This is a genomic window from Xinfangfangia pollutisoli, from assembly GCF_020179405.1.
Taxonomy (GTDB): Bacteria; Pseudomonadota; Alphaproteobacteria; order Rhodobacterales; family Rhodobacteraceae; genus Pseudogemmobacter; species Pseudogemmobacter pollutisoli.
The window spans coordinates 1-44,297 of sequence record NZ_JAICBZ010000028.1; the positions used below are offsets into that span (position 1 = coordinate 1).

Below are 44,297 nucleotides of genomic sequence, written 5' to 3' on the forward strand. Positions count from 1 at the left end.
TTCTCATTCGAATCTCCTCAGCTCACGCTACGAGAAAATTCTACTTATGCAGCCCCTTAACCATGGGGAGGATTACCACGGGCGCGGCGGGTCTCGCGGTTCTTCCGCTTCGCCTCGATTGGCGCGCGCAGGGTCGCGTGGCGCAAAGACATTCCTTGGCTCGCAGAAAGCCCGACGCTGCCGGCCGACCGAACGTGACCGACGCAGCCGCTTACCGCTCCGGCATCGGATAATCATCGGCGTTCACGACCCAGCCGGGCTTCATCGAGAAGTCCAGCCTCGGCGGGGCGAAGATGTCGACAAGCTGGTTCAGCCCCTCGCCCTCGGCCGTCGTTGTGTGGATCGCGGGCGGCGGGATCACGCAGATCGAGGGGGCACCGACCGTCAGATGCTCGTCCTCGCGCCAGAGGTTCATGTTGGTTGTCCAGGGCCAGCGCAGGTGATGGGTGAACTGGCCGTCCAAGGCCAGCGAGCATTGCTCGAAATCTTCATGATGGTGGGGCGAGACCTGGTCGCGGGCGCGGGGGCCGTTTCGCGGGATGAGGAAGTTGATCATCAACGTGGTGCAACGGTAGATCCGCCCAAAGCGCGAGGGATCCTCGGGCACGTCCAGCGTATACCATTTCAGCCGCAATCCGCCCGGCGGCTCGGGCCAGGGCTGAAAGGGCGGTACGGTGGGATGCGTCCCATGGAAGGCCGCGGCATTCGACGACAGCGCCACCAGATCCTCGGCCCGCGGCGAGAAAATCCGGGTGATGCGGCCCTTCGCGACCATGCGGATCTCGCTGTCCCCGGGGGGTACGAAGACGATGGAGAAACCCGGGATTTCGACCGTGCCCTCGGCGGTGGTGACGGTGATCCCGACCTCTCTGTCCGGCAGGATGATCGCATATTCGTCGGGCTGGCCGGTCCGCGAGAAGATCGCCCCCGCTTCGGCCTCGCTCTGCGCGACGATGAAGTTCTGCCCGCGCGCGATCCAGGTCTTGTGGTCGGGGCCAGCCTCCTGCGGTGGGGTGCCGTAAAACAGCGCCACTTGCGAGCCGAAATAGCCGCCGGGTGGCGGGGCGGCGGTGGATTTGGCCGCGGTGGCAAGCGTCGATCGCGGATCGTTGGCGGTATACATCGGATCACTCCTTGGCGATGGTCGTGGATGGGCGCCGGTCAGCGCGGCGCGGATTTCTTCAGGCCCAGGATCTCGCGCGCCTCGCCCGCGGTGGCGGGCCGTCCGCCCAAGTCGCGCAGGATCCGCACGGCCTTCTGCACAAGGACGGTGTTGCTTTCGGCCAGCACGCCCTTTTCCAGATAGATGCTGTCCTCCAGCCCCACGCGGACATGCCCGCCCAGAAGCCAGGACTGCGCCAGCATCGGAAACGCCCAGCGGCCCACGCCGAACGCCGCCCAATGCGCGTTTGGCGGCAGGAGCGAGCGGAGATAGATCAGCGTCTCGGGCGTCGCGATGGCACCGTAACGCACGCCCAGGACGATCTGGAACAGCGCAGGCGTGTCGATCAGCCCTTCGCGGATGAGGTGATTGGCCAATTGCAGGTCGCCGCTGTCGAAGACCTCGATCTCGGGCCGGGTGCCCGCGCTGCGGATCGCCTCGGCCATGATGGCGATGTTTTCGGGCGTATTGATCACCACGGAATCGCCGGAATACATGGTGTTGAAATCCAGGCTGCAGATCTCGGGGCGCAGGGCGACGACATGCTCCACCCGCCGTTCGGGCCGCATCAGCGTGGTGCCGGGGGCGGCCACGGCGGGATCGGCCTTGCTGGGGATGAAGCGTTGCCCGGGGCCGGTGGTCAGGTTGATGATCACGTCGGTATCGGCTGCGCGGATCCGCTCCACCACCTCGCGGTAAAGCGCAAGGGACATGCTGGGGCGGCCATCGGGTTCGCGCACATGGATATGCACGATGGATGCGCCCGCAACGGCGGCGTCCAGACACGCCCGCGCGATCTGTTCCGGCGTCACCGGCAGATGGGGCGTTTGCGCGCGCGTGGTGATGTTGCCTGTGACGGCGCAGCTGAGGATCGTGGGTTGGGACATGTCATGGCTTTCCGGCATCAGCCTTCGGCAAGAGAAGGCCATCGCGGAGCGACGCTTCGCAAACGGCGCATGGGTGCATTTCGCAGACTGAAACCGCGGGTTCAGGCCTCTTCGGTAAAGGCCTCGGCCCGTCCCCGGCGCAGCTGCGGCACGACCACCAGCAGGCACAGCAGGAACGCAAGCCCCAGCATCGCCAGCGACATCGGCCTTTGCCAGAAGATCGCCGGATCGCCTTGCGACAGCAGCAGCGCCCGGCGGAAATGTTCCTCCATCATCGGGCCAAGGATGAAGCCCAGCAGCAACGGGGCCGCCTCGGCCCGCATGCGCCAGAACAGGCAGCCCAGCAGCGTGAATCCTGCGGCGAACCAGATGGGCAGGGTGCTGTTGCCGATCGAGTAAAGGCCAACGCAGCAGACGGTCAGGATCACGGGATAGAGGATCCAGTAGGACACCCGGATCAGCCGGATCCACAGCGGGATCAGCGGCAGGTTCAGGATGACCAGCATCGCGTTGCCGACCCACATGCTGGCGATCAGGCCCCAGAACACTTCGGGATTCGAGACCATGACGAAGGGGCCGGGGGCGATATTGTGAACCATCAGCGCGCCGATCATCAGCGCCATGACGCCGTTGGACGGGATGCCCAGCGTCAGCATCGGGATGAACGAGGTCTGCGCACCGGCATTGTTCGCAGCCTCCGGCCCCGCCAGCCCGGCGATGGCGCCGTGGCCGAAGGTCTCGGGCCGTTTCGACAGCCGCTTTTCCAGCGCATAGGAGGCGAAGGAGGACATCATCGCCCCGCCGCCCGGCAGCAGCCCCATGAATGCGCCAAGCGCGGTGCCGCGGATCACCGGCAGCGCCGCTTCCGCCGCCTCGGCCTTTGTGATCCAGAGGTTGGTCAGGCTGGGCGCCATGACGTCGCGCGTCTGGTCGCGGCGGATGTTCATCACCACATCCGTAAAGGCGAAAAGCCCCATGGCGATTGCGACGAACTCGATCCCCTCGGTCAGCGAGAAGTAACCGAACGTGAAGCGATAGGCGCCGCTGTTCACATCCGCGCCCACAAGGCCCAGGATCAGCCCGGTCAGCACCATGGCCACGCCCTTCAGGAAGGACCCGTGCGCAAGAAGCGTCGCGGCGGTCAGGCCCAGCACCATCAGCGCGAAATACTCGACGGGACCGAACAGGAACCCCACCCCGGCCAGAAGGGGCGAGAAACCCGCGATCAGGACGGTGGCAACGGTGCCTGCGAAGAACGACCCCAGGGCCGCGATGGCCAGGGCGGCACCTGCCCGGCCCTTGCGGGCCATCTGGTGCCCGTCAAGGCAGGTGACGATCGACGAGGACTCTCCGGGCAGGTTCACCAGGATTGCGGTGGTCGAGCCGCCATATTGCGCGCCGTAATAGATCCCGGCGATCATGATCAATCCGGTCACCGGCGCCAGCGTATAGGTCAGCGGCAGAAGCATCGCGATGGTGGCAAGCGGGCCCAGGCCCGGCAGGATGCCGATGGCCGTGCCGACCATGACGCCGATCAGGCAGAAGGCCAGGTTGGTCAGCGACAGGGCCGAGTGGAAACCGATCAGAAGGTTGTCAAACAGCTCCATGATCTACCACCCGATCCAACGGCTCAGGGGGGGCGACAGCATCGGCAGGCTGACCCCCAGCCCCAGAACGAACACGAGGTAGCAGAAGACCACCAGCAGCACCGCCAACAGCGCCGCGCGGCGCAAGGCGAAGTCCGGCGAGGGGATCAAGACGGTGACGACCAGCGCAGGGACAGCGATCGCGAGACCGGCACATCGGACCAGCACGGCAAAGACAATCAGCGACAGGGTCAGGCCAAGGGCCGGGACCAGCGGCACCGCGCGCGCCGCATCGCCGGCCCGCAGCAGGCCGCGGGTCAGGATCGCCAGCCCAAGCGCAGACAGGCACAGGCCAAGGAGGAGCGGGAACATGCCCGGCCCCATCATGGCGAAAGATCCCAGATCATATTTCAGCGACAGCGCCGCCGTCAGTGCGCCGAAACCGGCGAAGAACAGGCCCGATTCCACATCGGCCCGGCGGGGGTTGAGCTTGGCATCCATGCGCCGCGCCTCCTTTGAATTTCTCGTCCCCGCGGCGATCTGAACCGCCCCGGGGGGTCGCGGCAGACTATTCCGGCCGAAGCCCGATGCTTTCGACGATGGATTTGTTGAAGGCCATCTGCGCGGTGATATAGGCCAAGGCCTCGTCGGGCGCGTTCACCACCGGGTTCACGTTCAGCGCCTTCAGCTTCTGCTGCACCTCCGGTTCGGCGAAGATCTCCTTCAGGGTCAGGTTCAGCTTCTCCACCACCTCGGGCGGGGTGCCTGCCGGCGCGATCAGGGCCAGCCAGGTGGTGAACTGATAGCCTTCGACCACGCCGCCGATGGGCGGCAGACCCTCGGCCCCGAACGGTTCGGTCCCGGTGGACCCGATCATGCTCAGCCGGCCGCTTTCAGCAAAGGGACGGACGGTTTCATAGCCGCTGAACACCATGTCCACGAAGCCGCCCGCCACGGCATTCAGGCTTTCGCCCGACCCCTTGAAGGGAATGTCCCGGATCTCGATCCCGGCGGCGGTGTTCAGAAGGCCAAGCGCAAGCTGAACGCTGGCGCCGCGCCCGGGCGTTCCCGCCGTCAGGACACCGGGATTGGCCTTGGCATAGTCCACCAGCCCCTTGATGTCGGTGAAGGGCAGCCCCTGCCGGATGCCCAGGACGAAGGGATAGTCGGTCAAGATCGTCACCGGGGCGAAGGCGGCGGGCGTCTCATAGGGCATCTGGGCGTAGATGTAGGGGTTGATCGACAGGGCCGAGGTCACCACCAGCAGCGTGTGCCCATCCGGCTCTGCCTCGGCCAGAAGCGCCGTGCCGATGATCGAGTTGCTGCCGGGGTGGTTCTCCTTGATCACCGGCTGGCCCAGCGCCTGCGCCAGCCGGTCGGCGAAGACATTGGCCACCGCATCCGTGCCCCCGCCCGGCGCATAGGGCAGGATCAGCGTGATCGGCTTGGAAGGATAATCCTCGGCCTGGGCATGGGCCGCCGATAAACCGAAGGCGGTGGCCAGAACGGCCAGTAGTCCGGTCGCGGTCTTGTTCATCATTTCCTCCTCTTGGTGTCTGTTCCGGGACAGGCCGACCCTCCTCCGGTCAGCCGCGGAATGTGGTGGTGGGCACGCCGCCCTTGAACCAGGTCTCGAATTTGCGATGGCGGTAGCGCCAAATCCCGTCCGGACCGCGCAGGCTGGTGTCGGTCGCCAGCGCGATCTGGATCGGCGGGGCCGAAGGCAGGACGGGCTCGCCGTCCTGGGCGTGCAGCAAGAGATACCAGGTCGAGACCGCCTGATCCGCCGTGACGAATTCCGCACGGAAGTTCGTCACCGAATGCACGGCAACCCTGGCCCCGCGCGACAGGCGGTACGCATAGAATTTGCGGATGTGTTCGCGCCCGGAATACGTCGTCTCGCTGGCCTCGAACACACCGTCCTCGGTGTAGAAATCAGCCGCGTTGCGCCCCCAGTTGGTATCGACATCATGCCAGAAGTCGACCAGCCGCAGATGCAGCTCTTGCGTCAGTCTCAGCCTGTCTTCAGACCGCATCAATCGTTCCTTTCGTCTTTCTCCCGCCGACAGAAGCACGGCGCCCACGCCCGCGCCCGGGGGGGCCGGGCGAGTTTCTGCCTGCGAAATTGGTGGGATCGGCTCAGACCGAAAATTCGGTCGCCGCGATGTGGCGGACACCGCCATTCGCCTGGATCGGGTCACGGGCGCAGTTCATGTAATAGACCGCCAGCACCCGCCCCGGGGCGATCTCGATCGCGCGCGGATAGCCCAGATCCCAGCTGCCGCCATCGTCGCGCAGGATCATCTCGCTGCCCCAGCTGGCGCCACCGTCGGGGCTCAGCCGGTAGCGGATCCCCTGCGGGGCCAGACGATAACCGTAAACGCAGAGGATGCGGCCGTCGGACAGTTCGACCAGATGCCCCGGCGCGCCCCAGTCGTTGACGCGGTTCAGGAAGGCGAAGGTCCGCCCCCCGTCGCGGCTTTCGAAAAGTTCCGTCCAGAACGCCCCGGTCGGGCTGCGCTGGCAGCGCAGCGCCATCAGGATGCGGCCGTCGCGCAACACGAGGGGGCGGGGATACATGTGGCGATGCGACCAGAAGCGCGGCGTTCCGCTGACCGGCGCGTCAACTTCATCATCCCATTGCGGCGGGGTGATGAAGGACAGGAAATTCCAGTCCTCGCCGTCCCAGCTGCCATAAAGCACCGGCCGGCGGCGCCAGGCATCCGCCGAAGCGGCGGTCATGGCGCAAAGCCACAGCCCATCGGCCCGCCGCGCCACCGACCCGTGTCCCGAGACCGAGGCCAGATTGAACATCGGCAGCCGCAACGGCTTGCGCCAGCTGCGCCCCCCATTGACCGAGATGCGCATCCAGGGGCGCGCGTCCGGGATCAGCAGCGCCGGGGCAGCGCCCGAGACCATCAGGATATCGGCATCCGGTTCGGGGTTCAGCGGTCTGTCATCGGGATCGACCGGCAAAGCGAAGTCGGCAGGCTCGGGCGTCTCGAAGATCGGGGTCAGACTTGCGGGATTCCAGGTCTTGCCCCCGTCGGTGGAGCGGATCGAGACCATGCGCCGCTTCCCCATGGTGATGATGTCATGGCTGATCCCTTCGCCACTGGCATAGCTGCAGCCGGCCTGCATGAAAGCCGCGACGATATCGCCGTTGGCAACCTGCCAGAGACCGCCCAGAAAGGGGTGGCTGGTGAAGGCATTCTCATCACGCAACACGATGCGATGCACGGCATCGGGCGCCAGGCGCGGCCTGTCCTCGATCATCTGGATCCGTCTCCCTCGGGGCCGCAGTCTCGGGCCCGGCGGCCGATGCGGCAATGTCCCATCGGCTTAGAAACCCCATCTCCTTCGCACAATTGATGGCTCGGAACGATTTCAGTCCGCGAAACCCGTGGCAGAAGCGCCGGCCGCCGGCCTTCTTGCGGAACGGTTTCATCTGGTGAAAATGCTTCAGGCCTGCACCCTGCGGCGCCCCGCCAAGCCTATTGTCGGTCGCCACATGTCTGGAGGAGATCATGTTGGACCCCAAGATTTTCCCGACCCGCCGCCGGTTCCTTGCCTCGCTCGGCGCGGCATCCGCCCTGTCGATGGCCCCGGCCCACCGCGCCCTTGCCGCCGGCTGGCCGGACCGTCCCGTCACCATCGTGGTGCCCTATGGCCCCGGCGCCAGCAATGACATCTTCGCGCGCAGCCTGGCGGACCTTCTGTCCAAGGATCTGGGGCAGCCCTTCGTGGTCGAGAACAGGCCCGGCGCCGGAGGCTTCACCGGCGCGCTGTCCGTGGTGAATGCGCCGGCGGATGGCTACCGCTTCCTTCTGATGCCGAACAGCATCGCCAGCTTCGACTCTGTCATGGCGCTGGATCTTGATGCGACCGCCGATGTCACACCCGTCGCGCAACTGGCCACCGCGCCGGGCAGCATGGTTGTTTCTTCGGCCCTGCCGGCGAACACGGTGCAGGAGTTCATCGCCTTCGCCAATGGCCGGGAAGAGGATACGTTCTACGGCTATGTCGGTGTCGGCGCGACGCAGCACCAGCTGGCCGAGAAGTTCCGCAAGCTGACGGGTGTGAAGATGAAGGGCGTCAACTACCAGGGCTCGGCCGAGGTGACGACGGATCTTCTGGCCGGCCGGCTGCACGTTCAGTTCTCGACCGTCTCGGCAGTGCGGGGCCAGGTCGAGGCGGGCGAATTGAAGATCCTGGCCTACACCAACGCCAGCTCCGCCCCCGGATCGCCGCCCGCGCCGACGATGGCCGAGGCGGGTGTGGCCGGGATGGCGGAGACGCAGGTCTGGTGGGGCATCTTCGGCCCGGCCGGGTTGCCCCCGGAGGTCGTCACCCCGATGAACGCGGCGGTCAATCGCGCGCTGGGGGATGCGGCCGTCATCGACACCTTCGCCAAGAACGGCGCCGTTCCCACCCCGCGCTCGCCTGAAGAATTCGCGGCGGCGATCGGGTCTGCCGTCGCCTCGGCCAAGGAATTCGTCGAATTCACCGGGATCGTCCCCGGCGGCGGCTGAGCGCGGCCCGAAAAAGACAAAGGCCGCGGCTGGTTCGCAGGGGCGGCGGCCCTTCACGACGCGCAGAAAGACAGGTCATGCAGACAAACTCCAGGGATCTCTGCGCGGGGCTTTTGTTCCTGTGCATCGGTGGCTTCTTCGTGCTGGGCGCCTGGCTCGGGTTGCGGATCGGCACCACGCAGGCGACGGGGCCCGGCTTCTTTCCCGCCTATCTCGGCCTCGGCCTGTGCCTGTTGGGCGGGGTGATCATCTGGGGCGCCCTGCGCGGCACCGCGCTGACCCTGCGCGAGGGGATCGGACGTGTTCCCTGGCGCGGGGGCGGGCTTGTCCTTGCCGCGATCCTGTTCTTCGCGCTGGCGATCCAGCCGCTGGGGGCGCTGCCGGCCATCCTTGGCAGCACGATCCTGGCCGCCGTCGCGCCCGCGGATGCAACCTGGAGGTCGGCGCTGCTGACCGCCGCCATCCTGACCGCCTTCTGCGTCGCGGTTTTCTTCTATGCGCTCGGGCTGCCCTATCCGCTGCTCGGCCCCTGGCTTTCGGGACGGTAGGCGCCACCATGGACTTTCTGGATCACCTGGCCCTGGGACTTGCCACCGCCCTTCAGGCGGAAAGCCTGTTCTACTGCTTCATCGGTGTCCTTCTGGGCACGTTCATCGGCGTCCTGCCGGGCATCGGCCCCACCGCCACTATCGCCATGCTGCTGCCGGTGACGTATTTCCTGTCCCCCACCGCCGCCCTGATCATGCTGGCAGGCATTTACTACGGCTCGCAATACGGCGGATCGACCACCGCGATCCTGATGAACCTGCCGGGCGAGGTCTCGTCGTCGGTCACCGCCATCGACGGCTACCAGATGGCGCGGAAGGGCGAGGCCGGCAAGGCGCTGGCCATCGCGGCGATCGGGTCTTTCGTGGCGGGCACTTTCGCGACCTTCCTCATCGCGCTGGCCGCCGTGCCGCTGTCATCGCTGGCGCTGAGGTTCGGCTCGACCGAATACTTCGCCCTGATCGTGCTGGGGCTGGTGACCTCGGTCGTCCTGGCGCATGGCTCGGTCATCAAGGGCGTGGCGATGATCCTGACCGGGATGCTGTTCGGCCTGGTCGGCACTGATACCGACAGCGGCATGTTCCGCTACACGCTGGGCTTCTACCAGCTGTCCGACGGGCTGGAGACGGTGGCGGTCGCGCTGGGGATCTTCGGCATTTCCGAGATCCTGCGCAATCTTGAAGGCGGCGCGGACAGCGCGGGCCTGGGCACGGCCCGGATCACCAGCCTGATGCCCTCGCGCGCCGATCTGCGCGCCGCTGCCCCGCCGATCCTGCGCGGCTCGCTTCTGGGGGCGGTGATGGGGGTGCTGCCGGGGGGCGGGTCGATCCTTTCGGCCTTTTCCGCCTATGCGCTGGAAAAGAAACTGTCGCGCCATCCCGAACGCTTCGGCCATGGCGCGATCGAGGGGGTCGCGGCGCCGGAATCCGCGAACAACGCAGGCGCGCAGACCAGCTTCATCCCGATGCTGACGCTGGGCATTCCGTCCAACGCGCTGATGGCACTGATGGCGGGGGCGCTGATGATCCACGGGATCACGCCCGGGCCGAACGTGATCCGCGAACAGCCCGATCTGTTCTGGGGCGTCATCGCCAGCATGTGGATCGGCAATGCGATGCTGGTGGTGCTGAACCTGCCGCTGGTAGGCCTTTGGGTCGCGCTGCTGAAGATCCCCTACCGGGTGCTGCTGCCCGCCATCGTGATCTTCTCGACCATCGGGGTCTATACCGTCAACAACAGCGGCTTCGACCTTTACGTCCTGATCTTCTTCGGCACGCTCGGCTATGTCTTCCGCAAGCTGGGCTGCGAGGTGGCGCCCTTCCTGATCGGCTTCGTCCTGAGCAAGCTGCTGGAGACGCATTTCCACCGGGCGCTGGTGTTCTCGGGCGGCGATCTGACGGTCTTCCTGCGCGAGCCGATCAGCGCCGCCATCCTGGCGCTGACCGGCTTCGTCGTGCTGCTGGTGGCCCTGCCCGCCTTCCGCCGGACCCGCAAGCAGGCCTTTGCAGACAGCGACGACTGACCGCTACAGCCCGAAATCCTGATCGCCGGCGCGGGCATCGGCCACCGGGGATTGCGGCGTGCCGTTGCGCATGAACGAGATCACTGTCTCGATGCTGCGGACCATGTCCTTCAACGGCTCGATCACCCGCTCTGACATCTGGTTGCGCGGGATGGCCGAGGTGAAGAAACTGACCGTCACCGAGGCCATGACCTTGCCGCCGGGGCGGATCGGCACGGCGACGGTGGTGTTGCGGCGCGGTTCGGTCTGCGGAGAGCGCAGCGCATGGCCCTGCTTGCGCACCCCGGCGAGAAGAAGCTGAAACTCTTCCTCCTGCTCGGCCGTGAACCCGGCCGTGCTGTTGGCCCGGTAGGCGGCGATGGCAGCGGCGCGCTCTTCCTCGCCGCAAAAGGCAAGATAGGCCCGCCCCATGGCCGAGCTGACAAGATTGGGCCGGTTGCCGATCAGCGTGCTGGCGTGAACCCAAGGGCTGATTGCGCCGGTCCAGAATTGCAGGGCGATGGCGTCGCCATCCAGCGTGCCGATGCCGATGGGCCATTTGATCCGATGTGTCAGATCGATGGCGAACGGACGCGCGACCTCGATGATCTGGGCGATGCCTTCATAGCCTGCGTCCAGCTCTCGCACCCTGCGCGTCACCCGGTAGCCGCCGCACAGGTTGTCGCGCGCGACATATCCCTCTTCGACCAGCGTATCCAGCATGCGCACGATGGTGGGTTTCGGCAGGCCCGTCTCCAGATGCAACGCGCCTACGGTGGTGATCCGGCGACGGTTGACGATCCGCAGGATCTCCAGCGCGCGCCGCACCGCCTCGACCGGGGGATAGGAGGCGCGCATCCGGTCGACACTGCCCCGACGTGAATTCGCGCGGCAGTTTCCGGCAGAGGACACCTTCGCCCGCACCAAGGTGCCGGTTGCATCGCTGCCGTCCCGGCCCGGCAAATCCGCCCCAGAACTGTCCATTTGATCCCTCCCCTGGATCCCCGCAGACCTGCAAGCGGGTTTGGACAGGGCGCCACGATGAAGGGTCAAGGTGGTCGGCGCGTCAAAGGGCGGCGCCTGTCCGCGTTCGAGGTTACAAACTAGCCCGAAGCGCGGAGATCACGCCATAATAAGTTTCGCACAGTGAAATTCTGGGGATACGGCGCCGCGCCAGTCCCGGCCCCAGGGATTTCGCACAGAGGAATGGCGACACCCCGTCGATGCGCTGCCCGACAGGCGCGGTAGGCCTGCCCGGTCCAACAAGATCAGGAGCCGCCGCACCATGTCCGCCAACCCCCGCAGCTTCCGCGCCCGGCTTCTGGCCGGGGATCCGATGATCGGAACCTTCCTGAAGTTTCCCACCACTCAGACGGTCGAGATCCTAGGGGCGCTCGGCTTCGATTTCGTGGTGATCGACCAGGAACATGCCCCGCTGGACCGCGCGCAGATCGACCTGATGTGCCTGGCCGCCCGCGCCTCGGGCATTGCACCGGTTGTTCGCGTCGGGGATCCCGGCGCCGCAAATGTGCTGTCTGCGCTGGATTGCGGGGCCTTGGGGATCATGTTCCCGCATGTGACCTCGGCCCGCACCGCCGCCGATTTCGTGGCGCGCTGCCGCTACCGGGGCGGGGTGCGCGGTTTCGTCGGCATGTCGCGGGCGGCGGGCTGGGGCGCGCAGTCGGGACTGGACTTCATGGCCGCGCAGGACAGCGAGGTGGCGATGATCGCGATGATCGAGGATCAGCCGGCGGTCGATGAGGTGGCGCAGATCGTGGCGACGCCCGGGCTGGACGCGATCTTCGTCGGGCGCGGCGATCTGGGCGCCTCCTTCGCGGGCGACCCTGACGCCAAGAACAAGGTCGCGGCGCTGGCGCAGCGGATCGCCGCCGCGACGAAAGCGGCCGGCAAGCCGCTCTTGATGCTGGCGACAAGCCCTGAGGACGCGGCGGCGATGCGGGCGCTTGGCGCCGTCTCGCTTCTGGTCGGCAGCGATCACGGCTTCTTCCGGGCCGCCGCCGCACAGGCACTGAAGGATTACCGGGCCTAGCTTCCCTCGGGCCCCATCACCACGACCTTGCCGATCTGACGGTTGGCATCCAGCATGCGGTGCGCGTCCTGCATCGCGTCGAAGGAAAAGGTGGCGCAGATCGGCATATGCATCTTGCCCTGCGCAAGCAGGGGCCAGACCTTGGCCACCTGCACCTCGGCCAGCCGCCCCTTATAGGCGGCGTCGCGCGGGCGCAGGGTGGACCCGGCCAGCGTGAGCCGACGGCGCACAAGGCTGCGGGTGTCCACCTCGCTTTGCGGGGATTGGTGGCTGGCGATCAGGATCAGGCGGCCATCGTAATCCAGAAGCTCAAGATGGCGGGCCACGGTGGGGCCGGCCTGCGCGTCCAGAATGACGTCGCAGCCCCGCCCGCCCGTGGCTGCGCGGACCTGTTCGGGCCAATCGCCGGCGGTGTAATCCACCGCCGCCTCTGCCCCCAGATCCAGACAGACCCGGCGTTTTTCGGCTGTGCTGGCGGTGGCGATGACCCGCGCATCGAACAGCTGCCGCGCGATCTGGATCGCCGCCATGCCGACGCCAGAGGTTCCGCCCTGCACCAGAAGCGTCTCTCCCGGCTGAAGACGGCCCAGCCAGACCACATTGTTCCAGGCGGTGAAAAGCGCTTCGGGCAGGGCGGCGGCCTGCGCGGCGGTGAAGCCCTCGGGCAGCGGCATGGTCTGCAACACCGGCACGGCGCAGAACTCCGCATAGGCCCCGCCATTCGTCAGCGCGCATCGCTGCTGGCCGATCATCCCCGGATCCACATTCGGGCCGACGGCGGCAACCACCCCGGCCGCATCCAGCCCGGGCAGGTCCGACGCACCGGGCGGCGGCGGATAGAGGCCGCGCCGCTGCTGCACGTCGGGCCGGTTCAGGCCGATGGCCTGTACCCTTAACAGGACCTCGCCGGGGCCGGGCACCGGGCACGGTCGGATCGCTTCGCGCAGCACCTCGGGCCCGCCCGGGGCGGAGATCTCGATCACGCGCATCGTCTGGGTCATCGCGCCCCGCTTCTCAGCCCGCATCGGGCAGCTTCTGTCCCACCAGCCGGGCCGGATTGTCCCGCACCATCATCCGCACGTCGCCCGGCGCATAGCCAAGACCAAGCAGCAACCGGATCGCCTGACGCATCCCCTCGACCGGCGTGGGGTTGTCCACCTGGCCAAGATCCGACCCGATGGAACTGTTCGCAACCCCCGCCGCGTCGATCTCATCCTTCAGCTGCTGCGGAGGATAGACGTTGAACCGCGAGTCGATGAAGAGGCAGGCGGATTGTTCGACCACCACCCCCATCGCCCCCAGATCGGCGATGTCCTTGAAGCTGCTGTGCAATCCGTAGGTCGGGTGGTTGGTCAGCAGCTTCGTCACGCCCCGGCTTCTGGCCTCTTCGAACAACGCGAAGATCTCGGCCACATGCAGGTGGCCCGAGGACAGGATCACGTCATGTTCGGCGATGATATCCAGGATCTCCTTCACCGGGTCGATGATCCTGCCCATCTCGTCAACCGGCGACAGGGCCCGGGGCGGGCGCAGTTTCACATTGCTGGCCAGGCGCGTCTTGCCATGGCTGGACCGGATGTGGTTCGCGGCATGGGCGGTCGGCATGAAGACCAGCTTGGCCCCGGACTTGATGTTGAAATCCACCGCATAGGGATTGAAGCCGCCCACGGCATTGTTCAACACGACCGAGCCGTACATCTGCACGCCCAGATGGCCAACCAGCCGTTCCATCATCGGGATCACCGGGGCGACCGAATAATGGTGGTCCTTGAACAGCACGCCCGACATGCCCGCCGCCGCCGCTTCCTCGACCTGCTGCAAATGGTCCAGCTTGCGCGCCATGGTCGAAGGGCCGCTGTGGACATGCAGGTCGATTGCGCCCTTCATCAGATCGGCCACGATGCTCTCGTCGGCCGTTTCCATGATCGCAACCGCTTCCTTGCGCCATTCCGTCGATGACATTCCCGCTTCTCCCTCTGCAACCGGCGAGGGTGTTCTGGCTTGCTTCCGCGGGGTCCACCCGATCGGGATGCGGCGTTTCCGGCTGACGGAAAAGCCGGGCCGTCAGACCGCCTGATCGGCCGCCTCGTCCCGCAGCCGCTCGGTCGCGGCGGTGATGCGCAGGCTGGCAGCCTTCAGCCGCTCCGCAAGCTCGTCCAGCGCGGTATCGCCGCGCAGAGCCGTGCGGAAGAACGTGATGCCGATGGTCGCGCGCACCGTGCCGTCCAGAAAGATCGGCACTGCCAGCGTGTCCGAGGACCGCGGCTCGATCTCGCGGTCGCGCAGCGCATAGCCCTTCCAGCGGATCGAGGTGATCATCCCGAAAAGCGCTTGGGCATCGCGGACCAGCTCATGCCCCTCTGACTGCTCGGCGATGGTCTGGCGCGCGTAGGTTTCGACCTGGGTGGGGTCGCAGAACGAGATATAGGCGCGCCCCAGGCCCCGCAGGAAGAAGCTGAGATGCATGTTCAGCGTGGAATGGAAGGGCGACATCGGGCTTTCATGCGCCGTGGACAGCCGGACCACCACGCCATTCCCGCTGGGCAAGGCGACCGAGACCGGCCATTTGATCTCGCGCGTGATCTCATGTGCGATGGGGGTCGCGGCCTGCACGATCAGCGGATCGCCGTGGTAGCCGCTGGACAGCGTGCGGACCAGCGAGGTCAGCTGGTAGCCGCCATTCCGCCGCAGGCTGGTGACGAAGCCCGCATGGTTCAGCGTCGACAGGAAGCGCACCAATGTGGGCTTCGGAAGCCCGGTTTCCTTGTGCAGGTAATCGACCGAGGACACCGGCCTGCGGTTCATCGCCTGCAGGATGGCCAGCGTGCGCTCGGCCGAACGGATGGGGGCTTCGCCCTGGATCAGATCTTTCACAGGCCCTCCTCCGGCGGACAAGCCGCCGACCCGGAACGGCCGCGCCATGGCCGCGCGCCTTTCGATGGCAAGCCTAGCCGCAGCATGGGCAAGATGCGATCTGTATCGCATGCGGATTTCGCCTGGCGGAATTCCGCCAGGACCTGGGTTCCGCCTGGCGGAAAGATCAGCCGCCGCGGTCTTTCGCCAGCTGGTCCAGTATGGCCGGCAGGCGGGCGCGGGCCCTGGCGGTCAGATCGTGATAAACGCTATGGCCATGGGCATCGATCGCGACGGTAAGCGGACCGAACCCGTCCAGCCGCAGCCGCGACAGGCGGAACTGCTCGATCAGATCGTCCCAGCCCGTCGCCTCGACCGCGGTGACGCCTTCCGTCAGCAGCGCGGCGGCGCCGCCCACCATCGACAGGTAGACGCATCCCGTCTGCTGCAGGGCAGCGACGCCATCCTCGTCCATCCCGCCCTTGCCCGCCACCACGGTCAGACCGAAGTGCCGGACGATGCCGGGCAGGAAGGCGTTGAAGCGTGTGCTGGTCGTCGGATTAACGTACAGGGGCCGCATGACGCCCGCGTCATCCCGCCGACTGAGGCTGCCCATGTGGAACAGCGCCGCGCCGGCCATGTCGATTGGCGGGGGAATGCCGTCTCGAACGCCTTGGGCCATCCGCAGATGCGCAGGATATCCGGCGGTTGCCACCGCCACGCCGCTGACCCGCAGAATGTCGCCCGCCCTCAGGCTGCGCGCCGTGTCGGGGTGAAGCGGCAGGGTCAGGTGGATCTCACTCAATCCAGTCAACCCGGCCAGAGTTGTGGATCAGCGCGCGGCTGCGACGGTTTATCCAGCAGTTGAAGCAGACCGCCACCGGCGTGAAACCATGTCCGGCGGCATAGTCGATATGCACCCCCAGCGCCGTCGTATCGCCCCCCGTGCCCATGGGGCCGAAGCCGGTGGCATTGACAGCGCGGGTCAGGCGCTCTTCCATCGCGGCCAGGATCGGTTCGGAATTCGTACTGCCGAAGGGCCGCAGGGTTTGCAGTTTCGCCAGCTTCGCAGCATGGTCGAAGGACCCGCCGATGCCCACGCCGATCACGACGGGCGGGCAATGCTGCGACCCGGCGCGGATCGACACTTCCAGAACGTAGCGTTCGATCTCTTCCAGCGTCGGGTAGCTGAAGATCTCCAGCGCCGCCCAACGGCCCGACCCCAGCGCCTTGGGCGAGCAGGTGATGTCGATGTGATCGGCGCCGGAAAGCAGATCCCAGGTGACATGCGGCATATCCTTGCCACGATAGCTGCGCTCGCCCGTCAGCGGGTTGGTGACAAATTTCAGGATGGGCGGCTGGATCGTGTCTACCAGGTCGGCGAAGGCATCGGTGATGGCCTGCTTGATGTCGCCATCGAAGCGGACCCGCGTGCCGATCTTGACGAAATAGACCGGGAAGCCCGCGTCCGAGCAGACGAAGGTTCCGCGCGTCTCGGCCTGGCGGGCGCTGGCGATCATGAAATTCAGCGTGTTCCGCCCGGTCTCCGAGCGTTCAGTCGCGGCCGCCCTTGCCAGTGCGTGGTGCGAATTCTCGGGAATGCGCTTCAGCGCCCGTTCATACAGGGTGCGGGCAGTGTCCTTCATTGCCTGATAGGTGACAGCCATGCCGCCATGCTACGGCGTCCCTTGTGCGGGTATCGCGCCCCCCGGCGGCGATTTCGGCCTGCGAAACCGCCTGTTCTCCGGCTTCGGTCCTGCAGGCCGCCCCCTAGGCTTGTCCCGAACCGAGAGGGGGACTGGCTGATGAGTGTGGATGTTCCGGTCGACGCGCTGCGCGCCTTCGTGGCGGATCTGTTCGCGGCGGCGGGCCTGTCGGCGCCCCTTGCCGCGCGCGTGGCCTCGGCTTTGGTCGAGGCGGACATGTCGGGCCGCAGCTCGCATGGCGTGCTGCAGGCCGAGAACTATCTGGCCCGGCTGGAAACCGGCGCCATGACCACCGCCGAGACGCCGGTTGTGGTTCGCGACAGCGGTGGGGTGATCGTGCTGGATGCCGCGCATATGCAGGGCCATATCGCGGCCGAAGAGGCGATGGCGCTGGCCATCCGGCGCGCTCGTCTCACGGGCATCGCGGCCGTGGCCGTCCGCCGCGGGTTCCACACCGGTGTGGTGGGCCGCTATGTCCGCATGGCTGCCGAGGCCGGCTGCGTCGGCATCGCCATCAGCAACGCCAAGCCCGTGATGCCGGCGCCCGGCGGGGCGGAGCGGCTGGTCGGGACCAATCCGCTTGCCATCGGGCTGCCGCAGGCCGAGGGGCCAGCGATCGTTCTGGACATGGCGACGACGGCAGGCACAATCGGACGGATCCGCCAGGCGATGGCGGCGGGCAATTCGATCCCCGAAGGCTGGGCGGTGGATGCCAAGGGACGGCCGACCACCGATGCCGCAACAGCGATGAAAGGCCTGCTGCTTCCGGCCGGCGGGGCCAAGGGATTTGGACTGGCCTTCATGATCGACCTTCTCGCTGGCCTGCTCTCGGGCGGGGTCTGGGGCGCGGCTTTGGGCGAATTGAACGACGATCCGAAGAACCCCTACAACTCCTCCTACCTGTTCATCGTCCTGCACATTGCCCATTTCCAGCCATTGGCGGACTTTCAGGCCCAGGCGGCTGAGGCCGCCCGCCGCCTGCGTGGCTCGCGCCGCGCGCCGGGGGTGGATCGCCTGTTCACTCCCGGCGAGCAAAGCGCCGAGGCACTTGCCACAAACCGCGGAACCGTTCCGCTGACCGATACGGTCCGCAAGACCCTGGCCGCGCGTGCCCTGCGTCTGGGCGTCGCGCGGCCGGACTTTCTGTAGCCATCCGCCCCGCGCCGGAACCAGGCGCGGGGCGGGCGCGGATCAGCCAGGCCTGATGTCAGTCAACCTTGATTCCGGCGGCCGCGATGACCTTGGCGAACTTCTCCTGATCGGACTTGATCACGGCGCCGAACGCTTCGGGCGTGCTGGCGTTGATCGTGGTGCCCAACTTGTCAAAGAATTCCTTTGCCTCGGGCGTCCGGAGATAGTCGACGATCGCCGCGTTCAGCGCCGCGACGATTTCGGGCGGGGTGCCCGCAGGGGCGACGAAGCCATTCCAGGCGGTCAGCTCATAGCCCGGCACCACCTCGGCCACCGTGGGGACATCGGGCAGGATGGGCGAGCGTTCCGCGCTGGTCACCGCCAGCGCGATCAGCGCGCCGGAGTCGATATGCGGCACCGCCGTCGTCAGCGTGTCGAAGGCGAAGGGCACCTCATCCGCCAGCAAAGCGCCCAGCAGCTTGCCGCTGCCCGCATAGGGGATATGGACCGCCGAGCCCTCTATCCCCTGCAGCAGCATTTCCATCGAAAGGTGCTGGCTGTAGCCGATCCCGCCGCTGCCATAGTCGAAGGCATCGGGGTTCGCCTTCACCTTGGCCACCCATTCCTCCAGCGTGGTCACCCCGAAAGAGGGGTTCACCAGCAAGACATTCGGCACCGAGGAAACCATGGCGATCGGGGCGAAATCGGCCACCGGATCATAGCTGACATCCGGGGCCAGCGAAGGCAGGATCGCGAACGAGGAGAAGACGAACTGGATCGTCTGCCCGTCCGGGGCCGCCGCCTTCACCGTCTGCGCCGCCAGCGCCCCGCCCGATCCGGGCAGGTTGTCCACGACGAAGCTTTCGCCGAACTTCGCCGTCAGCGCCTCGGCCACCAGGCGCGAGACGGTGTCGGCAGTGCCGCCCGGCGACGATCCGACGACGATCCGGACAAGGTCGTCCGGGTAGGCGTCCTGCGCAAGGGCGCCATGTGTCAGGGCGCCATGTGTCAGGCCGATGGCGCCAAGCGCCGCCGCCGCGATCAGGGATCTAATCCGCATCCTTCTCCTCCCGCTGTTGTTCGTTCTGTCCGATCCCGTCGCAAAGCGCCGCGATCTCTTCCGTCGAAAAGCCGAACGCGCGCAGAACCTCGCCCGTGTGTTCGCCCATGCGGGGCGGGGGCCGATCCATCCGGGCACCGCCATGATCCAGCCGGAACGCCGCCTTGGGCACGGTGATCGCCCCCGGGATCCCCGGCGCATCGATGAAGCCATGCAGCGCGTCGCGGCTTTGCATCTGCGGATGGGCCAGCGTCTCGGGCAGGGTCCAGATCCGCGCGGCCGGGATGTGATGGGCCTGAAGCCAGTCCTCCCAATCTGCTGCCGGTCGCTGCAACAGGATTGGCCGCAGCACAGCCCGTTCCGCCTCGGCCCCGGCGCGTCGTTCGGCATTTGTGTGCTTGATCAGACCGGGATGGCCCAGCAACCGCCAAAGCCTTGCCTGCTGCGCCAGGTTGATCGCGGCAAGCTGCAATGGCCCATCCGCCGTATCGTACAGTCCGACCGTTGCGAATTCATGGTGATTGCCGACGGATTTCGGCGCGCGCCCCGAGCGGCTGTGATTGGTCAGATGCGCGCCCATCAGGATCAGCGCGGTGTCCAGCATCGACAGGTCCACCCGCTGGCCGCGCCCCGTCCGCGCGCGCTGGAACAGCGCCGCCGAAAGGGCGAAGGCGGCCATGGTGCCGGTCGCGTAATCCACCGCGGGGGTGCCGACCTTCATCGGCTGCGTGCCCGGCGCGCCATTGACCATCATCAGGCCCGAGACCGCCTGGATCACCTGGTCATAGGCGGTCTGCCCGCCCCGTGGCCCCTCTTGCCCGAAGGCCGAGATCGAGGCGTAGATCAGCCGCGGGTTCAGCGCCGCCAGATCGGGATAACCCAGCCCCAGCGCCGCCATCGCGCCCGGGCGGAAGTTCTCGACCAGGATGTCCACATCCGCCACCAGCCGCCGCAGCGCGTCCTGGCCTGCCCGGGTCTTCAGATCCAGCGTGATCGACCGCTTGCCGCCATTCTGGATCAGGAAATGCGTGCCCATCCCCGCCTGCGACAACGCCTCGTCCACCCCATCCAGCCGGGTCTGATCCGGCGCATGGGGGTTCTCGACGCGGATCACATCGGCCCCGAACAGCGCGAGCTGATAGCTGGCGAAGGGACCGGCCAGCACATGGGTGATGTCGAGGACGCGGATGCCGGCGAAGGGGCGCAGGTCTTCCATCACGCCTCCTCGGCAAAGGCGTCGCGGCGACGGCGGGCGATGGCCGGGGCGCAGACCAGGACAAGGCCCAGCGCCGAGACGATCAGGAAGCCCAGGCTGATCGGCTCGGTCACGAAGACGGTCGGATCGCCGCGCGACATCAGCATGCTGCGGCGCAGCTGCTCTTCCATCATCGGGCCCAGGATGAAGCCAAGGGTCAAGGGCGCGGGTTCGCATCCCAGACGCATGAAGACATAGCCGAGCAGCGAGAAGACGCTAAGCTCCAGCATCGAGAAGGCGGTGCCCGAGGCCGAATAGATCCCCACCGCGCTGAAGGCGGTGACGGCCACAACCAGGATCGGATAGGGCACGGTCAGGAAGCGGACCCAAAGGCCGATCAGCGGCAGGTTCAGCAGGATCAGCATCAGGTTGCCGACCCACATCGACACGATCAGCCCCCAGAACAGCCCGGGCTGCTTGACGATGATGTCCGGCCCCGGCTGGATCCCCTGCAGGATCATCGCGCCGATCATCAGCGCCATGACGGCGTTGGACGGCAGGCCCAGCGTCAGCATCGGTATGAAGGCGGTCTGTGAGCCCGCATTGTTGGCGCTTTCCGGCGCGGCCACGCCCTCGATGGCGCCCTTGCCCATCTCGGCCCGGTTCTTCGACACCTTCTTCTCGACGATGTAAGCTGCGAACGAGGCCAGCATCGCGCCGCCGCCAGGCAGGATCCCAAGGATCGAGCCGATGCCGGTGCCGCGGATCGTGGGCCAGGCGATGCGGCGCAGATCTTGCCAGGACAGCCAAAGCCCAGTGACCTTGCGGGTCAGCACCTCGCGGTTCTCGGGTTGCTCCAGATTGCGCAGGATCTCGGCCAGACCGAAAAGGCCGATGGCAAGCGCCACGAAATCCACCCCGTCGGTCAGCTCGATCAGGCCCAGGTTCAGCCGGGCGGTGCCCGTGTAGATGTCGGTGCCGACCAGGCCCAGCAACAGCCCCAGCAGAACCATGGCGATGGCCTTGGGAACAGAGCCATGTGCCAGGACGACCGAGGCGATCAGCCCCAGCACCATCATCGAGAAATAGGAGGGCGGCCGGAAGGCCATGGCGACCTGGGTCAGGGGCGCCGCGAAAAGCGCCACGATCACAGTGGCCACCGTGCCCGCGAAGAACGACGAGATCCCCGCCGCCGCCAGCGCCTTGCCCGCCATCCCGCGCCGCGCCATCTGGTAGCCGTCCAGCGTGGTGATGGCCGACGATGCCTCGCCGGGCAGGTTCAGCAGGATCGCTGTGGTCGATCCGCCGTATTGCGCGCCGTAATAGATCCCGGCCAGCATGATCAGCGCGGAATCCGGGGCCATCGTGTAGGTCACCGGCAGCAGGATCGCGATGGTGGCCAGTGGCCCCACGCCGGGCAGAACGCCGACCAGCGTGCCCGCCAAGGCGCCGAGGAAGCAGAAGAAGATGTTCTTGGCCGCCAGCGCGACGCTGAAGCCCAGTGCAAGATTGGACAGGAATTCCAAACACCCGCCCCCTAGCGCAGAAGATCGCCGATGAGCGGAAGACCAATCCCCAGCCCAAAGGAAAAGATTGCCACGCAGGCGGCCGTCATCACGATCGCCAGAAGGACGATCCGGCTTGCGCGCATCTGGCCGGTGGCGAAGCCCGCCAGAAGGCTCAGAAGGAACAGCGCGGCGATCAGGCCCAGCGGACGCATCACCAGCCCGAACAGCAGCAGCCCGGTCGGGATCAGCACGATCGCCTTCCAGGGAAGCGGTGGGGACGATTCGGGCCGGGCCACGCGCGTTCCGGCAAGGGCGATGGCCAGGCCAAGCAGGCAAAGCAGGCCGCCGATCACCGCCGGGAAATACCCGGGCCCCATGCGGAAGGGGGTGCCGAGGCGCAGGCCGAACAAGGCTTGCCCGCAGAACCCCGCCCCGAGGGCCGCGAACAGCAGTCCCGCCGCGATGTCGCTGTTCATTCGGAGTGGCGTCTCGGTCATCGGCCTGTGCTCGCTTTGTCCCGTGGGGTTGCGAGAGAAGGTTAGACGGCAGGCGCCGCAGGCCACGACCTGCGCTTCCCCCTGTTTCGTTGCGCGGAATGTCCGGTGGCGCGGCCCCTTGCCTCGGGCGGCGCACCGCATCCTGGCCGAGGGCAGCAAAAGGGCGGGCGCATGAAAATCACCGGAACCACCATTCGCGCCTGGCGGCTTCCGCTGGCCTCGCCGATGATCTCGGCCCGCGTGACGATGACCCATCGGGAACTGGTCGTGGTCGAGATCGAGACCTCGGCCGGCATTTCCGGTACGGGCTGGTGCACCACGGCGGGCGTCGGGGCGGCGGCGGTGCAGGCTTTGCTGTCTGGCTATCTGCTTCCCATGCTGACGGGCGCCGACCCAAGGATGGTAGAGCGGATCTGGCACCGGCTGTGGATGGAATGCCATGCCGCAGGCCCCGGCGGGATCACCACGCTGGCCCTTTCGGCGCTGGACATCGCGCTGTGGGACATCAAGGCCAAAGCGGCTGGCGAGCCGCTGTATCGGCTGCTGGGTGGCGGGCCCCGCGGGGTGCCCGTCTATGCCAGTGCCATCAATCTGCATCTCTCGCAGGAAGATTTGGTGGCGCAGGCCCGCGCGCAACGTGCCGCCGGCTATCGCGCCTTCAAGCTGAAGGTGGGCCGTCCCGGCCTGCACGAGGATCTGGAGCGCTGCCTGGCCGTGCGGGCGACCATCGGGGATGACGGCATCCTCATGCTCGATGCCAACCAGAAATGGCAGCTGGGCGAGGCGATCCAGCGCTGCCGCATCCTGACCGAGGCCGCCCCGCTGTTCATCGAGGAGCCGCTTCTTTCCGACGATGTCGATGGCCACCGCCGGCTGCGCCAGTCCTGTGGGGTGCCGGTCGCCATGGGCGAGCAGCTCTGCAATCGGTTCGAGTTCTGGACCTATGTCCGCAGCGATGCGGCAGATTACCTGCAACCAGACGTGTGGAAGGTGGGCGGCATCACCGAATTCCTGAAGATCGCCGCCCTTGGCGCTTCGACCAACCTGCCGATCTCGCCCCATGGCGCGGTCGAGCTGTCGGTGCATCTGGCGGCGGCCCTGCCCAATGCCCTGCATGTCGAGAACATCTTCGGCCTGAACCTGTTCGATCTGGGCGCCACCACGAAGCCCCTGCCCTTCCGGGATGGGCTGTTGCAACCTCCGGACGGACCGGGCCATGGTGTGGTCTTCGACGGGCCGGCGCTGGCGGGGGCCGGGATCCGTCTGGGCGAGGCGATCGACCGGATGCCGTTGCAGCGCGACCCGGGGTGACCGTTCCGGCAGACGGAACCTGCCGTGACGGAAGCCTCTGCGGGCGGGCTGGCCTGCCAAGACAGGACAACCCGGAGAACCGGGATGGGAGGGAGAATTATGAAATACGGATTGTCATTCGCAGCCGCCTTGACCGGGACGATGCTGCTGTCACCCCAAGTCCTGGCGCAACAGGCCTATCCGGTCGATACGGTCACCATGATCGTGCCCTATGCCAGCGGCGGGGCGGGCGATATCGTCGGGCGGCTGGTCGCCGATGATCTGGGCCAGCGCCTGGGCGTGACCTTCGTGGTCGAGAACCTGGGCGGGGCCAGCGGCACGCTGGGGGCCGAGAAGGCGGCGCGCGCGCCTGCCGATGGCTCGACACTGCTTCTGGCGGGCAACGCGATCTTCACCACCGCGCCGCATCTGGCCGAGGTGCCCTTCGATCCCTTCGCCGATTTCACCGCCATCGCCAATGTCAGCGAGGCGGTGCGCCTGCTGGCCGCGTCCAAGCATCTGCCCGTGACGAATTTCCAGGAGTTCGTGACCTACGCCAAGGAAAACCCCGGCGCGCTGAATTATGGCAGCGTGGGCGTCGGATCGACGGGCCATGTCGCCACGGTGGACCTGCTGCGCGTGCTGGAGATCGAGGCCACGCATATCCCCTACAAGGGCGCTGCCGAGGTGGTGCAGGCGCTGCTGTCCGGAGACATCCAGTTCATGCTGGACGCCGCCGCCGTGGCGCAGGCCAAACAGGACACGGTGACGGCGCTGGCCGTGCCGGGGGCCACCCCGCTGGCAGCTTTGCCCGATGTGCCGACCTATGCAGATCTGGGCATCACCAGCATGACCGGCACCGGCTGGCAAATGGTGATGGGTCCCGCCGGGATGCCGCCGGACGTGGTCGCCATGATCGAGGCGGCGCTGAAGGCGGCAAGCGAGGATCCGGCCTTCCTGGAGAAACTGGCCAAGGCCGGCGTCTCGCCGCGCTTCATCGCCGGGCCAGAGTTGGCGGCGGCCCTGCAGGAAGACTTCACCAAGCAGGGTGCGCTTCTGGCCGCCATCGGCGTGAAGAAATAGGCGCCGATGCCCGTGCCGATCTGTCAGACCCGAACGGATGCCGCCCGATGCAAAGCCTGAGTACCCAAATCGCCCGGTGGAGCGCGGGTCTGACCTTTGCTGACCTGCCCGCCGAGGTGATGAACAATACAAAGCTGCGCATTCTCGATCTGCTGGGAGTGATGATCGGATCCGCCGGGCATGCCACCGTCGCCGCGGCCCGCCTGGCCGCGGCGGAAGAGGGCGGTCGCGGGGCGCATCCCCTGAGTTTCGGGGCCGAGACCTCGGCCCCCGGCGCGGCATTCGTGAACGGCGTCGCCTCGGCCGTTCTGGAATTCGACGACACGCATCTGACGACGAACATCCACCCGACCGGGGTGATCCTGTCGGCCTGCCTTCCGCTGCTGCAAAAGCGCGCGGTCTCTGGCCCGGCGCTGATCGCGGCGGTGGCGGTGGGGTCAGAGGTGGCCTGCCGCCTGGGCCTTGTCTCGCCCGTCCGGCTGCATGAGGTGGGGCTGCATCCGACCAGCCTGTTCGGCATCTTCGGGGCCGCCTGCGCCGCCGGCCGGTTACGGGGGGTGACGGCGCAGGGCATCGCCGATGCTCTGGGCGCCTCGGCCAGCCTGTCGGCAGGCTCCATCGCCTCGTTCCAGGACGGCACGGACACCAAGACCCTGCATGTGGGCTTCGCCGCCGCTTCCGCGCTGCGGGCGGTCGCCTTGGCAGCCCAGGGTCTAAGCGGCCCCGCAGAGGCGTTCGAGGGCAAGTTCGGCTGGTATCGCAGCCATATCCAGGCAGCGCCCGAATTCCGCTTCGATCTGGCGACAGAGGGGCTGGGATCGCGCTGGCACCTTCTGGACATCGCGCCGAAGCTGCACCCCTGCGCCTATACGATGATCCCGTTCATCGCGGCGGCCCTGGCCCTGCGCGAGAAGATTGGCGGCGACATCGGGCGGATCGCCTCTGTCACCTGCGAGATCATGCCGCGTTCGTTCGGGATCGTCTGCGAACCCGTGGCCGAGAAGCGGCGCCCCAGGACCTCTTGGCACGGGCGGATCAGCCTTCAGCACACCGTGGCCGAGGCGCTGGCGCGGGGCCGGTTCGACAAGACGGCCTATTCCGTCGCCGCCCTGACCGATCCTGCGATCAACGCGCTGGCCGACAAGGTGGGCTACACGGCCGATCCCGTGGCCGCCGCGGACCTGACCCGGTCACGTGCCGTGATCCATCTAGATCTGACCGACGGCCGCCGCATCACCCATACGGTGGAAGACATGCGCGGCACTGCCCGAAATCCTGCGACCGAGGCGGATTATCGGGCGAAGTTCCGGGCCAATACCAGCGACATGCTGGAAGACAAGCTGGGCGACCGGATGGCCGAGCGCATTCTGGACCTGGACCGCGTGGACAATGTCGATGCGCTTCTGGCGCCGCTGCGCGGGAACGTCTTCGCTCTGGCGCGCTGACGGGTCACAGTCTGCCCGATGGGCCATGGCGCCCGCGCCGCATCCGCCCTGGGGAGGGGCCGAGAATGAACAATGCCGAAACACTCGCCGCGGTGATCTTCCTCGTATTCGGGGCGATCACGGTCGTCCTGGGCGTCGGGTACGGCACGGGCAGCGCGGGCGCCCTGGGGCCGGGCGCGCTGCCCGTCGTGGCCGGAGGGGGGCTGATCCTTCTGGGCTTCCTTCAACTGGCGCGCGCCTTGCGGGCTGCCCCATCGGCCCCGCGCGCCTTTGCCCGGGCCGAGCTGCGGCCGCTTCTGGTGATCCTGGCCGCCGTCGCCGCCTTCGGCCTGTTGATCGCGCCCTTCGGTCTGATCCCGGCCCTGACCGTCCTGGTCCTGATCGCCTGGTTCGCCCATGGCAGCGGCAAGCCGGTCGAGCTGGGGGTGATCGTGATTGTCACGCTGGCTCTGAACCTGGCCATCTTCCACTGGGGCCTTGGCATCCCCTTCCGCCTGTTCGCCTGGAGCCTGTGATGGATCTTCTGCCCAACCTGGCCTTGGGCCTGCAAGTCGCCTTTTCTCCGATCAACCTGATGTACTGCCTGATGGGCGTGACCCTGGGCACCGCGATCGGCGTGCTGCCGGGGGTGGGGCCGATCATCACCATCTCGCTTCTCCTTCCCCTGACTTTCGGCCTGCCGCCCGAGGCGTCGATCATCCTTCTGGCCGGAATCTACTACGGCGCGGCCTATGGCGGATCGACCACCTCGATCCTGGTCAACCTTCCGGGCGAGGCGGCCTCGGCCGTCACCTGCATCGACGGGCACCAGATGACGCGGCAGGGCCGCGCGGGGTCGGCGCTGGCCATTGCGGCGCTGGGATCGTTCTTCGCGGGCACTGTCGGCACCTTGCTGATTGCGCTGGCCGGGCCGCCTTTGGCCAGCATCGCCATCCGCTTCGGTGCGGCGGAATATGCGGCGCTGGTCTTCTGCGCCCTGATCACCACCGCCTCCATGACGCGCGGCGGCGCCGTGAAGGGGATCGGCGTCACGCTGCTGGGCGTGATCTTCGGGCTGGCAGGCGCCGATGTCTCGACCGGGATCTTCCGCTTCGACTTTGGCATCCTTGAACTGCGCGACGGGATCGACTTCGCCGTGCTGGCCGTGGGCCTTTTCGCGGTGGCCGAGATCATCGGCAACATCGCGCAGGGCGAGGAGAATGTCGTCAGTCAGCAGAAGCTTGGCCGCCTTTGGCCCACGCGCGACGATTTCCGCCGCGCCTGGCCCGCAGTGCTTCGCGGCACGGGCATCGGCGCGGTCCTGGGCGTCCTGCCCGGCGCCGGCCTGGCGATGAGTTCCTTCTCGGCCTACATGCTGGAGAAAAGCATCGCGCGCGAGCCGGAGCGTTTCGGCAAGGGCGCCGTGGAAGGGGTTGCCGCCCCGGAATCCGCCAACAATGCCGCCTCGCAGACCGCCTTCATTCCGACGCTGCTGCTGTCGGTGCCGGGCAGCCCGGTGATGGCGCTGATGCTGGGGGCCTTCATGATCCACGGCATCTCGCCCGGTCCCCGGATGATGACGGAACACGCCCCGCTGTTCTGGGGCCTGGTTGCCTCGATGTGGGTGGGCAACCTGATGTTGGTCGTGCTGAACCTGCCCTTGATCGGCCTCTGGGTGCGGCTGCTGCGGGTGCCCTATCACTGGCTGTTCGTCTTCGTGCTGGCCTTCGCCTGCGTCGGCGTCTTCAGCACCGGCGCCTCGGTATTCGACATCTACGCGCTCGTCTTCTTCGGCCTTCTGGGCTATCTGCTGAAGGCCGCCGGCTGCAGCCCGGCGCTGTTCATCCTGGGCTTCATCCTGGGTCCGATGTTCGAAGAGCATTTCCGCCGCGCCATGACCCTGTCGCGGGGCGATCCGACGATCTTCCTGCAGCGCCCGATCAGCCTGACCTTCGTGCTGATCGGCCTGGCCGTCCTGCTGGCCACCATGTCCTCGTTCATCCGCAAGGGGCGGGCGGAGGCGACCGACTGAAGCGGACCGCAGGACGATCCATTTGCCGCAAAAGCATTGCGAGCGGCTGGGTTTAGGGAACAGCGGACCAGAACGCGCGATCGGGGGGCGTTGCCAACCCGGCCGCAATCGTCCCGCGTTGGGCCCGCATCACAAGCCTGGTTCGCTGCGGTGCGCGCCGAATGTCAGCGGTCAGGAACTGTGCCTCTGCCGCGCACTCTGGCGTCGGACGCCGGGTTTGGGGCCATTCTGGGCCGGATACGGCATACGGAAGAAGTCCTTGACCTGGGTAGCAGCACCGCAACGCGAATGACCGCTTCGGAAAAGCTGCCGCAGGCAAGGCGCCCGACCCTGAACGGCAAGATTGGACCATGCCGTGCGCTTACACCGTGATCGCCACACCAGGGCCAGCCCCCTCTTTCACCATGGCGAGAAACGCCTTGAACCCCGCCGATGGGTTGCGTCGTCCGGGGTAATACAGGCTGAAGCCCGGTCGGGGCGGGGTCCAGTCGTCCAGCAGGCGGAGCAGACGCCCGGCGGCGATGTCATCTGCCACGTCTTGTTCCATGAAGAACCCGATGCCGGCGCCGCACAAGACGGCGGTGCGGGCGATGGCGGCCTCGTCCAGGGTCAGGCGGCCCTGCGCCTCGATCTGAACGGCGTCGCCGTCGCGCTGGAACGACCAGCGGAACAGCGCACCGTTGGGCAGGCGCACGCGGATGCAATCGCGCAACGGCAGATCGGCCGGGGTCAGGGGCGTGCCATGTTGCGCCAGCCAGCCCGGCGATGCGACCACGGCATAGCGCTGCGGTTGCCCCAGCGGCAGGGCGATCATGTCGCGCGGAACCAGATCGGCGGGGCGGATGCCCAGGTCGAACCCCTCGGCCACGATGTCGATCAGCCGCCCCTCGGTGACCAGATCCACCTGCATGTCGGGGTATCGGCGCAGGAAGGTCAGGACCAGCGGCGCGATCTCTCGTCCCGCCTGAACCGAGGCGTTGATGCGCAACAGCCCCGACGGGGTCCGGCGCTGCGACCGCACCGTCTCCATCGCCCCGCGAATCTCGGCCACGGCCGGGGCGATGCGGTCGACGAAGGCGCGGCCGGCATCGCTCAGCGACACACTGCGCGTGGTGCGGTTGAACAGACGCACGCCAAGCGTGGCCTCCAGCCGCGCGATGGCATGTGACAGCGCGGTGTTCGACATGCCCAGATCCAGCGCCGCCGCCCGGAACGATCCGCGCCGTGCGATGGCCAGCACCGCTTCCAGCCCCTTCAACCCATGGTCCATTGTCCCGATCCTGTCATCCGAAGATGCCAGTTTATCCTGATTATAAGTATGACCGTCCAGCGCTATGTCGAGATCAGCAGAACCTTCGAGGACCAAACCATGCAGCTGCCCCACCCCATCCAGACCTATTTCACCGCCCTCGCGCCGCAGGATGGCGACGCCTTTGCCGCCGCATTCGCCCCCGACGCCATCGTCCATGACGAGGGCCAAAGCCATTGCGGACCACAGGCGATCCGCGCGTGGTGGCTTGCCTCAAAGGCAAAGTATCGCCACCGCGCTGTGCCGCTGGACGCAGCCGAAACCGCAGGCAAGACCATCGTCCGGGCGACCGTTACCGGTGATTTCCAGGGTAGTCCTGCGGTGCTGACATTCACCTTTGGTCTGGCCGGCGACCGCATCTGCGATCTGGAGATCGGCTGATGTCGGCGTTCCTGACGCTCAAGGGCAAGCGCGCCCTGATCACCGGCGGCACGCAGGGTGCGGGCGCGGCCACGGTGTCGCTGTTCCATGAGCTTGGCGCGCAGACCCTGACCGTGGCGCGCAACCCTGTCGATCTTCCCGACGCGCTGTTCGTCGCCGCCGATCTGACCACCCCCGAAGGCTGCGACGCGGTCGCCAGGGCCGTGCGGGACCGGATGGGCGGCACCGACATCATCGTCCACATGCTGGGCGGCTCATCCGCGCAGGGCGGCGGCTTCACGGCCCTGGGCGATACGGAATGGCAGGCTGAACTGGCGCTGAACCTGATGCCGGCCGTGCGGCTGGACCGGGCACTTGTTCCGGGCATGATCGCGCAGGGGGCCGGCGTGGTGATTCATGTCACCTCCATTCAGCGCCTGTTGCCGCTGCCCGAGGCGACCACCGCCTATGCCGCCTCGAAGGCCGCGCTGTCAGTCTATAGCAAGAGCCTGTCCAAGGAGGTTTCGCCCAAAGGCGTGCGCGTTGTGCGCGTGGCCCCGGGCTGGATCGAGACCGAAGCCTCGGTCCGGCTGGCTGAACGCGTGGCCCGCGACGCGGGCACGGATCTTGACGGAGGGCGGCGGATCATCATGGACAGCCTGGGCGGCATCCCGATCGGTCGGCCGTCGAAACCGGCTGAAATCGCGAATCTGATTGCCTTCCTCGCCTCGGATCGCGCAGCCACGATCACCGGAACCGAATATGTCATCGATGGAGGGACGGTGCCGACGGCGTAGTGACCGCAGCAATCGGTTGTCGGCTGCCCGCGGGAGTGGCCGTTTTGGGGGACCACGCCGCAGCGTCTGACGCGGTACGAATGCCCGCTTCGGGCCAGTCGGCAGAGGATTCTGCCGACCGGCGTCGGGGCTAAAGGTCTATCCCCTCTGACAGCGTCAGGGCGTCATCAAGATCGACGCCGAGGTAGCGAACTGTGCTGTCCATCTTGCTGTGGCCCAGCAAAAGCTGAACCGCACGCAGGTTGCCCGTCTTCTTGTAGATCTGGGCCACCTTCGTCCGACGCTTCGAATGTGTGCCATAGGCGCTCGGCTCAAGCCCGATCGACGTAACCCATCCGCGCAGGATGCGTGCATACTGGCGCGTCGACAGATGCGGGCTGTGGTGAAGGCGGCTGGGCCAAAGATATTCCAGCCCAAGCATCTCGGGATCGGCGATCCAGCGTTCAAGCGACTGGCGCGTCGTCTCGGTGATTTCGAAACGCACCGGCCTTCCTGTCTTGCTCTGGGTGACTGATGTACGTTCCTTCACCCTTCCCGCTGCAAAGACGTCGCGGACCTTCAGGCAGACCAGGTCACAGCCCCGAAGCTTGCTGTCCACGGCCGTGTTGAACAGCGCAAGGTCGCGGCGGTTGTCCGCCATCTCCAGGCGGACGCGGATCGACCAGACGTGTTTGGGCAGCAGGGGGCGCTTCTGACCAATGATGCGTCCCTTGTTCCAGGCGGGACGTTCAGGATGGATCGCAGGAAGAGTGTTGGTGGACATGGCGTTACCTCCCGTCCTCCTGCCCCGCCCTGACTTCGGATGATCCGACGGGATAGATGGTATCATCGGATGCCCGAGCAGCGCGATGCCGTCTCGCAGGCGGGAAGCCGACGTTCTCTCTCGAAGAAACAACGTCTGCTGCCTGGCAATTCCGCGCCGCGAGGTATGGCGCCAACCGCCGGCCTCACCTGTCTCGGCCGCCGGGATGCCTTAACCCGCCAAACGTCACGGTTGCTGCGCCGCCGCATGGCGGTTCCGAGCCCTTTGCGGGCGCCCTGCTGCACGCTTGGTTCAGGCTGGGATGTCCAGTTAAGTGTCAGCCAAGCGATGCAAGTCAAAATCAGAATGGACAGGCCAATTGCGATCATAAGTTGCCCGGCACGGCCAGCCTGAGACTTCCCGACGCGTGAGAACTCTTCGTTCATAAAAAGAGATCCGCGCCTCATCCTTTCGGAAAAAGGCTCCGAAAGGGTGTTCCACCATGTCACTCAGAAAAAGTAGCGCAGGAGCATCGGAAAAATCAGGCATGCGACACCAAGCCAAATCAACAGAGAGCTTACGAAGAATGAGAATTCAACGATGTCTTGGCCCATGCGCCTGCACTCGTGCCGAAGAACTTTCCATTTCATGTCGTGATATCAAAATGTTACCCGATGCTTCGATCATTTTCCAATTTTACGAACATCCGTTCTGTCCGCGGCGTCACCATCGGGACCGGTTTCTTGCTGCGGTGCCAGACGAGCGGCGACTTTGGGGAATGCGGCGAGGCCCGGCGACCGACTGCAACGGGCCGAGCCAAGCCGCGGCATAGCAGCCTTCGCCTCCCGAAACCGACGTGTCGGATCATCGAGGCAGGCTGGGGCTTACACGCGTGACAAGCCGCCGCCTTTGTCACACCTGTGCCCATGTTGCCCTGAAGACGGCAGCTGCGATCGGCCCGAGCGGCCAGCGCGCGATGGGGCCCGGAAATTCCCGCCAGGGCGATCCTGTTCGGTGCGCCCCTTTGGGAACGCAGGTGCGCGCCCGCAGGATGATTCCCGAAACAAGCCGGAAATATCGATGCACTCTGCGGAAGATATGGCGGACAGTGAGGGATTCGAACCCTCGAGACGGTTCCCCGCCTACACACTTTCCAGGCGTGCGCCTTCGACCACTCGGCCAACTGTCCGTCGGGCGCTCTTATACCGGGGCGGGCGGGGACGGCAAGGGGATATCAAGCGGCGGCCGGGACGCAGGGGGGCAGGCTGCAAGGCCCCGATCTTTCGTCGAAAGATCGCCCCCCGCTCAATCGGCCAGCGCGATCACAACGCGGCGGTTCTGCCGGCCCTTCTTCTCGATCCGGTCGATTTCCAGCCGGCCGATCTCGGCCGTGCGCGCCACATGGGTGCCGCCGCAGGGCTGCAGATCCACTTGGGTCGTCGCCGTCCCGATCCGCACCAGCCGCACCCTGCCCTGCCCCATGGGCGGGCGCACCGACATCGTCTTCACCAGGCCCGGATTGGCCGCCAGCTCGTCGTCACCGATCCAAAGCGTGCTGACCTGCAGATCGGCCTCGACCAGCGCATTCAGACGCTCTTCCAGTGCCGCCGCGTCGCCGGGCGGGTCGGGCATGTCGAAGTCCAGCCGGCCGCGCTCGGCGCCGATCTGGCCGCCGGTCACCGGCAGCGGGACCACCACCGACAGAAGATGCAGCGCGGTATGCACGCGCATGTGGCGGTGGCGGCGGCCCCAGTCCAGCCGCTGCAGCACCTCGGTCCCCGGCGGCGGCAGGGCCAGCGGCTCGGCCGGGACCAGCACCACCGCGCCATCGGCGGCCTTGACGGTGGTGGCGATGGGCAGGCGGCCGCCCTCCCAGATCAGCCAGCCGCTGTCGCCGGGCTGGCCGCCGCCGGTCGGGTAGAACACCGACCGGTCACACAGGATGCCGCCCTCGGGCGTGTGGCCGATGACGCGGACGCGCGCCTCTTGCAGATAGGCATCGTCGCGGAACAGAAGCTCGGTCACCGCTGGCCCCCGTTTTCGGCATCATCCTCATCGCCGGTTTCGGGCGGCTCGGGCTCGTATTCCTGGGGCGCAGAGTTGCGGAGCGCGGCCGGCGCGCCAGGGGCTGCGGGCGCGGGCTCGGCCAGCACGGCCGGCGCGGGCGGATGGGCCAGACCGGCCAGCGCGCGCCCCAGCTCGTCGGCATTGCGCAGGGTGATTTCCGACTGCGCGAAGGGGATCTCGATCCCTTCCTCGGCAAAGCGGCGCACGATCATGTGGTTCATCTCGCTGCGCACCGTCAGCGAGAAATTCACGTCGCGCAGGATCACCCGGATCTCGAAATTCATCGCATCGGCGCCAAAGCCCTGGAACACCACCGAGGGCGGCGGGTTCAGCACCACCAGGGGCTGCGCCTCGGCGATCTCGCGCAGGACCGCCTCGACCTTCTTCGTATCGGTGCCGAAGGCCACGCCCACCGGCACGATCAGCCGCCCGGCCAGGCCGAAGCGGGTCCAGTTCTTCACCTGCTGGCTGATCAGATCGCCATTCGGCACGATCACCATGGTGCGGTCGAAGGTCTGCACCCGGGTCGAGCGGACCGAGATCGTCTTGACCACGCCCTGCACGCCGCCGACCTCGATCCAGTCGCCCTCGCTGACCGGGCGTTCGATCAGCAGGATGATGCCCGAGATAAAGTTCTGCACGATGTTCTGCAGGCCGAAACCGATGCCGACCGACAGGGCGCCGGCGACGATGGCCAGGCCCGACAGGTCGATCCCGGTGGCATTGATCGCGATCAGCGCCGAGATGAAGATGCCGACATAGCCCGTGCCCGCCACCAGCGCGGTCTGGCCGCCGCGCTCCATCGAGGTGCGGGGCAGGATCGTGTTCTTCAGCGCGCCCTGGAACAGCCGCGTCAGCAGGTAGCCGACCAGGAAGATCAGCACGAACAGCAGGAAGACCGTGGGCGAGATCCGCGTGTCGCCCATCTGGAAGCCTTCGCGGAACCGCGTCCACAGTTCGGTCAGGTCGCTGAACCGCGCCCCCCAGATCAGCGCGAAGACCGGCAGCGCCAGCAAGACCAGCGCAAAGCCCGCCAGCACCGGCACCAGCCCGTCGCTGTCGCTGCGCTCGGGCGTGGGCTTGGGCGACAGCATCGCCCAGAGATCCGAGATCAGCCGTTGCAGCACCAGAACCATGGTGACCAGCGCCAGCGTCAGGATCGCGGGGAAGATCAGCGCCCGGCTGGCGGCGACATAGCCGGCCGCGGCCAGAAGCGGGCCCACGATGCCGATCACCGTCAGCGCATTGGCCAGAAGCCCCAGAAGCTTCAGCGTATAGCTTTGCCCGCCGCTGGCCGCACCGGCGCGCAGCACGCGTCCGGTGCGCCACAGCAGAAGCCCGCCCGCCACCAGGACCGGGAACGTGGCGACCGCCGTCACCGCATCGGAATAGCTTTGCGCATCCATCGCCGTGGCGCGCAGGAAATCGGCCGCCAGCACCAGGCCCAGCATCGTGGCCAGCGCCCGGCCCTCGGCCCGCCGTTCATCGGGCAGCGGCAGGACCGCATCCTCGCCCTGCACCCGCGGGAAGGCGCGCCCGCCCAGCCAGGCGGCCAGGAAGACCGTCATCCCCATCACCGGCAACTGAACCGCGATGCGGGTGCTGATCTCGCCCAGAAGCTGGCTTTTCAGCAGCGCCATCGACAGGGCCACCATGCCCAGCGTCGGCACGATGACCTGACCCAGCGAGGCGGCCAGCGACAGAAGCCGCCGCCGCACCTCGGACCCGCCGGCCTGCATCCGGTCGGCAAAGCGTTCGATCAGGGCGCGGGCATAGATCGCCAGCGCCGCCCAGATCGCCAGCAGCAACAGGATCAGCGGCAGGTTGTCGAAGAAGGCGGCGCGATGGCGGGTGTCGACCCAGCCCGAGCTGGTCTCGTCCCAAAGCTGCATCAGCGTGTCGGAAATGCCGACCGCCGCTTCGGGCCAGTTCTGCGGATTGACCGGCGCGGGCCACAGCTGCAGCAGCTGGCTGGCCTGGCGTTCGCGCAGCGCGCTGTCGATTTCGCGGATCAGCCCATCGGCGCGGCGATAGGCCTCGTCCGCGGCAATGCCCGGCGCCTGCAGCTTGACCAGCTGCCCGGCCAGTTCGGCGCGGCGCGCGGCGATTTCGGGCGCTTCGGTCTCGCCCTCGGCCGGGGCGGCGCCCAAGGCGGCGATCTGTTCCTTGACCGTGGCGATCCGGGCCGAATTCGCGGTCTGCGCCGTCAGCAGCGCGGCGCGCCATTGCGCCAGCTGGCTGCGCAATTCCTCAAGCCGCTCGTCGGTGATGGCGGGCTTGGCCAGTTCCGCCTCGGCGCGCTCGGCCGTCTTGGCCCAGCCGGCGTAATCCACCGAAGTTGCATCAAGGGGCGGGTCCTGGGCCAGGGCGCGTTGCGGCGCCAGCCCGAAGGCCAGCCCCAGCATCAGCGTCAGCACAAGCAGCCAGACCCGCATCGCCGGGCCGCCGCGCCCCCGTCCTGCCCCCGTCACCCTAGACCTCTTCGAAGACCGAAGGCAGGGCGCGCGGGGCGCGATCCAGCCAGTCCGGCACCGGCAGGCCCTTTTCCTTCAGGAAGGCCGGGTTCCAGATCTTCGACTGGTAGCGGCTGCCGTAATCGCACAGCACCGTCACGATCGTATGACCCGGGCCCAGTTCGCGGGCCATCCGCACCGCGCCTGCGATGTTGATCGCGGTCGAGCCGCCCATGCACAGGCCCTCGTCCCGGCCCAGATCGAAGATATAGGGCAGCGCCTCGGCATCGGGGATGCGCCAGGCCATGTCGGGGGTGAAGCCCTGCAGATTGGCGGTGATCCGGCCCTGGCCGATGCCCTCGGTGATCGAAGTGCCAGGCGATTCGAAGACGCCATTGGTGTAATAGGAATACAGCGCCGCCCCTTCCGGGTCGGCCAGCGCGATCTTCACGCCCTTGGGCTGCAGGGCCATGCCGATCCCGGCCAGCGTCCCGCCCGAGCCGACGGCGCAGACGAACCCGTCGACCTTGCCGCCGGTCTGGTCCCAGATCTCGGGGCCGGTGCCCTGGATATGCGCCTCGCGATTGGCGGTATTGTCGAACTGGTTCGCCCAGATCGCGCCATTCGCCTCGGTCCGGGCCAGCGCCTCGGCCAGACGGCCGGAATAGCGCACGTAATTGTTCGGGTTCTTGTAGGGCGCGGCGGGCACCTGCACCAGTTCGGCCCCCGCCAGGCGGATCATGTCCTTCTTTTCCTGGCTTTGCGTCTCGGGGATGACGATCACCGTCTTGAACCCCATCGAGGCGCCCACCAGCGCCAACCCGATGCCGGTATTGCCCGCGGTGCCTTCAACGATCGTGCCGCCGGGGCGCAGCTGGCCCTTGGCCACCGCATCGCGGATGATGAACAGCGCGGCGCGGTCCTTGACCGACTGGCCGGGATTCATGAATTCGCATTTGCCCAGGATGGTGCAGCCCGTCATCTCGCTGACCCGGCGCAGCTTCAACAGCGGCGTGTTGCCGATGGCCGAGGCGAGATCGCCGTGGATGTGCATGACGCGGGCTCCTTCCCTGTTCCAACACTGGTTCTAGGCCGCAATCCCCCGAACCTCAAGCGGCCGTGCCGGGTGTCGGCAGCCCGGGGCACGGTCGGCCAGCCCCTGCCCCGGCGGTCAAAGCGGGGTCAGCGCGGTCAGCCCATTGGCCGTGCCGTCGCGGCGGGTTTCCAGCCCCAGACCCAGATCGGGGAAATAGACCCAGCGCTGGCTGCGCGTGCCGGATGTGCCGGTGAAGACCGCCTCGACCGACAGGGCGCGGTGGCTGCAGCCCGACAGCGTGACCTCGCGCGGCTCGAAGCAGCGGTAGCTGGCCTTCCAGCGGGTTTTCTGGCGCTGCACCGTGGCCTTTTCGTCGCTGATCGTGACCGAGACCTCCTCGCGCACCGTGCCGGCCCAGGTCGCGCCATCCGCGGGCGTGATCACCGCGGGGCTGTAGCGCCAGGCGTAATCGGGGGCCGAGGCGCCGACCACCGGCTCGACGCTTTCCTCGACCAGCCGGCTTTGTTCGAAGACGCCATTCTTCACCCGGCGCTGGTCCAGCCAGGCGCCGCGATTGGTGACATAGTCGATGAAGACCAGCCCGTCGCCCTCGCGCCGGGCCAGGCCGCGGCTGCCATCCTGCCGCGTGAAGGCGACGCCGCGCGCCAGATCCAGCGGCGCGCAGCCCGCCCGGGCCGGGCGGATCAGCGCCGGCGCGGCCAGGGCGGACAGGGACAGCGACAGAACGGCACGGCGGGGCAGGATCATAGCGGGGCCTAGAGCGTGAGAGGGGGGGGCGGATCGGCGCCACCCTAGCCGCGGGCCGGTTCCCTGTCAGATGAATTCCGCCGTCATCCTCTGAACGCAAACGGGCCGCCGAAAGGGGCGGCCCGCAGCGGGAAACGGGGCGGCGCGTCAGCCGGCCTTGGCGACCAGCAGGCCTTCGTCCTTGATGATCTTGTAGCCCTCGTCCAGCGACTTGCGGGCGCGCTCGATCAGCACGTCGATTTCGGCCGGCGTGATCACCAAAGGCGGCGAGATGATCATCCGGTCGCCGACATGGCGCATGATCAGGTCATTGGCAAAGCAGCGCTCGCGCACCTTGAAGCCGACCGTGCCTTCTTCGCTGGCGAATTGCGCGCGCTTGGCCTTGTCGGGGGTCAGCGCGATGCTGCCCATCAGCCCGACCAGCTTGGCCTCGCCCACCAGCGGATGGTCGGCCAGCGCCGCCCAGCGTTCGGCCAGATAGGGGTTGGCCACATCGCGCACATGCTCGACCACGCCCTCGTCCTGCATGATGCGCAGGTTTTCCAGCGCCACGGCCGCGGCGACCGGATGGCCGCTATAGGTGTAGCCGTGGAAGAATTCCCCGCCCGAGCCCACCACTTCGGCCACCTCGTCGCAGACGATCGAGCCGCCGATCGGCTGATAGCCCGAGGACAGGCCCTTGGCGATGGTCATGATATGCGGCTTGATGCCGAAGGTCTGGCTGCCGAACCAGTTGCCGGTGCGGCCAAAGCCGGTGATGACCTCGTCGGCGATCAGCAGGATGCCGTATTTGTTGCAGATGCGCTGGATTTCCGGCCAGTAGGTCGAAGGCGGGATGACCACGCCGCCCGCGCCCTGCACCGGCTCGCCGATGAAGGCCGCAACCTTGTCGGCGCCCAGTTCCAGGATCTTGGCTTCCAGCTCCTGCGCGCGCATCAGGCCGAAGTCTTCCGGCGTCATGTCGCCGCCCTCGGCCCACCAATGCGGCTGGCCGATATGGGCGATGCCGTCGATCATGCCGCCATGGGCATGGATCGGCTTCATCCCGCCCAAGCTGCCCCCGCCCATGGTCGAGCCATGATAGCCGTTCCAGCGCGCGATGATGGTGCGGCGCTCGGGCTGGCCCTTGACCTGCCAGTAGCGGCGCACAAGGCGGATATTGGTGTCATTGGCTTCCGAGCCCGAGCCTGCGAAGAACACATGGTTCAGATCGCCCGGCGCCAGTTCGGCGATCTTGGCGGCCAGTGCGATCGCCGGCACATGGGTGGTCTGGAAGAAGGTGTTGTAATAGGGCAGCTCTTCCATCTGGCGCGCGGCCACCGCGGCCAGTTCCTTGCGGCCATAGCCGATGTTCACGCACCACAGGCCCGCCATCCCGTCCAGAATGCGGTGGCCTTCGCTGTCGGTCAGCCAGACGCCCTCGCCGCGCAGGATCACCCGCGCGCCCTTCGCCGCCAGTCCCGCCTTGTCGGTGAAGGGGTGGAAGTGATGCGCGGCGTCCAGCTTCTGCAGCTCGGCCGTCGGAAGATTGGTGTTGATCATGTTCATGGCCGGACCTCATCGCGGGAATCAACGGGCCCGAAAGCCCCTTCCGCGCCAGATTACGGCTTTGCCGGCGTCGCTTCAAGGAATTTGATCAAATTATCTTGCCGCCCCCTTCCTCTCTGCAAAAATATCCTGCGGGGCGAGCCAGTGGTGCGCCATCGGTTCAAGCACCGCTGGCGAGGTGGAGGGGTGCAAAACCCCTCCAGGGGAACAGCCGGGGCTCGGTCAGGGCCGCGTCGCGCGGTCCGGGCGGCGCCGCCCGGGCCCGCCTAGCGCCCCGAGGCCGTCGCCGCCGCCCCGCCCTGATCCACCGTCACGATCACTGACAGGCCCGGCGACAACAGATCGGCGCCGGGCTGGCCCGGGTCGATGGCGATGCGCACCGGCAGGCGCTGGGCGATCTTGGTGAAATTCCCGGTGGCGTTGCTGCCGCTCAGCAAGCTGAACTCCGAGGCGGTGGCGGGCGAGAAGCTTTCGACATGGCCCTTGAAGCTTTGGCCCTGCAGCGCGTCGACGCTGAACTCCGCCGCCTGCCCGACCACCACGCCGGACACGCTGCCTTCGGTGAAATTGGCGATCACCCACAGATCGGTGCCGACATGCGACACCAGCGCCGTCCCGGCCGAGACATATTGCCCGACCCGCACCGAGACCTGGCCCAGCTGCCCCGCCGCAGGCGCGCGGATCACCGTATTGCCCAGATCCAGCCGCGCCAGTTCCACCGCCGCCGTGGCGCTGGCGATATTGGCATGCGCCACCGCGATCTGCGCCTTGGCATTGGCCACCTGCTCGACCTGCGCATCCAGCGCCGCCTGGGCCTGGCCCTCGGCCGAGATCGCCTTTTGCAGCGCCAGCGCGGCCTGTTCCTCGGCTGCTTCGGTCGCCACGCCGCGGGCGGTCAGCGTCTGCGCGCGCGCCGCGTCATTCTGGGCCGTGGTCACCGCCAGATGCGCGGCCTTCAGCGCCGCCTCATCGGCGCGCACCACCGCCTCGGCCGAGCGCACGTTCTGCTCGGCCACATCCCGCGCCGCCCGGGCCGAGGCCAGCGCCGCTTCGGCCTGCGCGAGCTTCTGGCGATAGATCCGGTCATCCAGAACCGCGATCACATCGCCTTCCGAGACGGTCTGGAAATCCACCACCGGCACTTCGCGGATATAGCCCGACAGTTGCGGCGCCAGCGTGGTGATCTTGCCGCGCAGATAGGCATTCTCGGTCGTGGGCGCCGTGACCGAGAAGGGCGGCAGATGCCAGGCGAACAGGACAAGCAGGACACCGGCCAGACCGATGATCCCGGCGATCAGGGTGGGAAGAAGATGCGAACGGTTCATCACGAAGCGACCTTGGCAGAAGAGGGGGATGGGGTGGCAGAGGCGTCAGCGGCGCGGGCGAACAGCCGGCGGTCGATGCGCATCCACAGGAAATCGCGGAACAGATGCAGGCCCAGCGCGGCCAGGGTGATCAGGGCCAGAAGGCCGATCACGCGGAAGGCATCGGCATAGGCCAGGACCCAGGCCTGGATCGAGGCCTGCTGCAGAAGCTGCGCGCCGGCCTGCAGCCGGTCAAAGGCCAGATCCGGGCTTTGCGCGGCAAAGGCGCGGGTCAGCTGGGCCAGCACCGCCTGGGTCTGCGGATCGGTGGCGGTCAGCTGCTCGGCCAGGATCTGCAGATGGAAGGCCTGGCGCAGATTGACGAAGGTGGTGAACAGCCCCGACCCCACGACCGACCCCAGGCTTTGGGTGGCGATATAGACGATGATGAAGGACAGAAGGTAAGTCGGCCCTTTGCGCATCGCGGCCATCAGCCCCATCATCATCGCCGGCGGCATGAACAGCATCGCCGCGACCGACATCATCGACTGGCTGAACAGGAACTGATCCGCCCGCCAGTCCGAGGTCGCCCGCGCGTCCATGAAGGCCGCCGTGGCGATCAGCACCAGCGCCGCGGCATGCAGCGCCGCCTCGCGCGAGGGTTTGATGAAGACGATGGTCACCACCGCCCCGGCCAGCGTGGCCACACAGACCAGGCCGAACAGCCCCTCCATCTGCGCGCCGCCCTGGCCCAGAAGCTGCAGGAAGCGCGGCGGGCCCGAGCTTTGCTCGGTCAGAAGGATGCGGAACAGCAGCAGCGTCATCGTCAGATGCAGCATCGCGGGCGAGGCCAGCCAGCGGAAGTCAATCAGCGGCGTGTCGCGGCGCAGTTCCAGAATGACCGCCACCGCCAGGGCCGCGATCGACAGGGCCAGAAGCGTGCCGATCCAGGGCAGGTTCCACCAGTAGATCGGCCCCAGCACCGCCGCGATGGTGATGCCGGAAAACCCGGTGGCGATCAGCCCGAAGGACAGGAAATCCCCGGCCTGAATCACCTTCTCGCGCGGCTGCGGCTGCAGCTTCAGCGTGAAGACCACCGCCAGGCACATCAGCGCCAGCCCCAGTTCGGCCAGATGGATCCCCTCCAGCCCACCATCGCCCAGAAGCGAGGGCGAAACGACCCGCGCCAGATTCGGCCCGATCAGGATCAGCCCCAGCACCGCCGGCAGACCGATCTTCACCTTGGCCGGCCCGCTTAAGGGCTCCAGCATGTACAGGAAGGCCAGCGTCGACAAGGGCGCCGCGGCGGCGCCCGACAGGATCTGCACCACCAGGGCCGAGCGGAAATCCTTCATCCACAGCGCCGCAAAGGCCACCGCGACGAAGGCCAGGATCGAGATTTCGGCAAAGCGGCGCAGCCCGTATTGGGTGCGCACCTTGATCAGGATCAGCGGCAGGGCCGAGCGCGGGATCATATAGGCGGCCAGAAGCCAGCTGGCACTGGTGGTGGTGATGCCCAGATCGCCTGCGATCTGCGAAAGGTTCGCGGTGATGAAGCCCTGGCCCAGGCCCTGCGCCAGCGCGATCAGGATGCCGGCCAGAAAATACGGCGCCGCCTGGCGCGGGCCCATCCCGGCCAGAAGCGGGATCTTTGCCGGCACGGCCGCCGGCGCCGCGGCCTGGGATGCAGCCTCGGTCGCGGCGTCCGCCGGTTCGGGCAGCCTCTGCGCGGGGGCGGCGGCGGTCATTTCGCACCGATCCGCAGGGTGTTTTCGGCGATCTTCGCCAAGGCGCGGTCCAGCGCGGCGCGGTCTTCCGGGGTGATGCCCTCGAACAACTCCGCCCGCACCCGGATCACGAAGCGGGTGATCGAGGCGCCATGCGCCTTCTCGGTCAGGAACAGCGCGCGCTTGCGGGCATCGCCGTCCATCCCGCGCCGCTCGATAAAGCCCTGACGCTCCAAGGCGTCGATCTGGCGCTTCAGCGTCGGCGGCTCGATCCCCAGCGCCTGGGCCAGTTCGGCCTGGGTCGCGCCTTCCATGCCGGCCAGACGGGTGATCACCCGCGCCCGCGCCATGGTCAGGCCCAATTCCCCCGCCGCCGCATCATAGGCGCGGCGCAATTCGTTCATCACCTGGATCAACCGCTCCAGCGTCTGCGGCGTGGCCGAGGCCAGCGGGGCCGAGACAGTCGGCCTGGAAGTGGTCGGTTTGGAATTGGACGCGCACATATCGGTAGCCTGCTATTTACTTAGCATGCTTTCATTAAGGGCATGACCTGCCGCCGGTCAAGGCCGGGCCCCGTCCCGATGCCTGCCGATCGCTCATCCCCGCAATGCGTGGGTTGCATGGCAGGCCGAAAACCCGCCTGCCTTCCTCTCTGCAAAAATATCCTCGGGGGGTCCGGGGGGCAGACAGCCCCCCGGCTGGCTGGAAGATTCGGCGGGGCAGACAGCCCCCCAGGAGCCCCCCACCCCGCTCAGGCCCGGCTCAGACCCCGCCTTCGGCCAGCGCCAGGCGCACCTGGTCCACGCCCTGCTGGATATCCTGGGCCAGGGCCGCGGCCAGTGCCGCCGCATCGCCGGCCCGCATCGCCGCCAGCGCCTCGTGATGCCGGTCGGGCAGGCCCGCCTTGCCATAGCGCCCGATCACCTCGCGCAGCGAGGGCCCGGCGCGCAGCCACAAGGACCGCGCAATGTCCAGCAGCACCGGCGCCTGCGAGACCTCGTACAGGGTGAAATGGAAGGCGTGGTTCGCCTCGAGATAGGCCGGAATGTCGCCGGTGCGGATCGCGACATCGACGCGCCCGTCCAGCGCCTCAAGCCGGTCGATCAGCGCCGGGGTCAGCCGGGCCGCCGCCATCTCGGCCAGGCGCGGCTCCACCGCCAGGCGCACGAAGGCCACCTCGTCCAGCATGCCCGGCGTCATCTGCGGCACCGCGACCCGGCGATTGTCCTGCAACAGAAGCGCGCCCTCGGCGATCAGCCGGCGGATCGCCTCGCGCACCGGGGTCATGCCGGCGTCCAGGTCCTGGATCAGCCCCTGGATCGTCACCGGCTGGCCCGGCGCCAGGCGGCCGAACAGAACCATGTCGCGCAGCCGCGCATAGGTCAGCTCATGCGTCGGTATCTTGCGCCTGTCCCCGTCCATCACCCTCTACCCGGCCAACAAAGACAGGCCCCGCAGGGCCCGATGCGTCAGGCCGCCTTTATGACGCCTCGGCCGCGACAATCAAGAGATGATCAAATCGGCCCGCAGCCCGTCGCGCGCCGCCTGCAGCGCATAAAGCGATAGAAGCAGGGGCCCGCAGGTGAATTCGCCGGCCGCCAGCCGGGCCGCGGCCTCGGACCAGGGCAGAAGATGGCCGCGGATATCCTCGGCCTCGCCCGCCACACCATGTACGCCCGCGCTGCCATCGGGCAGATCGCACAAGCCGAGATAGGCATAGAGATATTCCGACATCGCCCCCGGCGAGGGGTAATATTCCGCCAGTTTCACCAGCCGGCCCAGCTGCAGCCCCGCCTCTTCCTGCGCCTCGCGGCGGGCGGCCTGTTCGGGGCTTTCCTCGGGGTCGATCCGCCCGGCCACCGCCTCGATCTGCCAGGGATTGGCCTCGCCCCGCGCCAGCGGGCCGGGGCGCATCTGCTCGATCAGCAGCACCCGGTCGCGGGCCGGGTCATAGGGCAGCACCGTGACCGCGTCGCAGCCGATGAAGACCTCACGCGTCACACGCGGGCTGAACCCGCCATCGAACCGGCGGAAGCGGTAGTCCAGCGCCTCGACCGCGAAGAAGCCGGCATGGGCCTGCCGCGGCAATGCGGTGTCCAGATCGCCCGGGCCCGCGCCCAGCCGCAACCCCTGCGGCGCGCCA

At 67.3% G+C, this 44,297-nt stretch carries 41 protein-coding genes and 1 tRNA gene; 12 read left to right on the plus strand and 30 right to left on the minus strand.

Annotation, left to right across the window (positions count from 1 at the left end):
- Window positions 1-211: 211 nt before the first annotated feature.
- From K1Y73_RS10260 to K1Y73_RS10290, 7 genes are all read right to left on the minus strand, one after another.
- Window positions 212-1,123, minus strand: a complete 912-nt coding sequence (locus tag K1Y73_RS10260; RefSeq protein ID WP_225028203.1) for a cupin domain-containing protein — start codon at window positions 1,121-1,123, stop codon at window positions 212-214.
- A gap of 38 nt (window positions 1,124-1,161) precedes the next feature.
- Window positions 1,162-2,049: a BKACE family enzyme gene (locus K1Y73_RS10265; RefSeq protein ID WP_225028204.1), complete on the minus strand. Its 888-nt coding sequence runs from the start codon at window positions 2,047-2,049 to the stop codon at window positions 1,162-1,164.
- Window positions 2,050-2,150: 101 nt separating this feature from the next.
- Window positions 2,151-3,656, minus strand: a complete 1,506-nt coding sequence (locus tag K1Y73_RS10270; RefSeq protein ID WP_225028205.1) for a tripartite tricarboxylate transporter permease — start codon at window positions 3,654-3,656, stop codon at window positions 2,151-2,153.
- 3 nt (window positions 3,657-3,659) lie between these two features.
- Window positions 3,660-4,136: a tripartite tricarboxylate transporter TctB family protein gene (locus K1Y73_RS10275; RefSeq protein WP_225028206.1), complete on the minus strand. Its 477-nt coding sequence runs from the start codon at window positions 4,134-4,136 to the stop codon at window positions 3,660-3,662.
- A 67-nt stretch (window positions 4,137-4,203) separates the two neighbouring features.
- Window positions 4,204-5,172: a Bug family tripartite tricarboxylate transporter substrate binding protein gene (locus K1Y73_RS10280; protein WP_225028207.1), complete on the minus strand. Its 969-nt coding sequence runs from the start codon at window positions 5,170-5,172 to the stop codon at window positions 4,204-4,206.
- Between the two features lie 49 nt (window positions 5,173-5,221).
- The gene (locus K1Y73_RS10285) at window positions 5,222-5,671 is read right to left on the minus strand and encodes a nuclear transport factor 2 family protein (RefSeq protein WP_225028208.1); all 450 of its coding nucleotides are present in this window, start codon (window positions 5,669-5,671) and stop codon (window positions 5,222-5,224) included.
- A gap of 103 nt (window positions 5,672-5,774) precedes the next feature.
- The gene (locus K1Y73_RS10290; RefSeq protein ID WP_225028209.1) at window positions 5,775-6,911 is read right to left on the minus strand and encodes a sialidase family protein; all 1,137 of its coding nucleotides are present in this window, start codon (window positions 6,909-6,911) and stop codon (window positions 5,775-5,777) included.
- Between the two features lie 251 nt (window positions 6,912-7,162).
- Between K1Y73_RS10290 and K1Y73_RS10295 the strand changes: the two genes are divergently transcribed.
- From K1Y73_RS10295 to K1Y73_RS10305, 3 genes are all read left to right on the plus strand, one after another.
- The gene (locus tag K1Y73_RS10295) at window positions 7,163-8,167 is read left to right on the plus strand and encodes a Bug family tripartite tricarboxylate transporter substrate binding protein (protein WP_225028210.1); all 1,005 of its coding nucleotides are present in this window, start codon (window positions 7,163-7,165) and stop codon (window positions 8,165-8,167) included.
- Between the two features lie 77 nt (window positions 8,168-8,244).
- A complete protein-coding gene (locus tag K1Y73_RS10300) occupies window positions 8,245-8,715 on the plus strand; it encodes a tripartite tricarboxylate transporter TctB family protein (RefSeq protein WP_225028211.1) in 471 nt (156 codons plus the stop codon).
- 8 nt (window positions 8,716-8,723) lie between these two features.
- Window positions 8,724-10,235: a tripartite tricarboxylate transporter permease gene (locus K1Y73_RS10305; RefSeq protein WP_225028212.1), complete on the plus strand. Its 1,512-nt coding sequence runs from the start codon at window positions 8,724-8,726 to the stop codon at window positions 10,233-10,235.
- A 3-nt stretch (window positions 10,236-10,238) separates the two neighbouring features.
- On the opposite strand, the gene K1Y73_RS10310 is transcribed toward K1Y73_RS10305, so the two are convergent.
- Window positions 10,239-11,072 (minus strand): IclR family transcriptional regulator domain-containing protein, encoded by an 834-nt coding sequence (locus K1Y73_RS10310; protein ID WP_225028213.1) that lies wholly within the window; start codon window positions 11,070-11,072, stop codon window positions 10,239-10,241.
- Between the two features lie 427 nt (window positions 11,073-11,499).
- Here K1Y73_RS10310 and K1Y73_RS10315 point away from each other — a divergent pair, with 427 nt between their 5' ends.
- Window positions 11,500-12,264, plus strand: a complete 765-nt coding sequence (locus tag K1Y73_RS10315; RefSeq protein WP_225028214.1) for an HpcH/HpaI aldolase family protein — start codon at window positions 11,500-11,502, stop codon at window positions 12,262-12,264.
- On the opposite strand, the gene K1Y73_RS10320 is transcribed toward K1Y73_RS10315, so the two are convergent.
- From K1Y73_RS10320 to K1Y73_RS10340, 5 genes are all read right to left on the minus strand, one after another.
- Window positions 12,261-13,265 (minus strand): NAD(P)H-quinone oxidoreductase, encoded by a 1,005-nt coding sequence (locus tag K1Y73_RS10320; protein ID WP_225028215.1) that lies wholly within the window; start codon window positions 13,263-13,265, stop codon window positions 12,261-12,263. The genes K1Y73_RS10315 and K1Y73_RS10320 overlap by 4 nt on opposite strands.
- 13 nt (window positions 13,266-13,278) lie before the next feature.
- Window positions 13,279-14,226 carry a DUF6282 family protein gene (locus K1Y73_RS10325; RefSeq protein WP_225028216.1) on the minus strand — a complete coding sequence of 316 codons (948 nt, stop codon included), beginning with the start codon at window positions 14,224-14,226 and terminating at the stop codon, window positions 13,279-13,281.
- 102 nt (window positions 14,227-14,328) lie between these two features.
- Window positions 14,329-15,138 (minus strand): IclR family transcriptional regulator domain-containing protein, encoded by an 810-nt coding sequence (locus K1Y73_RS10330; protein ID WP_225028217.1) that lies wholly within the window; start codon window positions 15,136-15,138, stop codon window positions 14,329-14,331.
- A gap of 166 nt (window positions 15,139-15,304) precedes the next feature.
- Entirely contained in the window at window positions 15,305-15,922 is a 618-nt protein-coding gene (locus tag K1Y73_RS10335) for a fumarate hydratase C-terminal domain-containing protein (protein ID WP_225028218.1), read from the minus strand.
- Window positions 15,915-16,784, minus strand: coding sequence for a fumarate hydratase (locus K1Y73_RS10340; protein ID WP_225028219.1), 870 nt, complete (start codon window positions 16,782-16,784; stop codon window positions 15,915-15,917). The genes K1Y73_RS10335 and K1Y73_RS10340 overlap by 8 nt, the downstream gene beginning before the upstream one ends.
- A 138-nt stretch (window positions 16,785-16,922) precedes the next feature.
- Between K1Y73_RS10340 and K1Y73_RS10345 the strand changes: the two genes are divergently transcribed.
- Complete coding sequence (locus K1Y73_RS10345; RefSeq protein WP_225028220.1) at window positions 16,923-17,972, plus strand: Ldh family oxidoreductase; 1,050 nt, start codon at window positions 16,923-16,925, stop codon at window positions 17,970-17,972.
- A gap of 58 nt (window positions 17,973-18,030) precedes the next feature.
- On the opposite strand, the gene K1Y73_RS10350 is transcribed toward K1Y73_RS10345, so the two are convergent.
- The 4 genes from K1Y73_RS10350 to K1Y73_RS10365 are packed head-to-tail and all read right to left on the minus strand — an operon-like array spanning window position 18,031 to window position 22,214.
- Entirely contained in the window at window positions 18,031-19,014 is a 984-nt protein-coding gene (locus K1Y73_RS10350; RefSeq protein WP_225028221.1) for a Bug family tripartite tricarboxylate transporter substrate binding protein, read from the minus strand.
- Window positions 19,004-20,230 carry a CaiB/BaiF CoA transferase family protein gene (locus K1Y73_RS10355; RefSeq protein WP_225028222.1) on the minus strand — a complete coding sequence of 409 codons (1,227 nt, stop codon included), beginning with the start codon at window positions 20,228-20,230 and terminating at the stop codon, window positions 19,004-19,006. The genes K1Y73_RS10350 and K1Y73_RS10355 overlap by 11 nt, the downstream gene beginning before the upstream one ends.
- Window positions 20,230-21,735, minus strand: a complete 1,506-nt coding sequence (locus K1Y73_RS10360; protein ID WP_225028223.1) for a tripartite tricarboxylate transporter permease — start codon at window positions 21,733-21,735, stop codon at window positions 20,230-20,232. Before K1Y73_RS10360 ends, K1Y73_RS10355 begins: the two co-directional genes overlap by 1 nt.
- 11 nt (window positions 21,736-21,746) lie before the next feature.
- Complete coding sequence (locus K1Y73_RS10365) at window positions 21,747-22,214, minus strand: tripartite tricarboxylate transporter TctB family protein (RefSeq protein ID WP_225028224.1); 468 nt, start codon at window positions 22,212-22,214, stop codon at window positions 21,747-21,749.
- Between the two features lie 171 nt (window positions 22,215-22,385).
- Between K1Y73_RS10365 and K1Y73_RS10370 the strand changes: the two genes are divergently transcribed.
- The 5 genes from K1Y73_RS10370 (at window position 22,386) to K1Y73_RS10390 (ending at window position 28,043) form a co-directional block, all read left to right on the plus strand.
- Entirely contained in the window at window positions 22,386-23,525 is a 1,140-nt protein-coding gene (locus K1Y73_RS10370) for a mandelate racemase/muconate lactonizing enzyme family protein (protein WP_225028225.1), read from the plus strand.
- Window positions 23,526-23,666: 141 nt separating this feature from the next.
- A complete protein-coding gene (locus K1Y73_RS10375) occupies window positions 23,667-24,587 on the plus strand; it encodes a Bug family tripartite tricarboxylate transporter substrate binding protein (RefSeq protein ID WP_225028226.1) in 921 nt (306 codons plus the stop codon).
- A gap of 47 nt (window positions 24,588-24,634) precedes the next feature.
- Window positions 24,635-26,032 (plus strand): MmgE/PrpD family protein, encoded by a 1,398-nt coding sequence (locus tag K1Y73_RS10380; protein ID WP_225028227.1) that lies wholly within the window; start codon window positions 24,635-24,637, stop codon window positions 26,030-26,032.
- Between the two features lie 65 nt (window positions 26,033-26,097).
- Window positions 26,098-26,547: a tripartite tricarboxylate transporter TctB family protein gene (locus K1Y73_RS10385; protein WP_225028228.1), complete on the plus strand. Its 450-nt coding sequence runs from the start codon at window positions 26,098-26,100 to the stop codon at window positions 26,545-26,547.
- The gene (locus K1Y73_RS10390) at window positions 26,547-28,043 is read left to right on the plus strand and encodes a tripartite tricarboxylate transporter permease (RefSeq protein ID WP_225028229.1); all 1,497 of its coding nucleotides are present in this window, start codon (window positions 26,547-26,549) and stop codon (window positions 28,041-28,043) included. Before K1Y73_RS10385 ends, K1Y73_RS10390 begins: the two co-directional genes overlap by 1 nt.
- A 361-nt stretch (window positions 28,044-28,404) precedes the next feature.
- Here the strand turns inward: K1Y73_RS10390 and K1Y73_RS10395 are convergent, their stop codons facing one another.
- A complete protein-coding gene (locus tag K1Y73_RS10395; protein WP_225028230.1) occupies window positions 28,405-29,313 on the minus strand; it encodes a LysR family transcriptional regulator in 909 nt (302 codons plus the stop codon).
- Window positions 29,314-29,412: 99 nt separating this feature from the next.
- Here K1Y73_RS10395 and K1Y73_RS10400 point away from each other — a divergent pair, with 99 nt between their 5' ends.
- Window positions 29,413-29,733 carry a nuclear transport factor 2 family protein gene (locus tag K1Y73_RS10400; RefSeq protein ID WP_318248233.1) on the plus strand — a complete coding sequence of 107 codons (321 nt, stop codon included), beginning with the start codon at window positions 29,413-29,415 and terminating at the stop codon, window positions 29,731-29,733.
- On the plus strand, window positions 29,733-30,509 hold the full coding sequence (locus tag K1Y73_RS10405; protein WP_225028232.1) for an SDR family oxidoreductase: 777 nt from the start codon (window positions 29,733-29,735) through the stop codon (window positions 30,507-30,509). Before K1Y73_RS10400 ends, K1Y73_RS10405 begins: the two co-directional genes overlap by 1 nt.
- A gap of 130 nt (window positions 30,510-30,639) precedes the next feature.
- Here the strand turns inward: K1Y73_RS10405 and K1Y73_RS10410 are convergent, their stop codons facing one another.
- The 12 genes from K1Y73_RS10410 to K1Y73_RS10465 form a co-directional block, all read right to left on the minus strand.
- Window positions 30,640-31,272, minus strand: a complete 633-nt coding sequence (locus K1Y73_RS10410) for a tyrosine-type recombinase/integrase (protein ID WP_225028233.1) — start codon at window positions 31,270-31,272, stop codon at window positions 30,640-30,642.
- A 1,078-nt stretch (window positions 31,273-32,350) separates the two neighbouring features.
- Window positions 32,351-32,440, minus strand: a tRNA-Ser gene (locus tag K1Y73_RS10415).
- Window positions 32,441-32,556: 116 nt separating this feature from the next.
- Entirely contained in the window at window positions 32,557-33,276 is a 720-nt protein-coding gene (locus K1Y73_RS10420; RefSeq protein WP_225028234.1) for an alanyl-tRNA editing protein, read from the minus strand.
- Window positions 33,273-35,753 carry a DUF3772 domain-containing protein gene (locus tag K1Y73_RS10425; RefSeq protein ID WP_225028235.1) on the minus strand — a complete coding sequence of 827 codons (2,481 nt, stop codon included), beginning with the start codon at window positions 35,751-35,753 and terminating at the stop codon, window positions 33,273-33,275. Before K1Y73_RS10425 ends, K1Y73_RS10420 begins: the two co-directional genes overlap by 4 nt.
- 37 nt (window positions 35,754-35,790) lie before the next feature.
- Window positions 35,791-36,825, minus strand: a complete 1,035-nt coding sequence (locus K1Y73_RS10430) for a cysteine synthase A (RefSeq protein WP_225028236.1) — start codon at window positions 36,823-36,825, stop codon at window positions 35,791-35,793.
- Window positions 36,826-36,942: 117 nt separating this feature from the next.
- Window positions 36,943-37,575, minus strand: a complete 633-nt coding sequence (locus tag K1Y73_RS10435; RefSeq protein ID WP_225028237.1) for a hypothetical protein — start codon at window positions 37,573-37,575, stop codon at window positions 36,943-36,945.
- Window positions 37,576-37,722: 147 nt separating this feature from the next.
- Window positions 37,723-39,123 (minus strand): aspartate aminotransferase family protein, encoded by a 1,401-nt coding sequence (locus tag K1Y73_RS10440; protein WP_225028238.1) that lies wholly within the window; start codon window positions 39,121-39,123, stop codon window positions 37,723-37,725.
- A gap of 266 nt (window positions 39,124-39,389) precedes the next feature.
- Complete coding sequence (locus K1Y73_RS10445; RefSeq protein ID WP_225028239.1) at window positions 39,390-40,448, minus strand: HlyD family secretion protein; 1,059 nt, start codon at window positions 40,446-40,448, stop codon at window positions 39,390-39,392.
- Entirely contained in the window at window positions 40,448-42,175 is a 1,728-nt protein-coding gene (locus K1Y73_RS10450; protein WP_225028240.1) for an efflux MFS transporter permease, read from the minus strand. Before K1Y73_RS10450 ends, K1Y73_RS10445 begins: the two co-directional genes overlap by 1 nt.
- Window positions 42,172-42,657: a MarR family winged helix-turn-helix transcriptional regulator gene (locus K1Y73_RS10455; RefSeq protein ID WP_225028241.1), complete on the minus strand. Its 486-nt coding sequence runs from the start codon at window positions 42,655-42,657 to the stop codon at window positions 42,172-42,174. The genes K1Y73_RS10450 and K1Y73_RS10455 overlap by 4 nt, the downstream gene beginning before the upstream one ends.
- 259 nt (window positions 42,658-42,916) lie before the next feature.
- Window positions 42,917-43,576: a GntR family transcriptional regulator gene (locus K1Y73_RS10460; RefSeq protein WP_225028242.1), complete on the minus strand. Its 660-nt coding sequence runs from the start codon at window positions 43,574-43,576 to the stop codon at window positions 42,917-42,919.
- Between the two features lie 81 nt (window positions 43,577-43,657).
- On the minus strand, window positions 43,658-44,297 hold a 640-nt coding region (locus K1Y73_RS10465), incomplete at its 5' end, for an NUDIX domain-containing protein (RefSeq protein WP_225028243.1).

Excerpts from the sequence above, each read along its gene's own strand:
- K1Y73_RS10390 (WP_225028229.1), top strand. The coding sequence starts at position 26,547 with ATGGATCTTCTGCCCAACCTGGCCTTGGGCCTGCAAGTCGCCTTTTCT.
- K1Y73_RS10410 (WP_225028233.1), bottom strand. The coding sequence starts at position 31,272 with ATGTCCACCAACACTCTTCCTGCGATCCATCCTGAACGTCCCGCCTGG.
- K1Y73_RS10320 (WP_225028215.1), bottom strand. The coding sequence starts at position 13,265 with ATGACCCAGACGATGCGCGTGATCGAGATCTCCGCCCCGGGCGGGCCC.
- K1Y73_RS10310 (WP_225028213.1), bottom strand. The coding sequence starts at position 11,072 with ATGCGCGCCTCCTATCCCCCGGTCGAGGCGGTGCGGCGCGCGCTGGAG.
- K1Y73_RS10380 (WP_225028227.1), top strand. The coding sequence starts at position 24,635 with ATGCAAAGCCTGAGTACCCAAATCGCCCGGTGGAGCGCGGGTCTGACC.
- K1Y73_RS10300 (WP_225028211.1), top strand. The coding sequence starts at position 8,245 with ATGCAGACAAACTCCAGGGATCTCTGCGCGGGGCTTTTGTTCCTGTGC.
- K1Y73_RS10440 (WP_225028238.1), bottom strand. The coding sequence starts at position 39,123 with ATGAACATGATCAACACCAATCTTCCGACGGCCGAGCTGCAGAAGCTG.
- K1Y73_RS10455 (WP_225028241.1), bottom strand. The coding sequence starts at position 42,657 with ATGTGCGCGTCCAATTCCAAACCGACCACTTCCAGGCCGACTGTCTCG.
- K1Y73_RS10445 (WP_225028239.1), bottom strand. The coding sequence starts at position 40,448 with ATGAACCGTTCGCATCTTCTTCCCACCCTGATCGCCGGGATCATCGGT.
- K1Y73_RS10355 (WP_225028222.1), bottom strand. The coding sequence starts at position 20,230 with ATGGAAGACCTGCGCCCCTTCGCCGGCATCCGCGTCCTCGACATCACC.
- K1Y73_RS10270 (WP_225028205.1), bottom strand. The coding sequence starts at position 3,656 with ATGGAGCTGTTTGACAACCTTCTGATCGGTTTCCACTCGGCCCTGTCG.
- K1Y73_RS10460 (WP_225028242.1), bottom strand. The coding sequence starts at position 43,576 with ATGGACGGGGACAGGCGCAAGATACCGACGCATGAGCTGACCTATGCG.
- K1Y73_RS10290 (WP_225028209.1), bottom strand. The coding sequence starts at position 6,911 with ATGATCGAGGACAGGCCGCGCCTGGCGCCCGATGCCGTGCATCGCATC.
- K1Y73_RS10285 (WP_225028208.1), bottom strand. The coding sequence starts at position 5,671 with ATGCGGTCTGAAGACAGGCTGAGACTGACGCAAGAGCTGCATCTGCGG.
- K1Y73_RS10370 (WP_225028225.1), top strand. The coding sequence starts at position 22,386 with ATGAAAATCACCGGAACCACCATTCGCGCCTGGCGGCTTCCGCTGGCC.
- K1Y73_RS10430 (WP_225028236.1), bottom strand. The coding sequence starts at position 36,825 with ATGCACATCCACGGCGATCTCGCCTCGGCCATCGGCAACACGCCGCTG.
- K1Y73_RS10260 (WP_225028203.1), bottom strand. The coding sequence starts at position 1,123 with ATGTATACCGCCAACGATCCGCGATCGACGCTTGCCACCGCGGCCAAA.
- K1Y73_RS10435 (WP_225028237.1), bottom strand. The coding sequence starts at position 37,575 with ATGATCCTGCCCCGCCGTGCCGTTCTGTCGCTGTCCCTGTCCGCCCTG.
- K1Y73_RS10340 (WP_225028219.1), bottom strand. The coding sequence starts at position 16,784 with ATGGCTGTCACCTATCAGGCAATGAAGGACACTGCCCGCACCCTGTAT.
- K1Y73_RS10395 (WP_225028230.1), bottom strand. The coding sequence starts at position 29,313 with ATGGACCATGGGTTGAAGGGGCTGGAAGCGGTGCTGGCCATCGCACGG.
- K1Y73_RS10275 (WP_225028206.1), bottom strand. The coding sequence starts at position 4,136 with ATGGATGCCAAGCTCAACCCCCGCCGGGCCGATGTGGAATCGGGCCTG.
- K1Y73_RS10265 (WP_225028204.1), bottom strand. The coding sequence starts at position 2,049 with ATGTCCCAACCCACGATCCTCAGCTGCGCCGTCACAGGCAACATCACC.
- K1Y73_RS10450 (WP_225028240.1), bottom strand. The coding sequence starts at position 42,175 with ATGACCGCCGCCGCCCCCGCGCAGAGGCTGCCCGAACCGGCGGACGCC.
- K1Y73_RS10350 (WP_225028221.1), bottom strand. The coding sequence starts at position 19,014 with ATGCGGATTAGATCCCTGATCGCGGCGGCGGCGCTTGGCGCCATCGGC.
- K1Y73_RS10400 (WP_318248233.1), top strand. The coding sequence starts at position 29,413 with ATGCAGCTGCCCCACCCCATCCAGACCTATTTCACCGCCCTCGCGCCG.
- K1Y73_RS10375 (WP_225028226.1), top strand. The coding sequence starts at position 23,667 with ATGCTGCTGTCACCCCAAGTCCTGGCGCAACAGGCCTATCCGGTCGAT.
- K1Y73_RS10280 (WP_225028207.1), bottom strand. The coding sequence starts at position 5,172 with ATGAACAAGACCGCGACCGGACTACTGGCCGTTCTGGCCACCGCCTTC.
- K1Y73_RS10295 (WP_225028210.1), top strand. The coding sequence starts at position 7,163 with ATGTTGGACCCCAAGATTTTCCCGACCCGCCGCCGGTTCCTTGCCTCG.
- K1Y73_RS10325 (WP_225028216.1), bottom strand. The coding sequence starts at position 14,226 with ATGTCATCGACGGAATGGCGCAAGGAAGCGGTTGCGATCATGGAAACG.
- K1Y73_RS10365 (WP_225028224.1), bottom strand. The coding sequence starts at position 22,214 with ATGACCGAGACGCCACTCCGAATGAACAGCGACATCGCGGCGGGACTG.
- K1Y73_RS10345 (WP_225028220.1), top strand. The coding sequence starts at position 16,923 with ATGAGTGTGGATGTTCCGGTCGACGCGCTGCGCGCCTTCGTGGCGGAT.
- K1Y73_RS10425 (WP_225028235.1), bottom strand. The coding sequence starts at position 35,753 with ATGCGGGTCTGGCTGCTTGTGCTGACGCTGATGCTGGGGCTGGCCTTC.
- K1Y73_RS10405 (WP_225028232.1), top strand. The coding sequence starts at position 29,733 with ATGTCGGCGTTCCTGACGCTCAAGGGCAAGCGCGCCCTGATCACCGGC.
- K1Y73_RS10385 (WP_225028228.1), top strand. The coding sequence starts at position 26,098 with ATGAACAATGCCGAAACACTCGCCGCGGTGATCTTCCTCGTATTCGGG.
- K1Y73_RS10305 (WP_225028212.1), top strand. The coding sequence starts at position 8,724 with ATGGACTTTCTGGATCACCTGGCCCTGGGACTTGCCACCGCCCTTCAG.
- K1Y73_RS10315 (WP_225028214.1), top strand. The coding sequence starts at position 11,500 with ATGTCCGCCAACCCCCGCAGCTTCCGCGCCCGGCTTCTGGCCGGGGAT.